38 protein-coding genes and 1 pseudogene (1 of these 39 only partly in view) are annotated in these 43,508 nt (G+C 67.5%); 5 read left to right on the top strand and 34 right to left on the bottom strand.

Features of this window, described 5'->3' with window-relative positions; genetic code table 11:
* On the top strand, positions 1-256 hold a 256-nt coding region (locus tag NA3_RS27905), incomplete at its 5' end, for a transposase (RefSeq protein ID WP_167355051.1).
* 93 nt (positions 257-349) lie between these two features.
* Here NA3_RS27905 and NA3_RS27900 read toward each other — a convergent pair.
* From NA3_RS27900 to NA3_RS27890, 3 genes are all read right to left on the bottom strand, one after another.
* A complete protein-coding gene (locus NA3_RS27900; RefSeq protein WP_062966591.1) occupies positions 350-964 on the bottom strand; it encodes a recombinase family protein in 615 nt (204 codons plus the stop codon).
* A 116-nt stretch (positions 965-1,080) separates the two neighbouring features.
* The gene (locus NA3_RS27895; RefSeq protein ID WP_062966590.1) at positions 1,081-1,590 is read right to left on the bottom strand and encodes a universal stress protein; all 510 of its coding nucleotides are present in this window, start codon (positions 1,588-1,590) and stop codon (positions 1,081-1,083) included.
* 11 nt (positions 1,591-1,601) lie between these two features.
* Complete coding sequence (locus NA3_RS27890) at positions 1,602-3,194, bottom strand: MFS transporter (protein WP_372464295.1); 1,593 nt, start codon at positions 3,192-3,194, stop codon at positions 1,602-1,604.
* A gap of 129 nt (positions 3,195-3,323) precedes the next feature.
* Here NA3_RS27890 and NA3_RS27885 point away from each other — a divergent pair, with 129 nt between their 5' ends.
* Positions 3,324-4,013 (top strand): TetR/AcrR family transcriptional regulator, encoded by a 690-nt coding sequence (locus NA3_RS27885; RefSeq protein ID WP_062966646.1) that lies wholly within the window; start codon positions 3,324-3,326, stop codon positions 4,011-4,013.
* A 31-nt stretch (positions 4,014-4,044) separates the two neighbouring features.
* Here the strand turns inward: NA3_RS27885 and NA3_RS27880 are convergent.
* From NA3_RS27880 to NA3_RS37165, 6 genes and pseudogenes are all read right to left on the bottom strand, one after another.
* Positions 4,045-7,059: pseudogene (locus NA3_RS27880) on the bottom strand (Tn3 family transposase).
* A 235-nt stretch (positions 7,060-7,294) separates the two neighbouring features.
* Positions 7,295-8,185, bottom strand: a complete 891-nt coding sequence (locus NA3_RS27875; protein WP_084491915.1) for a DUF4913 domain-containing protein — start codon at positions 8,183-8,185, stop codon at positions 7,295-7,297.
* Complete coding sequence (locus tag NA3_RS27870) at positions 8,182-10,029, bottom strand: type IV secretory system conjugative DNA transfer family protein (RefSeq protein ID WP_062966588.1); 1,848 nt, start codon at positions 10,027-10,029, stop codon at positions 8,182-8,184. The genes NA3_RS27875 and NA3_RS27870 overlap by 4 nt, the downstream gene beginning before the upstream one ends.
* A gap of 46 nt (positions 10,030-10,075) precedes the next feature.
* Entirely contained in the window at positions 10,076-11,227 is a 1,152-nt protein-coding gene (locus tag NA3_RS27865) for a hypothetical protein (protein ID WP_062966587.1), read from the bottom strand.
* 68 nt (positions 11,228-11,295) lie between these two features.
* A complete protein-coding gene (locus NA3_RS27860; protein ID WP_157126600.1) occupies positions 11,296-13,143 on the bottom strand; it encodes a hypothetical protein in 1,848 nt (615 codons plus the stop codon).
* 108 nt (positions 13,144-13,251) lie between these two features.
* Positions 13,252-13,824, bottom strand: coding sequence for a hypothetical protein (locus tag NA3_RS37165; protein ID WP_128144988.1), 573 nt, complete (start codon positions 13,822-13,824; stop codon positions 13,252-13,254).
* Between the two features lie 9 nt (positions 13,825-13,833).
* On the opposite strand from NA3_RS37165, the gene NA3_RS37160 reads away from it, so the two are divergent.
* On the top strand, positions 13,834-14,289 hold the full coding sequence (locus NA3_RS37160) for a hypothetical protein (RefSeq protein WP_128144989.1): 456 nt from the start codon (positions 13,834-13,836) through the stop codon (positions 14,287-14,289).
* A 387-nt stretch (positions 14,290-14,676) separates the two neighbouring features.
* Here NA3_RS37160 and NA3_RS27850 read toward each other — a convergent pair whose 3' ends face one another.
* The 22 genes from NA3_RS27850 to NA3_RS27745 form a co-directional block, all read right to left on the bottom strand.
* Positions 14,677-15,480: a helix-turn-helix domain-containing protein gene (locus NA3_RS27850; protein WP_084491914.1), complete on the bottom strand. Its 804-nt coding sequence runs from the start codon at positions 15,478-15,480 to the stop codon at positions 14,677-14,679.
* 108 nt (positions 15,481-15,588) lie between these two features.
* Complete coding sequence (locus NA3_RS27845; RefSeq protein ID WP_128144990.1) at positions 15,589-16,047, bottom strand: hypothetical protein; 459 nt, start codon at positions 16,045-16,047, stop codon at positions 15,589-15,591.
* Between the two features lie 261 nt (positions 16,048-16,308).
* Positions 16,309-17,415 (bottom strand): C40 family peptidase, encoded by a 1,107-nt coding sequence (locus NA3_RS27840; protein WP_227995602.1) that lies wholly within the window; start codon positions 17,413-17,415, stop codon positions 16,309-16,311.
* A 147-nt stretch (positions 17,416-17,562) separates the two neighbouring features.
* Entirely contained in the window at positions 17,563-18,111 is a 549-nt protein-coding gene (locus NA3_RS27835) for a hypothetical protein (RefSeq protein ID WP_062966581.1), read from the bottom strand.
* On the bottom strand, positions 18,111-19,901 hold the full coding sequence (locus NA3_RS27830) for a putative type IV secretion/conjugal transfer ATPase (RefSeq protein ID WP_128144991.1): 1,791 nt from the start codon (positions 19,899-19,901) through the stop codon (positions 18,111-18,113). The genes NA3_RS27835 and NA3_RS27830 overlap by 1 nt, the downstream gene beginning before the upstream one ends.
* Positions 19,901-21,397, bottom strand: a complete 1,497-nt coding sequence (locus NA3_RS27825; RefSeq protein WP_062966580.1) for an SCO6880 family protein — start codon at positions 21,395-21,397, stop codon at positions 19,901-19,903. Before NA3_RS27825 ends, NA3_RS27830 begins: the two co-directional genes overlap by 1 nt.
* 50 nt (positions 21,398-21,447) lie before the next feature.
* A complete protein-coding gene (locus NA3_RS27820; protein WP_062966579.1) occupies positions 21,448-23,013 on the bottom strand; it encodes a hypothetical protein in 1,566 nt (521 codons plus the stop codon).
* A complete protein-coding gene (locus tag NA3_RS27815; protein WP_062966578.1) occupies positions 22,998-23,897 on the bottom strand; it encodes a DUF8175 domain-containg protein in 900 nt (299 codons plus the stop codon). Before NA3_RS27815 ends, NA3_RS27820 begins: the two co-directional genes overlap by 16 nt.
* Positions 23,894-24,502 carry a DUF8175 domain-containg protein gene (locus NA3_RS27810; protein ID WP_062966577.1) on the bottom strand — a complete coding sequence of 203 codons (609 nt, stop codon included), beginning with the start codon at positions 24,500-24,502 and terminating at the stop codon, positions 23,894-23,896. The genes NA3_RS27815 and NA3_RS27810 overlap by 4 nt, the downstream gene beginning before the upstream one ends.
* Before the next feature lie 30 nt (positions 24,503-24,532).
* Positions 24,533-24,835, bottom strand: a complete 303-nt coding sequence (locus NA3_RS27805) for a hypothetical protein (protein WP_062966576.1) — start codon at positions 24,833-24,835, stop codon at positions 24,533-24,535.
* Entirely contained in the window at positions 24,832-25,131 is a 300-nt protein-coding gene (locus NA3_RS27800) for a hypothetical protein (RefSeq protein ID WP_062966575.1), read from the bottom strand. Before NA3_RS27800 ends, NA3_RS27805 begins: the two co-directional genes overlap by 4 nt.
* Positions 25,128-25,802 (bottom strand): DUF6668 family protein, encoded by a 675-nt coding sequence (locus NA3_RS27795; protein WP_227995603.1) that lies wholly within the window; start codon positions 25,800-25,802, stop codon positions 25,128-25,130. The genes NA3_RS27800 and NA3_RS27795 overlap by 4 nt, the downstream gene beginning before the upstream one ends.
* Positions 25,799-26,557, bottom strand: coding sequence for a DUF8176 domain-containing protein (locus NA3_RS27790; RefSeq protein ID WP_062966574.1), 759 nt, complete (start codon positions 26,555-26,557; stop codon positions 25,799-25,801). Before NA3_RS27790 ends, NA3_RS27795 begins: the two co-directional genes overlap by 4 nt.
* Before the next feature lie 31 nt (positions 26,558-26,588).
* A complete protein-coding gene (locus tag NA3_RS39105; protein ID WP_167355050.1) occupies positions 26,589-27,965 on the bottom strand; it encodes a cutinase family protein in 1,377 nt (458 codons plus the stop codon).
* Between the two features lie 255 nt (positions 27,966-28,220).
* Positions 28,221-29,294, bottom strand: a complete 1,074-nt coding sequence (locus NA3_RS27780; RefSeq protein ID WP_128144992.1) for a hypothetical protein — start codon at positions 29,292-29,294, stop codon at positions 28,221-28,223.
* A gap of 305 nt (positions 29,295-29,599) precedes the next feature.
* Complete coding sequence (locus NA3_RS27775) at positions 29,600-31,117, bottom strand: flavin-containing monooxygenase (RefSeq protein ID WP_062966571.1); 1,518 nt, start codon at positions 31,115-31,117, stop codon at positions 29,600-29,602.
* A 254-nt stretch (positions 31,118-31,371) separates the two neighbouring features.
* Positions 31,372-32,421 carry an oxygenase MpaB family protein gene (locus NA3_RS27770; RefSeq protein WP_167355049.1) on the bottom strand — a complete coding sequence of 350 codons (1,050 nt, stop codon included), beginning with the start codon at positions 32,419-32,421 and terminating at the stop codon, positions 31,372-31,374.
* A 211-nt stretch (positions 32,422-32,632) separates the two neighbouring features.
* On the bottom strand, positions 32,633-33,994 hold the full coding sequence (locus NA3_RS27765) for an NAD(P)/FAD-dependent oxidoreductase (RefSeq protein WP_063917787.1): 1,362 nt from the start codon (positions 33,992-33,994) through the stop codon (positions 32,633-32,635).
* Positions 33,991-35,061, bottom strand: coding sequence for a GAF domain-containing protein (locus NA3_RS39590; protein ID WP_501193623.1), 1,071 nt, complete (start codon positions 35,059-35,061; stop codon positions 33,991-33,993). The genes NA3_RS27765 and NA3_RS39590 overlap by 4 nt, the downstream gene beginning before the upstream one ends.
* A gap of 242 nt (positions 35,062-35,303) precedes the next feature.
* Positions 35,304-35,864, bottom strand: a complete 561-nt coding sequence (locus NA3_RS27755) for a hypothetical protein (protein ID WP_128144994.1) — start codon at positions 35,862-35,864, stop codon at positions 35,304-35,306.
* A 173-nt stretch (positions 35,865-36,037) separates the two neighbouring features.
* Positions 36,038-36,874: a hypothetical protein gene (locus tag NA3_RS27750; RefSeq protein ID WP_062966566.1), complete on the bottom strand. Its 837-nt coding sequence runs from the start codon at positions 36,872-36,874 to the stop codon at positions 36,038-36,040.
* A gap of 98 nt (positions 36,875-36,972) precedes the next feature.
* Positions 36,973-38,169 (bottom strand): cutinase family protein, encoded by a 1,197-nt coding sequence (locus tag NA3_RS27745; protein ID WP_128144995.1) that lies wholly within the window; start codon positions 38,167-38,169, stop codon positions 36,973-36,975.
* A gap of 850 nt (positions 38,170-39,019) precedes the next feature.
* Here NA3_RS27745 and NA3_RS27740 point away from each other — a divergent pair.
* Together NA3_RS27740 and NA3_RS27735 are read left to right on the top strand one after the other, a co-directional pair.
* A complete protein-coding gene (locus NA3_RS27740; protein ID WP_062966564.1) occupies positions 39,020-39,829 on the top strand; it encodes a helix-turn-helix domain-containing protein in 810 nt (269 codons plus the stop codon).
* A 4-nt stretch (positions 39,830-39,833) separates the two neighbouring features.
* Positions 39,834-40,328, top strand: coding sequence for a hypothetical protein (locus NA3_RS27735; RefSeq protein WP_062966563.1), 495 nt, complete (start codon positions 39,834-39,836; stop codon positions 40,326-40,328).
* On the opposite strand, the gene NA3_RS27730 is transcribed toward NA3_RS27735, so the two are convergent.
* The 3 genes from NA3_RS27730 to NA3_RS27720 form a co-directional block, all read right to left on the bottom strand.
* Positions 40,290-41,303 (bottom strand): DUF6545 domain-containing protein, encoded by a 1,014-nt coding sequence (locus NA3_RS27730; protein ID WP_128144996.1) that lies wholly within the window; start codon positions 41,301-41,303, stop codon positions 40,290-40,292. The genes NA3_RS27735 and NA3_RS27730 overlap by 39 nt on opposite strands.
* A gap of 288 nt (positions 41,304-41,591) precedes the next feature.
* Positions 41,592-42,089, bottom strand: coding sequence for a hypothetical protein (locus tag NA3_RS27725; RefSeq protein ID WP_128144997.1), 498 nt, complete (start codon positions 42,087-42,089; stop codon positions 41,592-41,594).
* Positions 42,086-43,508 carry the 3' portion of an FAD-dependent monooxygenase gene (locus NA3_RS27720; protein WP_227995634.1) on the bottom strand. 296 nt of this gene lie beyond the right edge of the window, so 1,423 of the gene's 1,719 nt are visible here — the last part of the coding sequence; its start codon lies beyond the right edge, outside the window; the stop codon is at positions 42,086-42,088. Before NA3_RS27720 ends, NA3_RS27725 begins: the two co-directional genes overlap by 4 nt.

The following is a 43,508-nucleotide window of genomic DNA, read 5'->3' as shown; positions in this document are numbered from 1 at the left end:
CCTCTTCGACACCGAGATCCGGCGGGTGGTGTGTTCGACCAACGCGATCGAGAGCGTGAACGCCCGCATCCGCCGCGCGGTCCGTGCCCGCGGGCACTTCCCCAACGAGCAGGCCGCACTGAAATGCGTCTACCTCGCCGTCATGGCCCTCGATCCCACCGGCACAGGCCAGAAACGCTGGATCACCCGATGGAAAGCGGCGTTGAACGCCTTCGACATCACCTTCGAAGGCCGACTCACCGCCGGACGGAAGTAACTCAACCAACCCGAGTTACACCGTTATCTGGACAGACCCGCGATGTCGGGTGGTTCGGGGTGCCGAGCACCCGGTACATGAGCGCCGTGGGCGCTATGCCGGTGGCGCGGTGCTGATGATGCGGTGGATGGTGGAGCGGCCGACGCTGTATTCCTTGGCGAGGTCGGCCAGGCTCGCGTCGTCGGCGGGGTCGTGGTAGCGGCGGTGGATCGTTTTCCGCGCTGCGAGAGGCAGTTTCGGCTGTTTGCCCTTGAGGCGACCTTTCGCGCGGGCCTTGGCCATGCCCTCGCGGGTGCGCAGGTGATTGAGGTTCGCCTCGAACTCGGCGACCATGGCGAGGGTTTGCAGGAAGAGCTTGCCGAACGGGTCGTGCCAGTCGTAGATCGAGGTGCCGAGCCCGAACAGCACGTCGCACTCGCGCAGGCCGGTCAGAATCTCCCCGGCCTCGGCCATGTTCCGCGCGAACCGGTCGAATTTCGTTGTCGTCAGCACCACCTGACGCCCGGTGATGGCCGCGGCGGCCGAGGTGACCGCAGCGAGCGCGTTATCGAGCCCGGTGCGGTTCTTGCGCGTCGTGCCGGAGAAGCCTTTGTCGATGAAGATCCGTTCGCGCGGTACCGCGAGTGCGAGAAGCTGATCGGTCTGGATCTCGACGTCCTGCTCGTCGGTGGAGCAGCGGCAGTACCCCACCCGGAATGGCTCACTCATGGTCGGATTGTTCCGGATAGCGGGGGTTGATCGGGAAGGTTCGCGGAACACCTCTACGGAACACTCGTGAGCTGGGCTCCGAGCCGCGCGACGGGGTGTTCCGTTGGTGGATCGGCTTACGGAACAGCCGCCGAATACCGGTGCGAGGGGCCCGGTGGGAAGTGTGGTGGATTGTCGGGTGGGGTGTGGACGATGAGGATGTCGCAGTGGGCGTGGCGGGTGAGTTCGATGGGCAGGGTGGGTAGCCAGCGGGCCAGCAGCGGGTGGCGGTGGGGGTGGCCGGTGACGATGAGGTCGGTGCCGGTGGTGGCGGCCAGGTGGAGCAGGGCGTGCAGGGTGGGTGGGGCCAGGATGTGGGTGCCGATGTCGGTGGCGCCGTGGGTGGTGGCGTGCTGGTGTGCGGTGCGCAGGATGGCGTCGGTGGGGGTGGTGCCGCGGATCTGGTAGGCGTCGGGTCCGAGTCGGTCGAGGTCGGGGCCGAGGGTATGTGGGTCGATGTCGTGGCGGGCGCACAGGATGAGCAGGCGGGCGTGGCTGGCGTGGGCGAGTTCGGCGGCGTGGTCGACCACGCGGTAGGAGCGGTCGGAGCCGTCGGTGTCGACGAGGATGGTGTGGTAGGCCGTCATGACGGGGCCTTTCACGGGACAGGGCGGGTGGTTCGGTCCGACGGTGTGCTCGCCGGTTCGGGCACCGCGGTCGCGGTGCGGGTCGGGGTGCGTGCGGGTCCGGGGGCGAGGATGGCCAGCACGAGCGCTCCGGCTGCGGTGATGGCCGCGAGCGCGAGTGCGGCGCGGGTGCTGCCGTGGACGAACGCGGTTTTGGCGAACTCGGCCAGCGGGCGGGCGGCGGGTCCGGCGCGGTCGGTGACTTGCAGGGCGGCGGCGAGGGAGTCGGCGACCGGTCCGCGGGCGGGTTCGGGCAGTCGTGGCAGGGCGGGTTGGATGTGGTGGGTGTATCCGGCGGCGAGGACGCTGCCGGCCACCGCGATCCCGATGGCCGCGCCGATCTCGCGGGCGGCGTCGTTGACCGCGGCGGCGACTCCGTGTTTGGCCACGGGGGTGTCGGCGACGATGGCGTAGGTCGCCGGGGCGGTGCACAACCCGAGCCCGGTGCTCAGGATCAGCAACGGCCACAACAGGTCCGGGTAGTCGGCGGCCAGGGTCAACCGGCTCACCAGCACCAGTCCGGTCGCGATGGTGAGCAGCCCGGTGACCGTCATCGCCCGTAGCCCGACCCGGCTCGACAGCCACGGCGCGATCACCGAAATCGCCACCAGCGGCACCATCAACGGCGCCAGGGCCAGCGCCGAGCCCAGCGGCCCGTAGCCGAGGATCAGTTGCAGGTATTGCACCAGCAGCAGGAACACCCCGAAGGTGACCAGGAACTGGATGGTCACCGACAGCGCTCCGGCGCCGAAACCCCGGCGGGTGAACAACCGCACATCCAGCAGCGGTGCCGCGACCCGCAGTTCCACGATCACGAACACCACCGCCGCGGCGACACCGAGCCCGAGGGTGGGAGTCACGAGCGGGTCGAGCCAGCCGCGTGAGGGGATCTCGACGCAGGCGTACACGATCGCCGCGATCGCCGCCGCGACCGCGACCGCACCGGCCCAGTCCACCGGGGGGTGTTCATGCTGGCGGGATTCGGCGATGGTGCACGCCAGCCCGGCCAGTATCACCCCGGCCGCGGTCAGCCCGACGAACACCGATTCCCACGACCACCGCGCCAGCAGCAGCCCCGAGCCGAGGATCCCGAGCACCGCGCCGGACCCGGCGACCCCGGCCCACACCCCGACCGCGCGTCCGCGTTGGGTCTCGGGCAGTCCCGCGGTCAGGATCGACAGCGTGGAGGGCATCACCAGCGCCGCCCCCGCCCCCGCGAGCGCGCGGGCGGCGATCAGCCACACCGGCCCGGACAGCAGCAGTGGCAGCGCTGAGGCTACGGAGAACACCGCCAGGCCCGCGATGAGCACCACGCGGCGCCCGTAGCGGTCGCCCACCGCGCCGGCGGGCAGCACCAGGCACGCCAGGACCAGGGTGTAGCCGTCGACGATCCAGGTCAGCTGTGATTGGGTCGCCCCGGTCGCGACCGCGATCAGCGGCAGCGCCGAATACAGTGCCGCCATCGCGGCGACGACCAGCGCCACGGCCAGGCACGACACCGTCAGCATCCACCACTCGGCCCGCGCCAGCACACTGTGACTGCCACTGGTTCCCGGTGCGTTCACGGGCACCTCCCACACGACGAAACCATCGGTATCGCTTCGCTACCATCAGTATCACAATTGGTGGTGTTGCGATAGGGTCGGAATCGGACGCATTCACCGCCGCCCGTTTCCTTGGAGGTCTGCCCGACCATGACCGCCCGCGACCAGGCCGACACCCGCACCGGACCCGCCGCGCCCCAGCCCCCCGCCGGCGAGGACGGTGAGGATCTCGATCAGGCTGATCCGCGGTTGGCGCGCTCGCGGGCCCGGTTGCTCGACGCGGCCACCCACCTGCTGGCCACCGGCGGTATCGACGCGGTCACCATCGACGCGGTCACCCGCACCTCGAAAGTCGCGCGCACCACCCTCTACCGGCACTTCGGCAGCAGCACCCACCTGCTCGCGGCCACCTTCGAACGCCTACTCCCGCGCGTGGACACCCCACCCGACGACGGGCCCGTACGCGAGCGGCTGATCGCGCTGCTCACCGCCCAAGCCGACCTGATCGAGAACACCCCCATCCAGCTGACCACCCTGGCCTGGCTGGCCATGGGATCCATCCCCGCCGAACCCGCCGACACGGCCCCGGACTCGGCCGCGGTCACCTCCCTGCGCGCCCAGGTCATCCGCCGCTACCGCGAACCGTTCGACCACATCCTCACCAGCCCTGAGGCCCGCACGCTGCTCGGCGACCTCGACACCACCTTCGCCATCATCCAACTCCTGGGCCCGATCGTCTTCGCCCGCCTCACCGGGCTACGCGGCATCGACCACCACGACCGCGTACGCCTGGTCGACGACTTCCTCGCCGCCCACCACACCCACCCCAGCCACGAGTAACCGACACAGCTCGCCGCGGCACCCGATCGGATCAGAACAGGGTGTCGCGCACCCGCAGCGGCCGGTACCCGGTAGGGCCGAGCGCGGCGAGTTCGGCGGCGATGTCGACCTCGATCGCGCCGAAGAAATTGATGTTCTCGCTGTGGGCGGGGCTGATGTGGGCCAGCACCTCGGCGTCTATCCGGCGGCCCTGACGACGCATCTGATCCACCGCGAGCCCGTAATACTCTGTGGTCCAGGTGATCACCGCGTTCGTGGCCAGCGTCAAGCACCAGGCTTGTTCGGTCTGGGCTTGCAGAGGTCGGGCGCGGAAGGCGCCCTCGTGGGCGTAGATGAGGTCGCGTTTGAGGGCATGGATGGATTCGCCCTTGTTGAGCTGGCGCGAGATCTTGCGCCGGTAGTCCGGATCGGTGAGATACCGGCAGGCGTAGACGGTGCGGCGCATCGCACCGTATTCCTTCAGCGCTGCGGCGAGGGCATTCTGGCGGCCCGACGCGGACAGCTTACCGACCAGCAGGGACGCGGTCGCGTGCCCGAACTTCAGCGACCCGGCCAACCGGAGCAGGTCGTCGTAGTGCTCGGCGATCAAACCCAGATTCAGCTTGCGGGTCAGCAGCGGACCTGCGTGCGGGAACCGCGCCTCGGCATCAGAGCGCGGCACCGGCCGGTACAGGGTGATCTTGCCCAAATCCCGGATGCGCGGGGACAGCTGCATCCCGAGTAGATCGAACAGCGCGAAGTTCACCAGGGTAACCCCATGGGTGTCGGTCGCGTGCTCGGTGATCGGCAGATCCGTTGCGTTGCCGAGGATTTCATCGAGCACGTAGTGGGCTTCACGGCGGGTCGTGACGATCACCTTGGTGCCGTAGGTGGTGTGCTGATCGGTGACATGGGTATAGGTCGACAGGCCCTGCTCGGCGAAGAAGTGATTGACCGCGCGGGCGGTGACCGATTTGCCGCGGGTGGGAAACCGCTGCCCGTCCGACGAGGACAGGGTTCCGGTGCCGAACACCGTGGTCAGCGGCAGTCTCTGGTGGTAGCCGATGAGCGCCAGATTCGCCGCGCGCAGCGTCTCCTCCCGCACATACCACTCCGCCGTCCAGGCCAGGATGTCATAGGAGATCCCCGACGCCGCGGCCATATTGGTCAATCCGAGGTTCGTGGAGTACGCCAGCAGCACCGCGATCAGATTGCGTTTCAGCTCCGGGCTGCGGGCCTGTTTACCGCCTGCGTGTGTGAAACAGTCCAGGTAGCCGGTGCGTTTGCCCAGCTCGATCAGCAGCGACACGATCGGCGCGAACGGCAGCATCTCGGTCAGCTCGGCCTTCAACTCGATCGCCTCGGCCGGAATGTCCTCGGCGGTCAACGGGGAGATCACCAGATCGCCATCCTCGTCCAGGCGCACCGCCCCGTCCCCGGCGCCGAGCATCTGCTCCAACTCTGCGACCGCTGCACCCCACTCGTCGGTCAGCACGGCCAACGCACGCGCCGGATCAGCCGGTTTGCCGACCAGGCGACAGAATTCGCCGCGCTGGGGCTCCCACTGTTCGGGCGTGAGCAGGTAGGCGGCCGGGTCGCCATAGCGGCGAGACCCGGGCACGAACACATCGCCAGTGCGCAGACCATCCCGTAACCCGAGCAGCACGCACAGCTCCCAAAAGTGCCGGTAAGCCACCGTATTCCCGGTCTTGCGCGCCTCGTCGAGATAGCCGCGCCACTTGGTCGGCACGAACCCCGTCGGTGCGTCGTCGAACACCTTGCGGCGACCGGTCGCGTTCAGCTCCCGCAACATGTCCACCGCAATCAGCAACTCCGTCGCCGCCGTGCCACCGGCGAACCGCACCGCCGACAACACCGCCGGAGTGAACTTCCGCAAATACGAATACGACATATCGAGAGCGGCCAAGTGCCCATGATCGCGCGGCAGCCGAGGTTTGGCCTGCGCAACCGCGGCCCGCAACCGCTCCAACCCGATGCCCTCACCCCGAATCAGGCCGCCGACATTCTCATCGGGGACCTGAGGGTCGATGAGAATCTCCAGCAGGTCATCCAGCAGCGCCTGCCGATCTTCCCCGGTCTTGGCGCGCTCGGCCAGCTCCTGCTGCATCCGGTTCTCCGCGGCACTGAACTTCCCCGACAGCGCCTGATCGAACAGCGCCACCACCTCATCGAGCACATCGGTCCCCGACTGCGCCAGCACCGTCAACAAGATCGGATACCGGCGTTGCGGATCACGCCGCTGCAAAGCTTACCCGGTCAGGCGGCGACCCAAGGTGGCCAGGAACCGGCGGCGTTCCGCCGGAAGCACCGACAGATCCAGGGTGTCCGCGCCGAGGCCGCGTACGAACCCCAGCTTCTCGACCTCGTTGCGCACTGCCGCCGCCGACGCCTCCACCGGGCCGGTCGACAACCACCGCAACCGCGACATCCGGATCGAGGCATCGGTAACCAGCAAGCCGTCCAGCTCCGCGCAGCGTTGCGGAGTCAGCTCGTGTGCCAACCGGTCGTAGGTCTCCCGTTGCGCCTGCTCACGCGCATGCACAACACGGCGAACCACCGTGTCAGGGCTGGGCCGGATCACCCGCGCCGAGAGCAGATACTCACACCCCAACCGGAACAGCAGCGTCGGCGAATCATGCTCCATCGCCCGCGCCAACAAGAACTCGTCCAGCTCCTTCAACTCCATCGCGCTCGCCGAGCGCCACCCCAAATATTGAGCCGCCAACCGCAGATGCTCGGTGCGCGTCTGTGCCCGCTTCCCATACGAACGGATCATCGACACATCGACTTCCAACTGCTGCGCCAGCCGGGCCACCACCACCGGCGGCGCGGCGGCCACCTTGTCCGGCACGAACCCCAGCCAAGGCAGCGTGCACAACGCCACAGCCAGACCAAGTCGCTCCGCCGGGCCACGCCCGCGGCCCGGTGTCAGGAACGCGATATCGGCCGGGGTGAGTGTGAAGAACCCGAACAGCTCCTCGCGGCTGATCTCCGGAAACTCCCGCAGACGCGCCAACTCCTCGGCCGCGAACACCTGCATCACCACGAAACCCGACCTCCAGCACACCGACCAACCTCATCGGCAGCCAAGCCAAGCACCAATCATGTTGCCCCGCAGCATGAACGAAAACCCAGACATCACCGCTGGTCACGCCATTGTCGTTGATTTCCGCCCGATTACTACCCGAACCCCTAACCGGTCGCCGCCGGGAACGGGGGCGAGGTACACCGAGCCAGGTTGCTGCCGACACCTCGGCGCGAACTTCCCGGAACGGCCCGGTCTAGAAGGGTTCGACGGCAGCCATCAGGCGGAAGTCGGGGCCGAATCCGAGGTCTTCGACGGCGATGTTTTCGCCGGGCAGGTCGAACCATCCCGGTGGTGCCGGTGCGGACGGTAGGCCGGGGGTCGGCGTGTGGTGGGTCAGTGTGCAGGCGTGCAGGGGGCCTTTGGATGCGTCGAGGATGCGGCGCATGTGCGGGTCGATGTGCCTGACGAACAGTGTGCTCATGCTGGTTTTGTCGTCGGAGACGCGGGCGGCTTCGAACATGCGGTGGATGGCGGCGAAGCGGACCACGACGGCGCCGTGGTCCCACCAACGCGGGCACCAGGTATAGGTACCTTCGCGGTTCTGTCCGACGATGCGCACCGCGGTGACCGGCAGGAGCCATTGCTCGACGAAGTCTTCGACGGCGGTGAACCGCAGTGCCGGCGCTTTCGCGTTGTCGCTGTCGTTGCCGGTGTCGTTCGGTGCCGGCTTCGCTTTGATCCGTGGGAGTTTGCCGGGCGGGACCGGTGTGCCTGCCAGCGGGGGTAGTGCGGTGTGGCGGGCGCGGGTGCATCGGTGCAGTGGTCCGTTGGCGGCGTCGAGGATCCATGACATGTGCGGATCGAGGTGTTCGAGCAGGTAGGCGCTCATGGTCTGTTTGTGGCGGGCTGCTTCGAAGGCCGTGTGTAGGTGTGCGATACGCACGGCCACCGATCGGTGCAGCCACCACCGCTGGCACCAGGTGTAGGTGCCTTCGCGGTTGTTCTCAGCCAAGCGCACCTGGACTACAGGCAACAGCCACTGCTGCGCGAAGACTGTGAAGTGGGGATACCTTGGTGGCTTCGGCTTGTCCTTCGACTGTTTGCGCTGTCGGGCGGGCATGTTGGGAAGGGGTTGCTGGGTCATACTTCCTTGCCCTCGGGGTCGGAAGACTCGACGGATACCGGCTCGGCGGCGGTCGCCGGAGCAGGGTCGGCGGGTTCGAACAGCGCCAGTGATCGTCGGATGTCGGCGGCGTCGGCGAGTTCCCACCAGGGGACTTTGCGGACGAGGATCGGTTTGTGGGTCGGCAGGCGTACCAGGGCGCGACTTTTCGGCATCGCGTTCAGGTCGGCGACGGTGAGGTTGGCTTCGCTGCGCCAGGTCGTGGTCTGGCTGGTACCGGCGGGGCCGGTGCTGTGGGAGCGGTCTTCGACTTCGTGTTCGTCGGCCATGGTCGCCCACCGTTGGAGGTAGTCCGGGTCGCCGATGCCGCCGCCGTAGATCTCGATCGACTGCGCCCGGATCGTCGCCAATCCTCCCGCACCCCAGAGCTTTTCGCCTTGCTCAAGGACTTGGATGAACGTCATCAGCAGCACGCCGTGGCCACCGGCGTAGGTGTAGTAGTCAGGCAGTTCGGCGATGCGGCAACAGTTCGCCGCCTCGTCGAGCACCCCCAGCAGCGGCACTGCGAGCCGGCCGTCGGGACGACGCCGCGCGGCACGCAACGCCGCTTCCAGGAGTTGACCGACCAGGGCTGTGGTGAGCGGGGTGGCGCCGTCCGGGCCGGCCATCGACAACGCGTAGAGGGTGTCGCGGGAGGCGATGAACTTCTCGGGAATGAACTGAGGCAGTTGGTGAGTGCGTGACTCGAGTCGGTAGCGCACGGTGACGGTGTCGCCGTTGTCGACTGCGTCGATGGAGCGTCGTTGCGGTGGTATGACCATGCGCGCGTAGTCGTCGTCGGCCAGCACGTCCAGAAACCGTCGGGCCATGTCGAACAGTCCGTCGCGTTGCCGGGCGTAGAGGGCTTGGGCGTCGGTGATGCGTTGGGCGGCGCGGACGTGCCCGAAGCGGCGCAGGATCAGTGCGGGCGTGGGGTCCTGGTCGCGTGAGAGCCATTCACCGACATGCAGCAGGTCTCCTCCCGCGCGGGCGGCGGCGAACATGTACAGCGCCAACAGTGTTTGCGCGCCACCATCGAAATAGCTGTCCACGCGGGCGTCTGGGTCACGGCTCGCCGCGACCCAGAACGAGGCCAGTTTGCGGGCCGCGGCGAGGGTGTCGACCTGGGCGAGCAGGTCGACCCAGAACCCGACCTCGGTGTGGCCGGTCACTCCTTGCTGATCCATCAGCCAGATCCGGCCAACGCGTTCGCGTGGCAGCCGGGTGTGGCGGTAGAGGTCGGGCCGGTTGCTGGTCGCGATCACCGGGCCCCAGGCTGCCAGCACCGCCGGTATCGCCCACGCCATGGTTTTCCCGGTCCGGGTTCCGGCCGCGATGAACGCGCCGAGTTCGGCGGGCAAATACAGCCATACGTTGCCCACCACCGTCTGCCCGAGAGGCGGGCCGGTGATGTCGCGGACCTCCTGCGGCGCATCGGCCAGTAGCCGCGTCGCGACCTTCGCGTTGTCGCGTTCACGCGCGATCGTCAATCCACTGGGTCGTTGCATCGTGCTTGCGGCACTGTCGATCTCGACATACTTACCGCGTCGTGGCGCCACCACCGCGACCCCCGCCACGGCCACAACGAGGAATCCGACGACCACGAGGCTGGACTGCCACGGCCACCGACGCTGCCCCGAGACGACCTCGAGCAACGCGCCGGCCGGGTTGATGTTCACCGTGAGCCCGGCCCACAGACTGCCCACCGTCAGCGCCGCCCACACGCCCACGGCGATCGCGCAGATCACCAGCCCTGCAACCAGTTTCGCGGTGTCCTCACTCGTCCCGTTGCGGCGACGGCGGCGGACTTGCCGGGCCCCGCTCATCTTCTGGCCTCCATCCCGACGGCGTCGGCCCGGCGGCGGTGGCCGGTCACTGTCCCGGCTCCGCCTCGGCGGGTGTGGCGACGGTCTGTGCGAGCTGGTCGGGTGCGGCGGTGACGACACCGTTGTCGTTGATCCAGGTCGCGGCCTGGGCTTCTTCGAACGAAGCGCTCAGCAGCTGGCCCGCCGACGGGGCCGCGACGGGGTCTGTCCCAGGTTCGGGTGGGCTCGTTCGGGTTGTGTCGAGCGGGTGGGTGCCTGCGACGTGGCGGTGCCAGCGGTCGGTGGCTTCGTCGACGATATGCGGGTAGCCCGCCGAGTCCATGAGCGTGACGGTGTGCTCGGCGTCGGAGGCGTGCGCGGTGATGCGCACGTGGGCGGCCAGGTCACAGCCGAGCCTGCGCAGCTGGTCACGCACCCAGTCGGCGGTCTGCGTCTCGCTGGACAGATCACTGCCCGACTGCAACCGCACCGGCGCCGAAGCACCCGGCTGGGTAATTTCGATCGCCGCGGTGTAGAGCATCGACGCCGTGCCCGCACCAGCGCCCGCTACTACATTCGCGTCTGGGGTGGCGGGCTGGGATCGAAAGTTGTGCGACACCAGTGCTGCGGTGTCGGCCTGCCACCGGTCGAAGATCGCGTCGAGGTCTGCTCCACCTTCATGTTGCAGTCGTGCCACCCGTTCGCGCAGGGCCTCAGCCTGTTCGCTCGCGGCGATCCGCTGCGTGCGTTCTGCCTCGGCGGTGCGCATCGCCCGCTCGTAGTCGGCCTGCCGTGCCATGGTGTCGAACACCGTGCGGTCACGCTCGACCGCCAGCCGAGCGATTGCCGCTGGATTGTCCGTGGACCGGATTCCCATAGATCCGGCCGTGTAGGCGGCCTGGATGTCATTGTCGGGGATGGCCGCCTCGAGAGCGTCCCGGCGTGCGTCACGTAATGCCTGCGCGGCGTGGGCGACCCGGTCCATCGCGGTATCGATCGCCGCGGCCGCGGCGGGGTCGCGGAGATCGTGGGGCCCCAGTGCGGCACCGACGGCGTCTGCGAGGAGGTTGCGCTCGGCGGCGCGATCCTGCACGGCGGCAAGCAACACCGTGCGGCGTTCGCCGACCGATACCGGTGTCGTGGGGTCAGCGGCGGCGGCCGATGATGCCTGGTGGGGTGTCGTGGTTTGAGTGTCGTTGAGCCCGTGGGGGTTCGGCATGGGCAACCTCGTGCACTGATTCCGTCAACTGTCGGTCGCCCCCTGCGATCGCGTGTCCGGTGCCCGAATCACACAGCCAGATCAGTTCCGGCGGTTCCTTCGCTCGCGAGAGCAGTCGATTCCGTTGCGCTCGTAGCTGATTCGTCTGGCCGCTGCGCCAGTTCGGCGCCGATCGGCGTTATGGCGTCAACCGTGGGTTGGGCCGGGCCGATGATCGTTGACGCACCTCGATGCAGGACGGGAGCGGGATGGTTCCAGGTTTTGACCACGGCGGCGATGCGCGCATCCCAGTACCGGCTCCGCGTGCTCCACCGTGTTCCGCATTCCTTCGCGCGCGCGGTGGCGTCGTCGACGAGGGCAGCGACGCGCGCGTGCAATGGTTGCGGTAGGTGCGCCTCGGTGAGGCTGGCGTGCAGGCGTTGCACCGCCGCGGTGTGCTCATCGACGGAGCCGTGCTCGGCCCGCGGCAGGGCGAGCCGATGCAGGCTTTCCACCACTGCGAGTACGGAGGCTTCGGGTTCGACGTGGTGAACCATGCTGTCGGCATGGCGGAAGCGCGCCTCGTCGAGTTCGATATGTGGAAGTGCGATTCCGCCGTCTTCGATCATCGTGACCAGACGTTCCTGGATGGAGTCGACCAACTCTGTCGCCGTGATGGACTGGATCCTGAACTCGTATTCGGCTTTGAAGCGTTCGCCGGCGAACAGCAGCCGCGGCGCGGGCTCGCCCAGCAGCGCCCCGCGCAGGGTGTGCTCGATTTGCTGACGTTCGGCACTGATCAGCCCCTGCCCGGTCCACGCGTATCCGTTCAGCACGCGACCGACATCGGCGAGTTCACCGACCAGCGTGGTTATCCACCGGCGCTCCAGTGGGTCCACGGGGTGATCTGGAGCCGTGCCGAGCGAGCGGGCGTAGTCGTGCAATGTCGCCACCCCCGCGCAGTAGGAGCCGAGCATTCGGTCCAGTTGTGACCGCGCCACATACGACGACCACAGCGGCACCGTGCCGGTGAATGCGTCTATGTCGCGGAGGGTGGATTCGGCGAGGCGGCGGTCGCTGTCGGACAGCACGGCCATCGACTGCCGGAATTCGCGGGATGCCAGGACTTTCGCGGGCGTCGGGGGGTTACTGAAATCGTTCGGGTCCGGGTTGAGGATGCGGCGGATTTGTTCGGCGATCTCGCCTCGTGCCTCGTCGACCGGATCGACTAGCACCGGGCTGTTGGCCGCCAGATCGATTCCATCGCCGTGGCCTGCCAGATAGGCGACGCAGAACGCGATCGCCCATCCAGCTCGGTCGGACACCCCCGCTTCATACAGAGTCCGTGCCATTGCTCTGACGTCATTGGCGTTGCGGGGCACTGTAATCAGCGCCGCGGCGGTGGCCGCGACCGCAGGCGTGGGTGCGGTTCGCTCGAGCATCAACCGGCCCGCCCGCACCGCATCAGCGGACCGGGCCAGCCGCGCGGTGACCAGCCTCGCGGAATATGTTCCGGTGATGTCGAATTCGTGGTCTCGTTCGATGCGGACACGGTCGGTGTCGATGATCAGGCCGTACTCGTGGTGGAAGTGTTCTACCAGCACCGGCACCGCGCAGTTCGCGGTGGCCGATTCCGCGCGCCAGGCGATCGCGCAGGTGAGAAGGTGTGCCAGGGCCAGCGGGGAGTCGGCCAGGTCGATGCCTGCCAGCTCGTAGTCGGCCTGGTCGCGGTCGGTGTCGGTCGGTGGTGTGGCCGCGTAGCGTGCGGTGAGTAGACAGGCACGTTCGAGGGCGATCCCCGCCAACAGATAACCGAAGTGTTGATGATCCGACTCTATTTCGACGTTCCAGGTGAACGGCGACCTTCCAGGTGGCGCGGCGGCTCCGCGCAGATCCGACAGCAACGGTGTTCGGTCCTCGTAGCTCGCGTGGCTCAACGTCATCTCCTGTTCGAGGGGTTCGCATCCTCAACGCAATGCGCGGGCGCCATTGGCGGCGAATACGGCTGTGCCGCCGCGGTTTTTCATGGCTCAGTGCGCGAGGGGTCATTCGGGGCCCAGATCGGTGCCGGTTGTCACTGCGGGGCCGGTGTCGAGCGGTGGATCAAGATCGGTGGTCGCTGCCGGGGACGACCGTTGGTCGGTGAGGCCGGCGGCGTCGAGGGTGTCGCGGATCTGCTGATCCCGAGACGGCGGAGTGGGTTCCTCGGGATCGCGGCGCGCGTCGTCGGCTGCAACGACCAGTTGTTCGGCCAGCTCCTGTTCGGGCGGTACCGGTCCGGTGTCCCCGTCGGCGAAGGCGCCAGTGTTGGTGTTGGCGTCGTTGGCTGCTGCGTGGACGAACTCGACTAGGTCCCCGGGGCTGACACCGTCCTCGGCGGCCCGTTCGGCGAAGTCGGCCGCGTTCTGGCGCTCACGATCGCCCCATTCGCGTGTGCTGTAGGCGGCGGCGAACGCAGACGCGGTGCGCATACCGGCGGCCGCGGCGCTATCGCTGCGGGCCAGCTGTTCGCTCAGGCCCCACCGGCGGCTCCGGTTGTACATCCGCTGGTAGATCTCGGCCATTTCGGCGTTGTGTTTGGCTTCGCCCCACCCCAGCCGGGCCGTGGCGGCGGCCATCCTCTGATCGTGTTCGGCATCGTCGCGGCCGATACGCCGTCTCGTTTCTCGATTTCGCCGTCGCAGGTCGCGCTGGTTGATCCGCGTCTGGCCCTGGGCCGTGTCGACCTTCGCATCGGCGATTCTCTTGTCGTTGTCGATGCTGGCTTGGATCTGTTCGAGCCGTTTGGCGTCGATCTCGGCTTTGCGGCCGTTCTCGGCGTCGGCGTTCTCGACTCGGTTGACGATTTCGATACCGCGCGCCTGGTCCAGCAGAACCTTCCTCACGCCTTCGGCGACCGTATTGTTGATCTCGGCCCGGCCCTTTTCTATGTTCAGGTCGTGGCGTTCGCTCTGGAATTGTCGTTTGTCATCCTCGACCCGCAGCCGCCGTTGATGAATTTCTTCGTCACGGCGCTGGCGGGCAATGAATGTGGCGACGTCGCGGCCTTCGCGGCCGCTGGCGTTGAGGATCGTGGCCAGTGACGTGGCACCCTGCATCGCTGCGAGCATCGCCGTTCTGATGTCGCCACGCGCGTCGTCGATTCCACTCATGTCGCCCTGTCGATTTCAGGAATGTGTTGAAATGAACCGTGGCCTGGTGCCCGGCTACTTCCCGTCGTGGGAGCTTCGAAGACTTCTTCGGGGAACGGTCGCAGGGGGACTGACATGGCTGTTCCCCGAAGAAGCCTCAATTGCGATGAGGCGGCGCCGATCGTACTGCGCTACCTCACTCGGTCGGCGAACTGTGCGAGCGTGCAACAGGTTTCGTGTTGCATCGTTATTCGCCGACGACTCCATTACACGTGTGCCTGCCAGTCTGCGCCAGTAGTTGGTTTCATGCTGTTTGTATGAATGCCGACTGTCTGAGATCTACGTATTCTGCTCCGGCGCATGGGGTTTGCGTATTCCGAGGAAGTGACGGATGGTGATATCAGTGTCAATTCGCCCGGTCTGGACTTCGATGCTCGATGTTGTTCCGGTGGCGAGATCGCGGACCAGCATGGGGTCATCGACCCGGCGCCCTGCGGCGATCTGTGTGTCAGTGGTCCATAGCCGGTAGAAGTCATCGTCGCGTTCCAGGTAACGAAGCAGGCGCCACGTCGCCGTGCAGGACCGGTAACGCGCCAGATCCGCTTTGAGGAACCGAACCAGCACCATCGCTTCGTGTTCCCAGTCGGCCAGCACTTGCCGCGCGATCGGGTCGAAGAACCATTGCGCCCCCACGGGCGCGTCGGCCAAGCCGGGGTAGGTGCTGCGGAAACAGTTGTTGGCGCCCAGCACATTCCATGACAAATCGACGTAGGCAGCGATCAGGCCGACCGAGTCCAGGTCGTCGAGTCGGTGTTGCAACGCCGGGGTCTGGTCGAATGTCGCCTGGATCCGTTCTGGGTCGAACTCCAGCGGCGGTGCGTGCAAGGCTTGCACGTAGGCGCGCTGAGCGTCGTCGAACTCGTATAGGTCGGCCAGTAACCCGACAATTTCGGGGCCTGGCATGCGTACCTCGCTTTCGATCGAATACAGGTATGCCGCGGACATCGGCGCTCCGTTGGTCGCTCCTTCCCGTGACAGTCCCCTAGCCTCTCGCTCCGCACGCAGATAACCGCCCAAACTGGGCACGCTCAGCCCCGCGCGCACTGCCCCCGCACGCCGACCGTCCTTAGTGACACTGTTCATGACGTCCTCTCTCCTCCCCCGGCCAGGCGCGCTGTCGGCGGCTCCCGGAACGAGATGATCTGTTTCCTCGCTGTGGTCGGCTCGCGATCCGGCAGCCAGTTGTCCGGGTCAGCGGACGGCGAGTCGGCTGACACGCCACCCTCCGGTGCTCTCGTCGCGGCCGGCGACCATGTACAGAACGATCGGATCGCTTGTCGTCCCGGCGAGCCCGGCGGGGGTGGAGTGCACGGTCTGGGTGACGGTCACGACCCGCGGGTGTGTGGTGGCGGTGTCGGGGGGATGGTCGTCCCTGCCGACCGTGGCTTCCGCAGTGAGTACGGCGCGGTCCGTGCGCCACCGCTGCCACGTTGCGCCGGTGATCCGCGCGAACCCGGTGGTCGACGCGCCGACACGCTGTTGGCACGACCGACTCAGCAGTGGCCGTGCCCGGTCGAACGCTTGCGCGGCATTGGCGTCGATCACCGGCGCGTAGGAGTAGAGCACCCCCGCGGCCGCGATCAGCACCGCGTCGGGATCACCGGAGTCGATCTCGCTCGCCGTCCACGACAGCCCCCCGGTCGCGGTCACCGTGGGCGACCTCACCACGACCGACACCCCTACCCGATCCGGGCGCCCCTGCGGCGCCGATGGCGCGGGTCGCCCACAACCGGCCACGACGGTCCCCACCGACAACACGGTCGCTGCCGCGATCAGCCTGCGGGCACTGGACCGACCACGCACCGCGCGGGAGCGGCAACACCATGCGTCGGGAGCTACGGCGGCTGCGCGAATTTCACTGTTACGCAATCGAAGCCAATAATGTGAAGTGCCGCGATCGGTCATGGACTCTTAAGCCTCCGAGGGTGTCGGTTTCGGGCCGATCCTGCGGACCACCATTGGTTCGGTGGTCCAGAGCGGCGCCAGCTGGACAGGGACGCCGAAGTCCGGCGCGTGCACAACCATGTCGACGGGCTCGGCTCCGGCACGCGGCGCGAGTTGGCCGACGTAGATGGCGACGTGGTGAGGCACTCCGGCCCCGAAGAAGATCAGATCCCCGGGTTGCTTCTCGTTGATGTTCACGGTGACGCCACGGGAGTCTGCGACCTGAGAGCCGGTGGTGTGGCTGAGGGTGATCGTGCCGTGCGAGGCCGCGAACACCGCGTTCAGTGTCAGCCCGGAGCAGTCGAAACCCGGTTCGGCAGCGCCATCGAGACCGGTGGTCGGGCCCGCAGTGTCGCCGCCGCCCCACACATACGGCAGCCCGATCCATCGCTCGGCCGCCGCGACGATCGCCTGCCCGAAATCGCCACCGCCGGAGTGCGACCCGCCGCACCCCATCGTGTCTGTGGAGCCGGCCGGGCGGGCGGGGCCGCTGGCGAGCTGTGGCAGTCGTGAGCCAGCTCCGCGCAGGGCCATGTACAGGGCCTCGGCCTCGCGGCGGTGGGTGCCGTACTGGTCGGGGAAGTCCGACACTTCCACGGTCTGTGCGAGTTCGCCGGGATCCATCGACGCGGCACCGTCGACCTTGTCGGCTTGGTTGTAGAACCAGTTGGCTTGGTAGGCAGGGTTCATCAACTGGTCGATCCCTGCGCCGCCCCAGACACTCGCGCGCATCTGCCACGGACCCACCGAGTCGTGGTCGCCGCCGACACCGTCGTGTGCGTACCCGGACGAGCCCTCGACCGCATCGTTGCTGAGGTTGCGCAGCGAGCTTTCTTGCATCGCCGCCATCAATGCGGCAACGATGACATTCGGTGCCGCGCCGTGCTGTTCGCCGACCGCCACAGCGACCTGCGCGATCTGCAACTGCTGCGGGCTGTAACCGTCCACGTGCGCGCTGTCGGCCGAGGCCAGCGCCCCGCTCAAAGCACCCGACACGCAGCCGGTTTGCGAGTCGTCGGAGCCGATGATGACGACGAGCAGCATCGGTAACGCGAACAGCGAAACCACAGCCACAACCCACCACCGCGATGCCATCGCTATCGCCGCCGCACTCCGAGCATTGGCATCCATCCCCCGCTACGGCGTCGTCCTGCGCACGCCATCATCAGGCGGTGCGGCGGCACACGATTTGCATAGGGTCTTCTCACGGTTCGCCGCCCCTCATTCGAGTCCGTAGCCGGTGTCCGGTTCCGGCAGCGACGGCGGCCGTGGGTCGCTGTCGGCGTTGCCGGGAGTCGGGATGTCCTCGCCGAAGGCGTCCCGAACGAGCTCAGCGACGTCTGCTCCACCGTGAGGTCCCGGGTGGGAGTCGGGGGTGTGCGGTGGGTCGGGCAGTGCGAGAATGTCGTCTGCGCCGATGATGCGTTCGACGTGTCCGAGTCCGGGTAGTTCGAGCAGTGCCAGGAATTTGCGTTGGGGTTGGCCGGTGTGCAGTCCGCGCGGCACGATCTCGGCGAGGATCCGGGCTTTGAGGATTCCGATGGGTTCTCCGGAGTCTGCGCCGAAGGTGTTGATCCACAGGACGGGTTGTCCCTCGCCCAGCTCGGTGGGTCCGTCGACGATCGCGGCGAACGCGAGATTTGCGCGCGCGAGCGGCGACCGGGCGGATACGATGTCCTCGGCGGTGCCGACGATTTCGGCTGCGGTGACTTCGGTTGCTGCCGCGTGTGTCTCGGCGATCACTCGGAAGTGGTTCTGGAGGCTCGCCATCAGGTTCGGCCATCCTTTATGCCGCTGGTGTGGCCTTCGCGATCTGTCGAGGTCCGGAAATGAAACCGTGTGTTGGTCTCGTGGACGTGTTTGTCGATTTCGGTTGCGCTGAGTTCGACGCTGAATGGGATTCCGGGGCGGCGGTCTTCGCCGATTTTGAGCAGGAACTTTCCCGTTCCCGGGGGTGCGGGGCGTGGTTGTCCCGGGGGCAGGGGTTCGCCTGTGAGGGCTTGGGGTGCCGACCAACTGGTCACCATGGCCTTTTCGGAGGCGGTGAACGGGACGATGCTGTCGAGGCGTTCGACCTCGTCGGCCGGTAGAGCGCCGAAGACTTTCGCTCGCGCGCGTTCAAGGAAGCCGAGAGCGCGGTTGACCGCGGCGGCGCTCGACAGGGCCTGGAGGTCTTTGATGGTGTGGCTGATCATGATCAGGGCGGTGGCCAGGCCGCGTTGCAGACGGGTGAGCTCGTCGACGCGTTCGATCATGAAGTCGCCCAAGGCCAGAACCTGCCACAGTTCGTCCATGACGACCTGGAAATAGCGCTGGTCTGCCAGCCCGGCGTCGGTGAGGGTGTTGAGGGCTTCGATCGCGGAGAACCCGGCAGCCCAGCAGGCCAGCATCGCAGCGGCTTTGAGTTTGCGGTCGCCGGTGGGGATGTTGGAGACGTCGATGCACACGGCGACGGAGTCGAAGTCGATCGCGGTGCTGGTGTGGCCGTTGAACACTTCCCCGAACGGGCCGTTGGTCAACCGGCGCAACGATTGCCGCAGGGGAACGATGGTGGCGCGGTAGGCGTCTTCGGTGTCGGCGGCGGCGTCCAAGCGCAGTTCCTCGCTGCCGGTGACGATGACCTCGAGCAGGTCGGTCAGGATCGGCGGCCGGTCGATCGCGAATCCGCGTCCGCCCTGGGGTTCTGGTGTGTAGAGCTGCCGCAGGGCGGTGGCGATGAGGGCTTCTTCGTAGTCGGCGACCGGGTGACCGCGCACGAGTTCGATCAGTCCGGCGACCAGGGCGATCTGGCGGGCCTGTAGTTCCTGGGTGATGTTGCGGGCGCGCTCGTGCAGCCCGGCGCGGGTCAGTGTGGTCAGGACCTGCCCCATGACACCGTTGTCGAGGGGGTTGAGGCAGCCGTGGCCGTAGCCGATGTCGATGATCTGTCCCCCGGCCAGTTCCACCAGCGGCCGGTAGTCGGGTTTGACGTCGGCCAGGATGAGCGGGGTGACGCCTTGTGCGATCCCGCCGAGCACGATCCGGCGCACGAGTGTCGATTTGCCGAATCCGTTGAGTCCCAGCACGAACAGGCTGGGTGCGGTGAGGAAGCTGCCGCGGGTGAACCAGTTCATCGGGTCGAAGCACACTGGTGCGCCGGTGCGTAGGTGCGGGCCGAGTGGGGTGCCGATCAGCGGGGCGCCGGCGCCGACGGTCCAGGGCCACAGGCCGGCGATCTGGGCGGTGGTCGCCCGCCATTCCGGTGGGCGGGCGATGGCCGACATGCGGCCTCCGTTGCGTCCGGCGTACCCGTTGGTGGTCAACGTCAGTGTCGGGCGGTCGAACTGCTCACCGGCGGCCGCGGAGATGAGCAGTTCGCTGTTGCGGCGGCGGGTGTCGTCGCGGCCGAGTAGAAAACGCGCTCGTGCACCGCGCAGCCCGCCCATCGTGCACTGTCGCTCCAGACGCGAGCGCGCGGTGTCATCGAGGACTCGCGGACCGACCTGTCGTGCGCCCTGTTTCGCGTTCACGGCGACATGGGGCCGGGGGCGCTGGGTTGGCGGTGGTGGGGTCTCGGCCATCAGTTGTCCTCCAGGAACGCTGGCGCGGTGGCGTGTTCGGGCAGCACGACTCCGACTCCGAGACCGGCGGCGAACGCGGCGGCCTGGAAGCCGTAGCAGCGGGTGATCTGCACGCGTGCCTGGCTGGACAGGTCCTGGACGACAGCGTTGATGCGCGGGAGGTCGTGTCCGCGCGGCGCGGTGATGGTCACCAGCATCCCGTAGCGGGTCAGGCCGTGGCCGAGGACTTGTTCCTCCCGGGCCCTCCCGGCCGATTGCGCGCGGATGCCGGCCGACGCCGAGACGAGTCCACCGCGTGTGTTCTGGGCGGCGACAATGGAATTGCGGTAGTCGTTGTCGACGATGTCGGCGGCCTCGGCGGCGGCGTGGGGCCGGTAGATGATCGTGACCCGCTTTCTCGGGACCTCGAGATTCGGTTCCAGCAGTGGTTGCAGAATCCGTTCGGTGAACGTGCCTTTCGGCGCTTCTCCCATCTCCCACGTGACGCTGTTCGCGCCGCAGTGCAGCAACCGGTCCCAGTACTCGCGGTGGCTGACCGGGCCGGCGTCGTTCCAGCCCAGCCCGTGCCCTTCCCCGGTTGCTGTCGCTGCCTCCAGGCCGCCTTGCGTGGCGGGGTCATAGCTGCGCCGGACGAAGCCGATGACCTCGGCGGCGGTCATGGGCCTGGCTCGCAGCCCCGCGTCGGCCAGAGCGTCGACGATGCCGGGCAGGCGGCGCCCGATTTCGAGGGCCTGCTCGGCGGGGATGTTGCGTCGCTCCGGAGTGGTGGCTTCGAAGGTGATCGCGAGGCGGGCGTCGAGTTGCACGCGCTGGCGGGCCAGTTGCGAGCCCAGCTCCCACATCACCTGCTGCGCGATCTCGGGTGCGTCGGGGCGGGTGATGGTCGATACCTCGCTCATCAGGCGGTTTCCGGTCTCGGGGATGGTGTCGATGACCGCGGCGATGGTGGTGATGTCGTGTTTGCCGCCGTAGACGGCCAGGAAGCTCCCCCACCCGGCGACCCAGTGGTCGACCAAGTCCTGATCGACGGCTTCGCTGCCTTGGGGCCAGGTCTTGAGAATGACGGTGTAGCCGGAGGTTTTGGGCATGTGGACCATGGCGAACCAGTGCCCGTCCGGTGTCCTGCCCTCGTGCAGGCGGGTCGGGGCCAGCACACCGGGCAGCTGCTGGGTGCCGCCGGGGATCGTGGAGAAACTGCCGGAGCGGTAGGTATGCTCGCCGCGGCGGCCGCCGCGCCACCACTGCCACAACAGGATCGCCCGGACCCAGCCGGTACGTCCCCCGCTGGTGAACACCAGCGGCCCGGCCGCAATGGCCCCGGCGACGAGAACGATTGCGGCGACACGGAATCCGAACAGCGCTTGGGCCAGCACGACGGCTATCACCACGGCGCCGACGGTGAGCATCGCCACCCAGCTCAGCCCGAAAAGGCCCTCGTTACGCGGACGCGATCCGGCGCTGTAGGGGTGTTCAGTGATGGCGGCCGTGGTAGTCATGCGATCACCTCGAAGTACGAATAGTGTTTCAACACAGCATTTTTGGACTCTCAGTAGTCGATCTGTTGGTTGCCCAGATGGGGGTTGGGGTCGACCCAGCCGGGCTCGCTGCCGGGTCGGCGGGTTCCGGTGGCGGTGTCGTTGCCGGTGCGTTCGACCGAGCGGCCCATGCTGGTCGGTGTGGATGACCGCACGGTCCCGCCTCCCGGCCGGTGTGATCCAGGCCCGCCCGGCCGTCGTGGTGGCGGCCCGCTCGGTCCAGGCGGTGGGCCTGCGCCGATCCCTCGCGGCGGCGGCGACGGAGGCAACATGGGCCGACCTGCCCCAGTACTGGTGGGCCCGGGCGGCGGCGCCGCTCCTAGACCGGCGGTGGCGGCCGCCGCACTGCCGCCGCCGCGCGCCATCAGCGCCTTGCCGCCGGTCACGGCGATCGCGGCGGCACCGGCGACAATGCCGGTGGCCACCGCGCCGCTGCCGCCCGATCCGATCACCGACAGCCCCGGGGCGACGAGGCGGACCAGGGCAGGCAGGACGCCGACGGCACTGCACAACAACACGATCCCGATCAGTGACCGGGCGGCCGCATCAGCACTGCCAGCGTTGCCCGCGGATTCGGAGTTGGCCTGATCGGCGCTGACAAACGCGATCATGTAGATCAGCGACGCGACCGGTTTGAACAACAGAAACGCGACGATCCAGCCCCCGAGCCGCGCGAAACTCTGCCGGCCCGCCGCCGTGCCGGAGGCGGCCGCGGTCAGGGGGAACATCCCGACCGCCACGACGAGAAAGGCTTGGCGGATCACTGTGAGTGCGGCCATCGAGATCGCGCCCAGCAGCCCGACCAGCGTCACCACGAACACCAGACCGGGCGAGAGCAGCCCGGCGCTGTTGCGGTAGGACTTCACCAGCAGCTCGGCCGCGCCGCCGCTGTTGGGACCGACCGTGTCGTCGAGCAGCCATTCGCTGAACCTGTCGGTGATACGGGCCCCGGCGAGAATGGCACCACCGGCGATCCAGGTCGCGATCACCGATCGGGCCAGCGTGCGGAAGGTCTCTTCGGCGTGCTCGGCAGCGAGGTGCTTGCGGGCGACACCGATCCGCAGCGCCGAGACCGCGATCGAGATGGCCAGCATCCACACCTGCAACACCCGGGTGTAGGAGTCGATGCGCTGCCACAGGGTCGTGCTGTCGAGCAGCTTGTCGTTGGGCAGCCGTGCCCACATCGTCATCGTGGCACCGACCATCTGCCCGAGCCCGTCGAGCATGCTGTCCACGATCTGGCCGAATGTCGAGTCCCACGCCTTCGAGCGCACCGCGTCGGCGGCTTGACCCGGATGGGTGGCGGCGTTGCCCGCCTTGCACATTGCCGACAGCACGTCGCCGTCGAACCCGCCAACCATCGGAAGTTTCAACAGCAGGTCGTGCAGCTGGTCGCACGTGCCGTCGAATCCGTACGTCGTGGACGTGCCCGGATCGCCCGGCGTCGCGGGTGCTCCGGAACCTGGTGGCGACGGTGTCGGGGCCTGGCCCGCGGCGAGTGTGGCCGAGCCCAGGGTCAGCCCGGCAGCCAGGATCAGCAGTGCGGCCGCGTGCCGCAGGCTCACCATGTCGTCCACCCAGCCAGGTCGTGGACTGTGCGGGTCGGCAGCTGGGCGCCGGTGCCGCGGACCCGCCAGTCGCCGTGGTGCCAGACCATCGGCACCGCGACCGTCGACCAGCCCGGCCGGTCGCCGTCGGGTGCGGCTCGTGCTGCCAAGGAGATGACCGCGTAGTCGTCGGTGTAGGAGTCGACGCGGAAGGCATCCACGGCCAGCATCCACCGGGTGTAAGCCTCGTCGAGCTGAGCGGGTAGTCGTCCTTGCGCGGCCGCGGCGTCGAATTGTCGTCGGTCGGCGTCGGTGAGGATGGCACGCCGGTCGCGCAACACCGAATCGGCTGGGCGAGCGGCGATTTCGTAAACGGTGTAGGCGGCGGCCAGTGCCGCGCCTTGCGGAGTGTGGGCGTATCCGGCGGCCACGCCCGCATCGATGCGGGTCGGTCCGTCCGAACTCGACATGGGCACGACGGCGCCGTGAATGCGCTGCCAGCCCCCCGGCGCGCACGCGGTCGTGCCTATACGCCGGTCGCACAGCCCGGCCGGGGCGGCGGTCAGCCAGTCCGGGTCGGTCGGCTTCTTCTGTGTCTCCGGTCGCTGGGCGAGAATCGCTCCCGCCGGGTCGATCGGGATGTCGACCCGGCGCCCGAAAATGTCGGCTTCGGGAACCCCGAGACCGGGAACTGAACCAGGAGCCGCGGTCGCGGTGGGCGAAGGTGGCAGGGGCGGCGTGGTGAGTGCGGGGGTAGCGGGATGGTCGTGGTGGCGCGTGAGGGCGAAGGTGATCGCTCCGGCGACGATGACGAGGCTCAGGAAAGTCGTGGACAGGATCCAGCCGGCGCGCAGGTGTTGTTCGGCGCGCGGTGCACTGGTCGCGGTGTCGGCGGTGTGGCGTCGGTAAGTCATTGCGGTGGCTCCAATCTCACGGCGGCGTCGATGCGGTCGGCGGATCGCACGGTCGGCGCGGTCGAGGACACGGCGGGCACGGCCAGCAGCCAGTCGCTGTGCCACACGACCTCGGCGGTGTTGACCGCGATCGACTGGTCGGGGAAGGAGGTGTAGATCTCGACCCGGGTGCGGTCGGGGCTCCAGCGGGTGATCGTGTAGCCGCGGATGCGGGGCGCGGTTGCCGGGTCGGCGGGCGAGTTCACGCTCAGCAGGCTGTGGGAGGTCACGAGGGCGTCTTTGTCTTCGGGTGCCAGCTCGGCGCGGGCGATCGCGGGCCAGGTGGACGAGGGCGCGATCGACATGTGCACCGTGTGCACGATCGCCGCCAGAGCCGCACCGGCGGGTGTGCGGCTGAAACCGGTAGCGGCGTCACGGTTTTCGCGAGGCCCGTCCACGCCGGCGGGAAGCTCGACTCCGTGGTAGTCGCTCCAGACGACACCGGCTGGTTCGGCTTTCAGGTCGACCGGAGGTGGCGTTGTGACCGTCCTCGGCTGGTGCTGACTGCACCCGGCTATGGCCGCCACGATCACCGCGGCCACCGATAATGCGCGGAATATGTTCACGGTCAGCGCCTTTCGTGATCGCCGGAGGGGTTATCGGTGTGGGTCGACGAGCAGGCTGGCCGCCAGCGGGACTGCGGTGGCGGCCATCGACCAGGCGAGAAGGGCGCGCACGATGTCGCCGGGTGCGTCGGGCGGCCCGGGCGGGGGCCGGAAGTGTTCCCATCCGGCCTTGCCGGAGATGACGAGAATCCGTGCGATCAAACCGACTTCGATGAGCCACAGCAGGTAGCGAAACCACCGTTGCAGCTCGGCGGTCACTTCCGGTGGGAGCGGTTTGTACCCGGGTGTCGGGGCGGCGGCCAGCACGGTGAGCGTCGATGCGATCGCGCTCATTTGGGGATCACCGCGTTCATCAGAGTGCCCGCGGTGGTGGCGATCATCCCCCCGACCAGAGCGCCGAGGACCATTTTCGGGGATTCGAGGACGCCGCCGTACCACTTCTCCCAGGCGAACTTGCCACCGGCGAAGGTGATGGCACCGACTCCGGCCAGCAGGACCAGCCAGGTCAGATAGCGCATCAGCGTGACCAAACCGTCCGCGTTGGGCGGCTTTTCGGGCTTGTAGTTCTCCACCTGGGCGATGACAGCGACGGTGGCGAGGTGGTCGCCGGCGGACAGGAGCCAGCTCATGGTGTTCCTCCGATCGCGGAAGGGCCCGCACAGTCGAGTTCGCCGATCACCGTGATCAGTGCGCGTCCCAGCGCAGTGACGTCCGCGGGGGCGGTGGCCAGCTCGTCTCGATGCCCGGGTGCGGTGGGGTCGGTGGGATCCCAGACCGGCAGCATGTCGTGGGTAGTGGTCATCCATGCCTCGTGCCAGCCGATACGCCACACGTGCGGCACCAATGCCGCATACAGTTGGCGGTCGCGGCGGATCGCGGCCGGGACGCGACCGGGACGCGCGGCCACGGTGACCAGGCCGACCACCGCGCTGGCTCCCGCCAGCCCGGCGTGGTGCTGGCGCAGCAAGGCATCGGCGGCCGCCAGCCCGATCGCGGTCTCGCGGGCCACCACCGCGACATACGGCGACTCCCCCGGTCGTGGTGCAGGCCATCGACGCCAGCAGTCCGCGGCCGGTGCCAGCACCCTCGCCAGGGTGGTGACACCGGCGCCGCCGTGGGCGCCCAGCAGCCACACCAGCGGCGCGCGTCGTTCGTTTCTGGTGATGGGGGGCAACGGAATTACCGTGTCCCAGACCGGGGCACGCTGCGCGAGTGGCGGGGCGATCACGCCACGACCACCACCGCGGTGCGCCGGGGTGCGGCGAGTGCGCTCCGGTGGTGTGCCCAGGACTGCGGTCATGCCGGTGTCACCGCCGCGACCAGGGTGCGGTTCTCGCGCACCGTCGTGGTGATCAGCTGGTGCAGCACCACGGTCGAGCCGGCTGGGCGGTGCTCGGTGATCGTCACCGCCCACCGCTCGGGTCCCGCCGCCGCGATCTGGACACAGTGGGTGGTGCCGACCGGGATGTCGTCGATACCGGACTGGATCTCGGCATCGGTGCCGAAAGGCCCGTCGGCTACCAGCACTGTCCGCACCGCCGCTGCGGTCCGCTCCACGTAATAGCCGTGCTCGAGCGCCAGCACCACCTCCGGCCCGGACCGTGTGCTCCCTGCGCCCTGGCCGTCGAACTGCGGCAGCCCCGGAGACGGCGGACAGGCCGACACGGTCGCCATGACGGCCGTCGGGCCGGGCAACGCAGTGACCACCGTCGGCGTGAGGTCCGGTGACCGGAACGGCGCGAAGACGAAGACACCCGCGGCGACCGCCGCGCCAACCGCCCCTGTCGCGAAAATCCAAGTCCACACCCGGTGCCCACCACCATCACGTAGTGGCTCGTCGGCCTCGGGCGAATCCGGTTCGGCCAGTGCGAGTTCGGGTGCCGCGGCGCTCGTGGAGCGGTCTGTGGTCTGCAGCCAGGACCGGTAGTGACCCGGGCGCTCGGGGACGGGCGCGGGGGCTGGTGGGGCGTCGATGTCGAACCAGTCGTCGGGCGCCGGGAGCGGACCGGTCCCGTGGTGATCGTGGCGGTGGACACCGTCGTTGTTGGTCGACACTGAATTTCCCTCCCGTGCTGTCTTTTCCGGGTCACCGAGTCGCTGATGGCGGCGTCGGCGTCGCGGTGGCTGTGTGGGATGTGGTGGCGGCGATGTCGGCGGCTGCCGCGGCGAGCCAGTCGGAGACGAACTGGGTGGCCGTGGCGCCGTCGGTGGACACGGTGTCGGTGGTGTAGCTGGCGCGCCGGTCGAGTTCGTCGCTGTATTTGACCGTGGTGGTGGTGTTGATCAGCTGCGTGTTGTCGGTGATGTTCTGGGTCACCGCGTCGAACGCTTGGCCCACCAGGCGCACGACGGTGGTCGGTGGCACCAGCGCGGGCAGCGCGCCGAGCAGTTTCTGACCGAGGACCAGCAGCGCTGCGGCGGGATCGGCCAGTCCGGCGGCGGCGATTTCGGCGATGTTCTGCGGTGTGATGACCTGGCGGGCCACGGTGACCACCGCGTTCAGGCCGATCGTGCCCACCCGCAGGACCGCGTGCAGTGCGGCAGGGACGTCGATCGGGGTCCTGGGGTCCGAGGCCTCGGCCAGGCGTTGGGAGATCGATTTGCCGGGCTGGTAGGACAAGCTGGCCAGGGAGTTTCCCTGAATGTCGTTGTTGACCACCGCCGTCGCGGTGTTGATCGCGGTGAAGGCCAGTGCCTGGGTGACCGAGGCGAGCGCGCGCAGCGGGTCCCCGCGTGCGTCGTCCGCACTGGCGGCGATATTGGTGACGACCTGCTGGATCGGCACCTGGGTGCTCGTATCGCACGACAGATCCCCCGGCGTACACAGGCTGACCACCCGCCCCGCCAGGGCACCGAAATCCCCGGCCGCTGGTCCGGCGATCCCGCCACCGCGGGCCGGGGCAGTGGTGCTCAACGGCGCGACCCGCCCCACAGCGTCGCCAGTGGTGCCCGCCGCGGGGTCCGGGCGGGCCTGGCCCGGACGCCCGGGCACCGGCGCTGCCCCCACCTGTCGGGAGGGATCACTCAGCAAGGCGACACCGGCGACCCGCTCCGCCGGCACCGCGCCGGTTCCGGCACCGGTTCGATGCGCGAACTGCGCGGCCACGGCCGCGCCTTCGCGATATCCGGCCACCGCCAGCTGCGAGGCCGGGCATCGGGCGAGGAAGTCCGTTGCCAGCCGGTTCAATGTCGCGGTGCTCGCGTCGAGCGCGTGCTCGTACTGGGCTCGTGTTTGCTCGTTGTCGGTGCCTGTCGTGACGGCGTCGAATTCGACGTACGCACGATCGATCCGTCCGGTGGCCTCGCCGGTGACCAGTGGGCGGACGATCTCACCGAGTGTGCCGCTGTCGATCGTCGAATCCGATCCCATCGCGTTTTCTCCCGCGCCCTGCACACCGAGGACATACAGCGCCGGGCACTCACTGTCGCTACCGGTGGGCGCCGCGGCCGATGGCGCGATCACGACCCCACTGATCGCCGTTGAGGCGATCAATGCCACCACCGCCGGCCACACCCACCTGGGGTGCCGACCGCGCCCCGCATGCGCTCGATCGAGGCGGCCGACATGCACAGCGGCACTGTCCCGGTCCGGTTGAGCGGCGAAGGTTTTCATGCCCGAAGCCGCCGTTGTCCATCCGGCCACGCGGAACGGGTGGGGAGGGGCCGGACGGGGGCGCTGGCGAGGGTTGGGCTGCGTTCGCGGCATCGGTGGCTCCGATCAGCTGGCCGGCGCGTCCGGGACGGGCGCAGGTGCGGGCGCGGGGATGCGTAGCTGGGCCAGTACGCCTTCGGCGCAGTGGACGACCGCGGCGGCGGCATCGGTGACCCCGCGTGTGACCGTCGCCACGGCCGCGTTCACACCGTCGACGACCGTCGCGACCGGATCCGGGACCGGCGGCGGGGTGTCGTCGGTCCCGGGCGGAGGCGGCGGCGGGGCGATGTCGATCAGCGGCGGGGGTGTGATCACCGGTCCAGGCTCGGCTTGTGCGCCCAGGACGGCTCCGGCGGCAGCGCCGACGGCGATCCCTGCTGCGGCGGCGGGGACGCCGAGGGCGACGGCGCCGACCGGGCAGCCGACCGAGGCGCCGACCAGCGCACCGGGCAGGGCACCCGCGCCGACTCCGAGCGCGCCGACACCGGCACCGACTGCGGCGCCGACCGCCATCCCGCCCGCACATCCGACAATTCCCGCCGGCACCGCGGTGGCCTCGAAGCCGAGGTATCCGCCCGACACCGTGGCCAAGGTCCGGCGCGTGGACTCCTCGCGCGGAACGCCCACCGAGTCCCAACCGATCGCGATCTCGGTCGAGATGTAGTCGACCCACTTCTGGGCCTTGTCCTGCAGATCTGGATCGATCCAGTCCGGCACCACCACGGGGGTGTTGCCGACCTGCAGGATCCGCGCTGGTGGTGGTGGCGGGACGGCAGGGGCCGCCGGGGGAACGCCGGGATCGGGCTCGGGAGGCGCGGCGGTGTCGTCGCTGTTGCCGTCCTCGAGTTCCGCCGCCGGTGCCGGTTCAGGCGCGGGTGCGATCGCGTATTGGGGGCGTGGCACAGGGCGATCGGGTACCGAGGGGGCCGGCGGGTCGGGCAGGAAGGCAGCCAGCCCGTGATCCTCCTCCGGTGCGGGGGCGGGCTGGCTGGGTGTGGTGACACCGCCCTGGCCGCTGTGTTCCAGGCCGGGTTGCCCTGGGTCGGCGGCGCTGGTCGAGGCGATTGCCATCGCCATCGCGACCGGCAGCGCGCCGACGATTACGGCGCGTCGCAGTCTGCGGTAGAAAGACTCGGTCATCAGGCTTCCCTCGGTCACTGCGCCATCAGGCGGCGCACGGATGTGTCGAGGCGAATCACCCACAGCCACAGTCGAGTTCGATCAGCACAGGCGCACAGCGACGCTGGCCCGCTGGATAAGGGGCAGAGTGATTCGCGGGACCTCAGCACTTGTCCGGCCGAAAGTGGGGACCGAACAACAGTGCCGTGGCGCAACATCCGGGTCCGCAGAGGCAGGAGCCGGGAAACCCCCGTCGAGCAGGGGCGCTGAGTGTAGCGTAGACCGTCGAGCCGTTGGGGCGCAACGACCTTCGGTCGTGTCGGTTTTCAGATGTTGACGCGGCTGCGGTGGTGGCCGAGTCGGACGGATTGGCCCGCCCGCATGGTGCGTGGGGTGCGTGGGACGGCGTTGAAGGCGGCGGCCGGGTCTTGCCGGGTGAGGCGCGCGAATTGGCGTGCGGTGCCGGGCCACGGATTCACCACCCGGCCCGCGGGGGTCCGGTACCAGCTGGGCACATCGGTCCAGACCGTGCGAGCCAGGGCGGCCTCGAGCCGCTTCTGGTAGGTCGCCATCACGTGCGGGTCGACCTCGACGCCGTGCATGCCGGGCTGCTCGCCCAGCTCGATGGCGCGCAGGATGTAGTCGGCTTGACATTCGTGCATGCCCGGGTTAGATCCACTGGCCAGAAACGATCCCGGCCCGGCGATGAGGAACATGTTCGGAAAACGCGGAACAGCCAGGCCGAGGTAGGCGTAGGCGCCGCTTGCCCACACCGTGTGCAGGTCGGCGCCGTCGCGGCCGGTCACCGCGGCGGGCACGAGAAATTCCGTCGCACGAAACCCGGTGGCCCACACGATGATATCTGCGTCGCGATGCCCGTCGGCGGCCTCGATACCGGCCGGGGTGACACGCCGAATCGGCGCGGCTACGAGTTCCACGTTGTCTCGGCCGAGAGCCTGAAACCATCTGTTCGACAACACGATCCGCTTGCCGCCCAGTGGGTAGGCGGGTGTCACGGCGGCGCGCAGCTGCCGGTCGCGGACCCGCAGGCGTAGATATGCGCGCGCCAGAGCCTCCGCGGGGCGCGCGGACCAGCCACGGGTCATCACCGGGGCCAGCACGCTGTCCGCGCCGCGATATAGCGCAGCCCGGTACACATGGTGCAGGATCGGCAGCGCGGTGAGCGCCCACCGGGTTGCGGCGCGGAACCGTTTGGCGGGCCTGGGCAATACCCAGTGCGGTGTGCGTTGATAGACGGTCACGTGCGCTGCGGTGCGGGCGATTTCGGGAACGAGCTGGGTCGCGCTCGAGCCCGTGCCGACGACCGCGACGCGGCGGCCACGCAGGTCGTGGCTGTGGCCCCAGCGCGCGGTGTGGAATGCCGTGCCGCGGAAGGTGTTTCGTCCCTCTATATCGGGCAGGTAGGGGCGGTGGAGTTGTCCGACCGCCCAGACGAGGTAGTCGGCCTCGTAGCGGTCACCGCTGCTGGTGGCCACGGTCCAGCGCCCGGCCTGGTAGGTGGCCCGGGTGACCTCGGCCGATAGGCGAAGGTGCGGCACGAGCTTTTCGCGCTCGGCGACGTCGTGCAGGTAGCCCAGGATGTCGCGCTGCTCCGGATAACGGACCGCCGGATTGCGGTAGGGGGCGAATGAGAAGGAATACAAGTGCGAGGGCACGTCGCACGAGCACCCGGGGTAGTGGTTGTCGCGCCACACTCCCCCGAGATCGGATTCCTTCTCGAGCAATACGAAACTGTCGATTCCGGCCCGCTTGAGCCGTGCTGCCATACCGAGCCCGGAAAAGGCAGCACCGACGATGGCGACCTTGACCTTCTGGACTCTCATGCCGCAACCCCGAGCGTAGACGGCCCGCTCCGCGGTGGGCGCGGAGCCGCCACCGCAGGACATGAAGCCGCCGTGTCGCACAGCGGGCCCGGATCTTGTCCCGGGAGGAGCTGCGTGCAGTGTGCAGGACACGATGCCCGATGCGGTGATGCGGCGGGTGGGAGGCTCGTCATTGTCGGTTACCTTTCCTCTAGGGGTGCGACGAATTGCGTTGCCCAGCAGAATATTTCGCTTTCGGATCAAAGTTTGCGGTGTCATGGCCGCCCGGTGCCTGGGGTGGGGGCGCGGTCGTGTCTGGTGTAGGTGGTGTCGGCGCGGCAGGCATGGGTGACCCGGTGGGTCATCGCGAGCTGGGTGCGTCGTCCGGCGCGCTCGCACCAGCGAGTCGCGCCGGGAATGAGACGCCGTGGATAGTCCAGCGCCGTGATCGCCGCAGCGGCGGTGATCACGATGCCTTGGAATAGTTTTCGATCCGGCAGGCCGAGGTGGTTGGCGTTGCGGGCACCGAGCAGCAGGCGCGCATAGGCGCACAGGAGCTGGGTTGTGGCGGCGCGGCGGATCCGGTGGAGCCGGCTGGTCCCTTGGCCGCTCATCATGGGGCCGATCGCGTCGACGAGAGCGCGGGCCAGGCGGCGCGAATCGGCGTCGGGAGCCCTGAACTCGTAGTCGGCCTGTAGGAAGAACAGCCGCCACAGGTCACGTTCGGTGCTGGGCGTGATCTCCGGGCGCACGCCCATCACGTGAGCAACCCATCGCCACAAGCTGCAGACGGCTTGCCTTTCGCGCGGGCTGATGTGCAGTCCGCACGCCCGCGAACCCGCGAGGTGAGCGAAGCCGAAAAGCATGCTGGTGCCGGCGAGTTGGGAGGCGTTGAGCGGGTGATCCCATGCGTCGTAATCCCAATCTTCTCGGCGTGACATTCCTGCCCGCACCAGCGCGTGCATGAGCCGCACACGAACCGTCGTGGTGAACCCGCACTCGAAGCGGGCCATCCCTCCCGGCGTCGTGACCTCCGTCCACCACGCCAGGGTCTCGGCCAGCCGACGTGGCGCCATCCGTTCCAGCTCGCCCGTACGGACCAGGGGCTTGGTGACGCGGCTGGCCAGATAGCCGCCGCACAGTGCCAACATCGCCAGTGAAGCGATCCCCAACAACCCGGTGCGCCCGATCACGCGGCACGCGAGGTCGATCTCGTCCGGGTCGACCCAGTACGGGATGTCGTCGACCGAAGCGAAGAACTTCACCAACTCGACTGGTGGGTCCTCGAGCGCGTCGATGCCCTCTTCCAGTGCGGTTTCGAACATCCTGCGGCCTTCGCCCGTGGGCAAGCGCGCGAACATATTCGCGACAGCGTCGGCTTCGGGATCACCGCAGCGTGTCCATTGCCGCAGATACGCGCCACGTTGTTCCGCAGTGACGCGAACATCGCCCGGGGCCAGGTGCCGCATCGCGAACGAGAGCGGGCGCGCGGTCAGAAATGGCGGATATGGCACACGATCGGTCAACCTATGCATCTCAACGATCTCCTGCCGACAGCGACAGCAGCACGTCGGGGCGCAGCAACGCGGTACGCCGCCGCAGTGACACCGTCTGTTCGAAGGCCGCGGCGACCGTCGCGTCGACGGTCGCCCGCTTCAGGATTCGATCCCGAACTCGTTGTGCGACAGCCAGACTGCGGCCCGATGGTCCGCCGGTCGTGCCTGGATAACGGATGTCCTCAGCTGCAGCCATCAGCCAAGAATCGAAGGAGGCCGCACCGATCCGACGGCAGGCAACTCGGGCGGCACTGTGACCGATACCGCCGCGGCTGCGCACTGCCGCCCGCAAAGCCAGCGCGCATTTGATCGCTATGGTCATGCCGTGGCCGTAGACAGGGTCCTCGCTCGTGTGCGCGTCACCTATGCCGACGAGCCCAGCGGGGGTGGAGCGATGATGGTAAGCGTGGCGGACACTGCTGCCCGGGCGCATGCCGTGGACCCGGTCGTCGACCGGGACTGCGCCACCGACTGTGTCGGTGAACACCGGCGCCCGTAAACGCAACTGTTCCAACATCTTCGCGAACCCGGTTGGGCCCGGCTCTGGTTCGTGCCCGCGCATTCCGCCGAGGGACACTATCCACCGGTCGTCCTCCACCGGCAGCAGGGCGCCCGTCCACGGTTGCGTGGCTGTTGCTTGTATGTAGAGCGCCTGGAAGTCGCGGATGCCGGGCGGGCGGTGAAAGATCCTTGTGCTATAGGCGACACCCGGATCAACTGTCTTGGTCGGGATCGGGACACATCCGATCTCGGTGAGCCACCGGGCCATCTTGGTGGAGCGGCCGGAGGCGTCCACGACCATTTCAGCAGGCTGATGGAACTCGGTGACATTGCCCCGTCGGCGGATTCGCACGCCCGTCACTTCACGAGGGGATCCGACGAGCCCGACGACCTCAGCGCCCTCTACGAACCGGATCTCGGTGCCATCAATCGACTGCTGGCCAGACTCGCCGTACACGCGACGTCCAATGGCGTGGTCGATGACCGGCCTCGTGCAGGACAACAGCGTGCCCTCGGGTTGATGTTTGGCGAGCCATCCCGCCGGTGTCAGCCAACGCAGGTCGTTGCTCATACGGATCGGGGTCGCCCCGGCCGCGAGCAGTTCCGCCCGAATGCCCGGCATGATCCTTTCGAGCGCGTACAGTCCGCCCGGCAGGAGCAGATGCGCGTGCATGCCTTGTGGGACACCACTGCGAAACCGGGGACGAGTGGGCAGGGAGTCACGTTCGACCACGATGACGAGTTCCGCGTATCCGCTCAGGGCCCAGGCGGCGAGCGTCCCCGCAATACTGCCGCCGATCACCACTGCTGTGCCCTTCCGTGGGGCGCCGAGTACGCTCATCGTCTGCCTTCCTGTCCGATGCTGGAATCTGCGCTAGAACCGGAGCCCACGGAAGTGGGCACGGGTGCCGTCGATGTCACGTCGAGCAACACCTGCGGCCACGGACCAACTGAGAAGGCTGTCCATGACGCACAGACGTACAGCCACTTCGAGCCGGAGAAGCGAATCCGGAATGCGTTGTGGCAGCGTCGTTTTCCGTCGTGTAACCGACGACGGGTATCGAAGATGACGGGTTTGTCGTCGGGATGCAGGTGGGGCCGTTCACCGACCCAGCGAGCCAAGATCCCCTCGCCGGGGACGATCCATTCGTGGATCAGGCCGGTGCGCAGGTCCACCACGGCGATCGCGTGGTGGTCAGCGACCGGGATGTGCCGCAACAGCATCTCGGGCAGTGTCGGTGCGACTGCGGGCCCGCTGGCGCTGATGTCGTGCGCAACCGCCCGGATGATCGACGACCGGCCCTGTCCACATCGCCTCGCGACTATGCGGATGTGGCGACGACATCCCGTCGCTGCCCCGGCGGTCACAGCAACGCCCGACCACATCCTGGCATCCGCGCGATCCCCGAACAGCGCCAGCAGCCCAAGGCGATCGTCGAACCGATCGAGGTGCCGCATCAGATCCGGCATCGTGCGCACACCGCTACCGGAATAGGTGCTGTCGAGCAGCTGCTCCAGCGCGCCAGTCGTGCGAGCATCCCCCGTGAACGGATCCCAAGTCAGTGGGGCGACTGTCGGACGTGGCGGAGGCTCCAACGTACGCGCTCCGGCCCACGCCTGCACAGCGTGAACAACGTTGTCCGGCCCCAGCACTGGTGTCGTGACACATCGCAGCTGAACACCGTTCGGCATCCAGATCGTGCGCGCCTGTGGCTCGCTCTGGCCCGCGCAGGCCGTCACGGTCTGGGCTATCTGGGCCTCTACGGCACGGTTTACGCAGATCCGGGTCCGCCCTAACCTGGAATGCTGACGGGGCCGTGCTCCTTCCGCGATTACAGTGGGTGTCGAATCCGAGGTGGCGTCGGCCAGGACCCAGGGCGCCGACTCCTCTTGGCGGACTCGTGACATCACGGCCCCGGTCTTGGCATCAGGGGTTCGGTATGGGTTCATCGTCGGCTCCCTGCCCACTCCGATACTGCCGAGGGCCGCACCGCGTTCGGATCCGGCGACTGGCAGAGCCGGCGTGTCGGCCGCTCCGCGCGTTCCCCTGGCCGGCGGGGACGGTGTGCCCACCAGGCCAGGCCGACGTTGGCTCCGACGATTCCGGTCGCGATCGCTGCCGGGATCGCCACCGCCCCGATGGGAGGCATTCACGACGCATCACCCGCACGCACGACGCTCCGCCACCGGGCCCCGATCGAATCGGGGGCGGCGGAACCGTCGATGTCCCCGAGCGAGTATGCCCAGGACTCCCCGCTGGCCAGTTCGGTGCACCGAACGCCCAGCAGCCGGTGCATCCCCACGCTTTCCTGCGTAGGTTTCCCTACTCGGGATGAGTCGCCATGCCGACACGACGCATGTCGAGAGGCCGGTGCCAGAATTCCGTCCAGCGTTCCCTGGGCGGACAGCTCCATCCATCGCCCACTGCGCAGAGTGGGCATGTAGATCGTCGCTGAGACCACAATCGCCATGGGGGCAAGGCTTTCGGCGATCGCGTCCGCGAGCGAGATGTGGGTCGTCGCGGCTTGAACGGAGCCGACCACGATCAGCACGGCCGAGATGGCATGCGGGGAAATCGCACACACCACTACGCGGTGGTGTCGGTCGCACAGCCCGACACTCTCGACCGCACCGTCGGCGCCGAAACTTACTACCACGACGCCGCATTCGACATCGCCGCACACGCATCGCGCCGCAACAACCGCCGACACGGTGTGACATGGAAGATCCCTGAGCGTGACCGGGACAGGCGACGGGTAGGCCCCTGTCCGCCTGGTCTGTGTTTCCGGACCAGCCCCTACTCGCCGCGTTCGGTGGTCCTTCCTATCTGGCGACAGGTGCAGCCCTCGCGCGATCACACTGCCTCTGGGTTTGTCGGTGCGGATCACGGCCGCGGCCCCTCGTCGAGGGATTCGGACAGACCGCTCTCGGTCTGGAACGCGTTGCGTACGTGGATGAGTGGGCGGACAACGGTGTGCTGCAATGCCGATGCGGTCTTCAGCTCGCCTCGGTCGCGGCAGGCGCGGGTGACCGCACGGATACTGGCGATGATCTGGCCGTAGAGCAGCCATTCGCGCATCGTGTCCGTTGACCCGAGGTGGCCCAGGACATAGGCTGCGCGACCGAGGTCGCAGGCAGAGCCCGGGTGTGTCGGTCGCTGTCGCGCGCGGGGACGCCAGGTCAAAATGGCGAGCACTTCGGATGCGGCGGTAATCGGCCCTGCTCCGGATTCGAAGCGTTGTGCCCACAGTGCGGTCACACCAGCCAGGCGGGCCCCCGCCCATGCCCACGCAGCTGCCTCATGCGGCCGGAATTCCAGGAGGCCTGCCTGGAAATCGAAGGCGTCGTTGAGTCCTCGCACCCACAGCCGCGGTTCGGTCAGGCGGATCGTGTCCCGAGTGGCGACCGGGCATCCACCCGGATGCGACCATTGCGCCAAGGCCATCATCTGGGCCTCCGGCCCGGTCCGCCACCCACAGCGCAGTTCGGATAGGCGCGTGTCTGCTGACAGCGCCTTGTCGGTGACTGGTTGTTTGAGAAGCCCGTGGTCTCGCCATCGTGCGGTGTAACCGATGATCCCGCCGACACTGTCGAGGCCACCGACTCCGCTGTGGTCGAAGTGAGCTTCCAGCTTCGTTCCAGACGCGCGGACGCGGCGGACGAATTCGTCTTCGGTCAGGCTTACGGTGGCCGCAGCTCGGATAGAGCGACGCAGCAGCACGTCGTCCGTGTGCGGGTCGTTCGGCGCTGTTGCGGCTCGTCTAGGTGCGCACACGCGGTCGGGGAGTTTCGGGCGACCGTAGAGGAAAGTCGGGTTCATCATGGTGCCGCCTGCCCGATGTCGTGCGAGAGTGCGTCGAGCCAGGTCGCGACACGCTGGGTGTCGCCGGAGTTGGCGTAGCCGGTGTGGTTGGCTACAACACCGGCATAGCGGGCCAGCGTTGCCGGGTTGGCCAAGTCGGCGTTGGCTGCGAGGTTGTCGTCGATGGCGGCACCGATCTGACCGGCCAGCCGGGGAATCTGCCCCAGCGGGTCTGCGGCGACCGCAGCCGCGACCTGGGCGATTCGGGCTGCCGCGTCTTGCTGTTGCTGCGGCGTAGGGGTGCCGTTCCGGGGGTCGGCGCCGTCGGCGATGCGCGCCGAAATCGTCTCCGCAGGAAGGTAATTAACCTGTCCTTGATCGATCTGGACGTCATCGAGGACTGCCGTTGTGGCTGCGTTCGATACCGCTGCCGAGGCTGTGGCTGCCAGTGTGCCGACTGCGGCGATCGGGTCGTGGAGGTCGGCCTGGGCGACGACTCCGCCTGCGGCGCGCAGGAGCTGTGCGTGTGGTGGAGCATCGCAGGAGAGGTCGCCGGGGATGCAGATTTCGACAACGTGCCCGGTCAGATCACCGAAATCTTCTATGTTCGGGGCAATTCCGGCCGTGGAGGGAACGGGTCGAAACTGCACTTGGCTGCTGGCGGTCGCCTCGGTTCCGGGAACTGGGTCTGTGCTGGTCTGGCCGGGCCGGCCAGGAATCGGTTCTGCACCAGGGGGCCTCGTCCAGTCCGAGAGAACAGCGACGCCCGCGACGCGGTCGGGCGGGATCGAGGTACGCCCGGCACCGACGTCACGAGCGAAATCAGACACGACACCCGCACCTTGGGAGAATGCGACGAACCCGATACGGGTTGCCGGGCACTGAGCATGAAAGCTTGTTGCGGCGTCGCCCAGTTTCTGCCCGGCCTCGGACGCGGAGGCGGTGAATGTGCTCTGGCCTGGACCGGTGCCCGGCGCGCCGCCGAACGCGGCGTCGTAGCCGATCTCCTGGTAGCCGATCGTTCCGTCATGGGTGATCGAGCCGAAGATCTGGCCGACCATTCCCGTCGTCGACTGCGGGTCGGCGGTGCGGCTCGATTCGGACGTGCCCTGTACACCGAACACGTAGAGATCGGGGCATGACGGGCCCGCATCAGGCGGTTCGGCGTTAGCGTAGGCCGAAGCCATCAACACTGTCGCCGCGGTGAATGCCACCACACCCACCGCTCGGACGGGTCCGCGGCGCAAACGATCACTGGTTATTCGGGTGTGTAGCGGACGGTGGTCGACGAGCTGGCTCTTCCGCAGCCGCTCTCGGCCCCTGGAAGCGACGGTGTCACGGTCGTCGTGGTCGCGGCTGGCAATTGGATACACGAGACTCCTTGGGCTGAGTCGCCCACGCGCTGTTCAACGGCAGTGCGCGCGGAACGCCTGGCGAGCGCGGAGGGCTGAAAGAGGATGACTTCTGCGTGGCCGGTCGCGATACGGACGAGTGGAAGCGGCGCCGCTGCAGAATCAGGGGATTTGATCGAGGGAAGCACCGGCTTGCGACGATTTACGTCGTCGCCGGGCTATACGAATCCCGGCCTCATTGAAATCAGGGCGACTGCGGCGATGTGGGCCGGTGTCCATACCGCCTGCGCAGCAACAAAGTCGGCCGTTTGATAGTTGGAGCGGCCGCAGGACCCGGCCCTCGCGAGGGGATGCACAGTGGAGTGCCACGAGGGCCGGGCGCGGCGCGTCTGATTCCGGTTACACCGGAATCAGCGACACGACGATGCCGACCAGATTCGCCACCTGATTGGCCGCGAATGCCAGGTTGGCCACGATGCCTGCGCCGGCCTGAGCCAGAGCCAAGATATCCATATGTCCCTCCCTTCACGAAAGCTGTTGCCGGGCAACGAGATCAGTTCGCCGATACGGCGATACCCGGGCCGCGTGATGCTGACATCCGAACAGTAACCCGCCAAAATTTACGTTGCAACATAAATCTTCGTGTAGATATTTATGTGCTCGCCAAGGTTCATTGATCTCATCTCATAAACATCTCTGCTACTCTGCGGATATGAAGTCGCAAGGGGATGACGCAGTCGACGACGAATCACCACCGCTACGGTCCACGCGCCGGCACAACCGCACAGACCCCGACATCGCTGCCATCCCGCACGACCCGGAGACATGGAAGCGATACGGCGCGGAACTCAAGAAGCGGCGGGTCAGCCTCGGACTGCGCCACGAGGACGCGGACGGAATCGTCAGTATTCCGGTCCTGAGCCGCATCGAGAACGGGCATGGCGTACCCGGCCGCATGAGCACGTGGGAAAAGCTCGACCAGTTCTACCGGTTCGAGCCGGGCGCCATCTACAAGATGTTTCGGTGGGGCGAGGAGCCCGTGCCGAGGCGGCGCCGATCGTTCGGGCAAGAACCGTTGGCTGAGTATCCCGTTCGTCTGCCACTGGAGGCCTTGACCGAGTACATGGAAGCCGAGGGCGATCTCAAGCAGCTGGCCGAAGCCTTCAGAGAACGCGCAGATTCGGCGGTGGCGGACAATGACCCGCAAGCCATGCGAAGTGCCCTGGAAGCCATACATGCCGATACGGCGAGCGTCCAGGGAAAGATTGCCCGATCTTCGGCTCGGTTGCTGCGGGCATGGGTCATAGCTCAGGTAGAAGGACGCAAAGCCGATGGCGTCGAGCTAGACCCTATATCGAAACCTGTACTCACATCGCAACTTTCACGAGAGCCAGTGACACAGAACGACAAGGATCTCGACGAATTGCGCTACCTGAGGTGGCTGCTCGGCACGAGCAACGACTTGTCTGCCGAGGATGACGCCCGCTTTACTGCACTGTTCACCGAACGCACACGGGAGTAGCCCCATGCTCACGCTCCAGACCAAGATCAACAGGATGTTCGAACTGCGGCACAACGTCGATCAGCCCGAACGCAGCAACGAGGACGTCGCCGCCGCGCTGTCACACCGCCTCGGAAAGACCGTCGATCCGCAGACCATCGCCGCAGCCAGGTCAGGACAGTCACAAGTCATCGCTCGAGATATTGCCGAAGCGCTGTGCGCGGAGTTCGATATAGAGCCGTCTTACCTGCTCGGGGACGACGAGTCGGAGATCACCCGTGCCCACCTGCTGATGCAACTGTGGATCCTGATCCGAGACAAAGGAGAGGTTCTGCAAAGGGAGGCGCTGCATGCGGGCGCCGAACGGTGGCGTCACCTCGACACCGACACCATTCGCGACATGATCAGCAGCTACGAGGCTGCTCCAGTGATGACCGCCCCGTCGGCAGTGGTGGCCACCAGCTCGGAGCGTGCCCATACGTCACGCCGCCGAGGGCGACTCCTGTCGCTGTTCCGGTAGCCGGGTCCATGCCCGGGCCGTGGCCAACACCGCCCCCTCGTCATGGGGCCACCACGGGCTGGGACCGTCGACGAACGTCACGGTCCCAGCCCGCCAGCGCACGAGAGCTTCGCTGATCGATTGCGCTCGGCTGGTGGCGCTGTCCTCGGCGTTCAAATCCAGCAGCGGCGCCAGTGTCATGACAGCGTCTTCGATTTCGACCAACATCCTGTGTGCCGCATAGCGGTTCGGTGCCGACGGTTCGATTGGGCCGAGACAGACTTCCGGGCACGCACTGGTCACGTCCGTCCACATCGGCCTCAAGATCCTGGCTCTCCTCGCCGCGATCCACTCGGCCGTTGCCGTCGATCGCCAAGGCAGGCCCGCCATGTCGAGCCGGAGGATATGGCCGCTGGCCAGCGCCAGCGCAGTCCCGACCTGCTCAGCTTCTTGCTCGGCTTCGGCGTCGAGTGCATGACGCTGAACGACCGCCTCGATCATCGCCAAGTCCAAGCCGGCCGATAACAGACCAGCACTGACTGCCTGCCCCCCAACATGCCCGCACAGCACATGCCCCACCTCGTGCATGATGTCCTGGAGCAAGTGCCGCTCAGACCGGCGTGCGTCGAACCGGATGACAATCCGTCCGTCGACGCTGATCAGCGCCGCGGATTTTGGTGGCGCCGACGGGCTCGTCCGCCACGGGGCGAGAGTGACATCTCTGCCTGTCACCGCGCCGATCCACTCGCCAAGCTGCGCAAGGTCGGACCGCACCGACCTCGACATGCCGGAGGGCATGCTTTGCACCAGCGCGGCCACGCAGATGGCGGTGGCCGACGGCAGGACATCATGCTCTATTAGCTCGACAGTCGTCGCGGCATGGGTGCGCTCACCACTGCGGCCTGGGCGGCCGCGGCAGCGGTCACGCAGCGGCATTCTCCACCAGGCGTTGGCCCTGCTGTACCGCGTGTCATCGTTGTCTCCGTTGGTCTTCACAGCACCCATCTCCCCCGAGCACCACACGATTGAATTGCTCTGTGGCACAGCCGATCTCTCGGTCGGCTGACGCAAACGCCGCGATTGGAGGACCACGTCTACACGGGCAGGGAATCGCCCCTCCGCCGAACCCGGACCTGTCTATCGGAAACCCTCCCGCCGGCCGGAAGCTGCTCGGACCATCTGTGGCGCCAGCCAGTCCTGGCCGAGCCCGACCAGGCTTACCGGTGACACCGACCGGGCTGGTGGCAGCACAGAAATTCGGCTCGGTGCACGCCTGCGGGGCGCTCATTGCCGGATGGTTTCGATACCCGGCCATGAGAGAGGAACCTGAATGCCACCGGTCGAGACCTGGAGTTGAAAAGTCTCATAGGCCAGTTTCATTTCGGCCAGATGCGTCCAGCTCCGATGAACAAGGTCGTCATCTGCCGGTAGGTTGTCTCGGGCCCATGTCGCCACTTCCCATGCTTCGATGACCCGGTTCAGCAGCCCTCCGAAGGACTCGGTGGCCCATGGCGCGCCCGGTCGTGGTCGAGGGAATGTGCACGCGATCCCGCGATCGACCTCAGCGACGATCTCCCCGAGCCGCGCCCGAATATCCACCCCCGCCCGAGGGTCGGCGATCAGCACTCGAAGCAGCTCGCTGATCTGCCCGACCGACTCAGCGAGGGGCGTCGCCATGCCGTGGCGGCCGGGGCCCTGCAATGCACTGAACAATGCCGCCACGGATGGAACCGGCGGCGGCGCGCCCGGCAAGTCTGCGGCCGCGATGACATGGTCCATCATTCACCGCTTATCCCGGCACGTGTAGCCGAAGGTCCTCGGTCGGTCGCAGGCTTGGACCGCGCTCCGAGCGTCGCGGGCTTTACTGCGCGGGACAAACCCCGCAGAACCGACGACAGCACGGCGAACATCATGTGCGCGCCGCCGAATCCGCTCCGGAACCGGATATAGCCGTCGGGGCGGATCAGACACAGGCTGTCGTCATCGGGTATCCCGTAAAGGTCGAAGACGTCATTAGTTTCTGCAATGACGGTGGCGTTCAGCGCTTCCCGAGGCGGAGTCTGGGTAATCACCACGGTGCGCAGAGCGCCGGCGTATCGGTGAGCGGCCGCTTCGATCGCCGCGGTCGCCTCTGTTCGTGCACCCCGTTGCAAGATCAACAGTGTGTAGTCGGAGTGGCGGAATAGCTCGTGCAACCGCAGACCGTGCCCGAGCACGACGTCGGGGGCACGATCGCCCGCCGCCAACCCGGTGGCGGCTACCGCGGGATCGCGGTAGGTATAGGCAACGCCCGAAATCTGCTGCACGGCAGATAAATTGAATCCAGCCGCATGTGCCTTGTTGCGACGGCCTTCGATATCCTCGCCGTGGGCGAGGATGATCTGATGAAGTCGATCGGTACCAGCGATGACCTGCTCCGCGATCGGACGGCGCTCCAACTCATAGGTATCCAGCAACGACTCGGGCGCTATGCCCTTCGCCACCAGGGCCAGCTTCCAGCCCAGGTTGAATGCGTCCTGGATGCAGGCGTTCATTCCTTGCCCACCGGCAGGAGAATGGATATGGGCAGCATCGCCGACGACGAACGCACGCCCTTGTCCGATCCTGGCGCCGAAACCGGAACTGATTCTGTGCCAGATCGGAAACCTTGTCGCCCATTCAGGTTCGCCGATGCGCACATTGCCATGGAAGTGCTGGTCGATGGCCAGCTGAAGCTCCCGGCGAATCGCCGCCGCGGGCACATCCGAACGGTCACTGCCGATACCGTCGTCGTTGCTGAGTAGGACCCGATAGTTTCTTCCGGGCAGCTTCACGATCAGGGCCATATGGTCTTTGCCGGTCAGATAGTGGGTGCTGGTCCCGCTGAGCGAAAAGCCCTCGAGGGGCGCATCGACCATGCGCATGGAGCCCTTGTACTCGTCCCCATCGAAGGTCAACCCACATTCTGTACGTACGGTGCTGTGTAGTCCGTCGCACCCCACAACCCAGTCGAAGTGTGCCGCTTCGACGTGGTCCCCATCATCAACGTGGACAAGCGACGCCACCATCCGACCGCTGGAATCCTCTGTCAGCGAACCGAGCCGAGTGTTCCACTCGATCTGCCCTCCGGTGCCGCCCCGCTCCCGAACCACAGCCGACAGCTGGTTCCGCAACACGGCCTCGGTGACATTTTGCTCGATCACCAGAAAGTAGGCGTAGCAA

Origin of the sequence: Nocardia africana NBRC 100379, from assembly GCF_001612635.1 — a bacterium.
Lineage (GTDB): Bacteria > Actinomycetota > Actinomycetes > Mycobacteriales > Mycobacteriaceae > Nocardia > Nocardia africana.
The sequence above is the reverse complement of the archived record's forward strand: the minus strand, read 5'-3'. Positions and strand labels throughout refer to the sequence as shown.

Bases quoted from the DNA above. Each gene is read 5' to 3' on its own strand.
- NA3_RS27825 (WP_062966580.1), bottom strand. From the start codon at position 21,397: ATGACTACCACGGCCGCCATCACTGAACACCCCTACAGCGCCGGATCG.
- NA3_RS27780 (WP_128144992.1), bottom strand. From the start codon at position 29,294: ATGACCGAGTCTTTCTACCGCAGACTGCGACGCGCCGTAATCGTCGGC.
- NA3_RS39590 (WP_501193623.1), bottom strand. From the start codon at position 35,061: ATGTCACGAGTCCGCCAAGAGGAGTCGGCGCCCTGGGTCCTGGCCGAC.
- NA3_RS27830 (WP_128144991.1), bottom strand. From the start codon at position 19,901: ATGGCCGAGACCCCACCACCGCCAACCCAGCGCCCCCGGCCCCATGTC.
- NA3_RS27740 (WP_062966564.1), top strand. From the start codon at position 39,020: ATGAAGTCGCAAGGGGATGACGCAGTCGACGACGAATCACCACCGCTA.
- NA3_RS27900 (WP_062966591.1), bottom strand. From the start codon at position 964: ATGAGTGAGCCATTCCGGGTGGGGTACTGCCGCTGCTCCACCGACGAG.
- NA3_RS27865 (WP_062966587.1), bottom strand. From the start codon at position 11,227: ATGCCGAACCCCCACGGGCTCAACGACACTCAAACCACGACACCCCAC.
- NA3_RS27805 (WP_062966576.1), bottom strand. From the start codon at position 24,835: ATGAGCGCGATCGCATCGACGCTCACCGTGCTGGCCGCCGCCCCGACA.
- NA3_RS27850 (WP_084491914.1), bottom strand. From the start codon at position 15,480: ATGAACAGTGTCACTAAGGACGGTCGGCGTGCGGGGGCAGTGCGCGCG.
- NA3_RS27870 (WP_062966588.1), bottom strand. From the start codon at position 10,029: ATGAGCGGGGCCCGGCAAGTCCGCCGCCGTCGCCGCAACGGGACGAGT.
- NA3_RS27735 (WP_062966563.1), top strand. From the start codon at position 39,834: ATGCTCACGCTCCAGACCAAGATCAACAGGATGTTCGAACTGCGGCAC.
- NA3_RS27885 (WP_062966646.1), top strand. From the start codon at position 3,324: ATGACCGCCCGCGACCAGGCCGACACCCGCACCGGACCCGCCGCGCCC.
- NA3_RS27725 (WP_128144997.1), bottom strand. From the start codon at position 42,089: ATGATGGACCATGTCATCGCGGCCGCAGACTTGCCGGGCGCGCCGCCG.
- NA3_RS37165 (WP_128144988.1), bottom strand. From the start codon at position 13,824: ATGGCCGCCGCCACGGCCCGGCTGGGGTGGGGCGAAGCCAAACACAAC.
- NA3_RS27800 (WP_062966575.1), bottom strand. From the start codon at position 25,131: ATGAGCTGGCTCCTGTCCGCCGGCGACCACCTCGCCACCGTCGCTGTC.
- NA3_RS27875 (WP_084491915.1), bottom strand. From the start codon at position 8,185: ATGACCCAGCAACCCCTTCCCAACATGCCCGCCCGACAGCGCAAACAG.
- NA3_RS27795 (WP_227995603.1), bottom strand. From the start codon at position 25,802: ATGACCGCAGTCCTGGGCACACCACCGGAGCGCACTCGCCGCACCCCG.
- NA3_RS27770 (WP_167355049.1), bottom strand. From the start codon at position 32,421: ATGTTCGAAACCGCACTGGAAGAGGGCATCGACGCGCTCGAGGACCCA.
- NA3_RS27815 (WP_062966578.1), bottom strand. From the start codon at position 23,897: ATGACTTACCGACGCCACACCGCCGACACCGCGACCAGTGCACCGCGC.
- NA3_RS27775 (WP_062966571.1), bottom strand. From the start codon at position 31,117: ATGAGAGTCCAGAAGGTCAAGGTCGCCATCGTCGGTGCTGCCTTTTCC.
- NA3_RS27835 (WP_062966581.1), bottom strand. From the start codon at position 18,111: ATGGCGAGCCTCCAGAACCACTTCCGAGTGATCGCCGAGACACACGCG.
- NA3_RS27895 (WP_062966590.1), bottom strand. From the start codon at position 1,590: ATGACGGCCTACCACACCATCCTCGTCGACACCGACGGCTCCGACCGC.
- NA3_RS27765 (WP_063917787.1), bottom strand. From the start codon at position 33,994: ATGAGCGTACTCGGCGCCCCACGGAAGGGCACAGCAGTGGTGATCGGC.